41 protein-coding genes are annotated in these 41086 nt (G+C 68.7%); 19 read left to right on the forward strand and 22 right to left on the reverse strand.

Annotated elements, in window-relative coordinates; genetic code table 11:
* Nucleotides 1-64 precede the first annotated feature (64 nt).
* From OEJ37_RS33420 to pdxH, 3 genes are all read right to left on the reverse strand, one after another.
* Nucleotides 65-1363, reverse strand: coding sequence for a DUF72 domain-containing protein (locus OEJ37_RS33420; protein ID WP_263349271.1), 1299 nt, complete (start codon nucleotides 1361-1363; stop codon nucleotides 65-67).
* Nucleotides 1364-1386: 23 nt separating this feature from the next.
* The gene (locus OEJ37_RS33425; protein ID WP_175941130.1) at nucleotides 1387-2607 is read right to left on the reverse strand and encodes an SAM-dependent methyltransferase; all 1221 of its coding nucleotides are present in this window, start codon (nucleotides 2605-2607) and stop codon (nucleotides 1387-1389) included.
* A 120-nt stretch (nucleotides 2608-2727) separates the two neighbouring features.
* Entirely contained in the window at nucleotides 2728-3372 is a 645-nt protein-coding gene (pdxH, locus tag OEJ37_RS33430; RefSeq protein WP_263349272.1) for a pyridoxamine 5'-phosphate oxidase, read from the reverse strand.
* A 128-nt stretch (nucleotides 3373-3500) separates the two neighbouring features.
* Here pdxH and tcdA point away from each other — a divergent pair, with 128 nt between their 5' ends.
* Nucleotides 3501-4358, forward strand: coding sequence for a tRNA cyclic N6-threonylcarbamoyladenosine(37) synthase TcdA (gene tcdA / locus OEJ37_RS33435; protein ID WP_174422353.1), 858 nt, complete (start codon nucleotides 3501-3503; stop codon nucleotides 4356-4358).
* A gap of 97 nt (nucleotides 4359-4455) precedes the next feature.
* On the opposite strand, the gene trxA is transcribed toward tcdA, so the two are convergent.
* Nucleotides 4456-5304 (reverse strand): thioredoxin, encoded by an 849-nt coding sequence (gene trxA / locus OEJ37_RS33440; RefSeq protein ID WP_174422354.1) that lies wholly within the window; start codon nucleotides 5302-5304, stop codon nucleotides 4456-4458.
* Nucleotides 5305-5356: 52 nt separating this feature from the next.
* Nucleotides 5357-6238, reverse strand: coding sequence for a pirin family protein (locus tag OEJ37_RS33445; RefSeq protein ID WP_175919198.1), 882 nt, complete (start codon nucleotides 6236-6238; stop codon nucleotides 5357-5359).
* Nucleotides 6239-6498: 260 nt separating this feature from the next.
* Between OEJ37_RS33445 and OEJ37_RS33450 the strand changes: the two genes are divergently transcribed.
* Nucleotides 6499-7377, forward strand: a complete 879-nt coding sequence (locus OEJ37_RS33450; protein WP_174422356.1) for an EamA family transporter — start codon at nucleotides 6499-6501, stop codon at nucleotides 7375-7377.
* Between the two features lie 59 nt (nucleotides 7378-7436).
* Here the strand turns inward: OEJ37_RS33450 and OEJ37_RS33455 are convergent, their stop codons facing one another.
* Nucleotides 7437-8963 (reverse strand): N-acetylmuramoyl-L-alanine amidase, encoded by a 1527-nt coding sequence (locus OEJ37_RS33455; protein WP_175919199.1) that lies wholly within the window; start codon nucleotides 8961-8963, stop codon nucleotides 7437-7439.
* The gene (gene tsaE, locus OEJ37_RS33460) at nucleotides 8945-9496 is read right to left on the reverse strand and encodes a tRNA (adenosine(37)-N6)-threonylcarbamoyltransferase complex ATPase subunit type 1 TsaE (protein WP_096471608.1); all 552 of its coding nucleotides are present in this window, start codon (nucleotides 9494-9496) and stop codon (nucleotides 8945-8947) included. Before tsaE ends, OEJ37_RS33455 begins: the two co-directional genes overlap by 19 nt.
* Before the next feature lie 17 nt (nucleotides 9497-9513).
* On the opposite strand from tsaE, the gene queG reads away from it, so the two are divergent.
* From queG to xerD, 3 genes are all read left to right on the forward strand, one after another.
* On the forward strand, nucleotides 9514-10749 hold the full coding sequence (gene queG, locus OEJ37_RS33465; protein WP_174421801.1) for a tRNA epoxyqueuosine(34) reductase QueG: 1236 nt from the start codon (nucleotides 9514-9516) through the stop codon (nucleotides 10747-10749).
* 64 nt (nucleotides 10750-10813) lie between these two features.
* A complete protein-coding gene (locus tag OEJ37_RS33470; RefSeq protein ID WP_174421802.1) occupies nucleotides 10814-11281 on the forward strand; it encodes a methylated-DNA--[protein]-cysteine S-methyltransferase in 468 nt (155 codons plus the stop codon).
* Complete coding sequence (gene xerD / locus OEJ37_RS33475) at nucleotides 11281-12231, forward strand: site-specific tyrosine recombinase XerD (protein WP_263349278.1); 951 nt, start codon at nucleotides 11281-11283, stop codon at nucleotides 12229-12231. Before OEJ37_RS33470 ends, xerD begins: the two co-directional genes overlap by 1 nt.
* Nucleotides 12232-12288: 57 nt before the next feature.
* Here the strand turns inward: xerD and OEJ37_RS33480 are convergent, their stop codons facing one another.
* Nucleotides 12289-13851 carry a class I adenylate-forming enzyme family protein gene (locus OEJ37_RS33480; protein ID WP_263349280.1) on the reverse strand — a complete coding sequence of 521 codons (1563 nt, stop codon included), beginning with the start codon at nucleotides 13849-13851 and terminating at the stop codon, nucleotides 12289-12291.
* Nucleotides 13852-14089: 238 nt separating this feature from the next.
* Between OEJ37_RS33480 and ybaK the strand changes: the two genes are divergently transcribed.
* Nucleotides 14090-14581: a Cys-tRNA(Pro) deacylase gene (ybaK, locus tag OEJ37_RS33485; RefSeq protein ID WP_263349282.1), complete on the forward strand. Its 492-nt coding sequence runs from the start codon at nucleotides 14090-14092 to the stop codon at nucleotides 14579-14581.
* A 108-nt stretch (nucleotides 14582-14689) separates the two neighbouring features.
* Nucleotides 14690-15328, forward strand: coding sequence for a glycerol-3-phosphate 1-O-acyltransferase PlsY (plsY, locus tag OEJ37_RS33490; RefSeq protein WP_174421805.1), 639 nt, complete (start codon nucleotides 14690-14692; stop codon nucleotides 15326-15328).
* A 77-nt stretch (nucleotides 15329-15405) separates the two neighbouring features.
* Here plsY and OEJ37_RS33495 read toward each other — a convergent pair whose 3' ends face one another.
* Entirely contained in the window at nucleotides 15406-15891 is a 486-nt protein-coding gene (locus OEJ37_RS33495; protein ID WP_011885818.1) for a YajQ family cyclic di-GMP-binding protein, read from the reverse strand.
* A 136-nt stretch (nucleotides 15892-16027) separates the two neighbouring features.
* On the opposite strand from OEJ37_RS33495, the gene murB reads away from it, so the two are divergent.
* Nucleotides 16028-17077, forward strand: a complete 1050-nt coding sequence (gene murB / locus OEJ37_RS33500) for a UDP-N-acetylmuramate dehydrogenase (RefSeq protein ID WP_174421806.1) — start codon at nucleotides 16028-16030, stop codon at nucleotides 17075-17077.
* A gap of 95 nt (nucleotides 17078-17172) precedes the next feature.
* On the opposite strand, the gene argF is transcribed toward murB, so the two are convergent.
* Complete coding sequence (gene argF, locus OEJ37_RS33505) at nucleotides 17173-18102, reverse strand: ornithine carbamoyltransferase (protein ID WP_034178853.1); 930 nt, start codon at nucleotides 18100-18102, stop codon at nucleotides 17173-17175.
* Between the two features lie 412 nt (nucleotides 18103-18514).
* Between argF and OEJ37_RS33510 the strand changes: the two genes are divergently transcribed.
* On the forward strand, nucleotides 18515-18835 hold the full coding sequence (locus OEJ37_RS33510; protein ID WP_034178852.1) for a DUF3579 domain-containing protein: 321 nt from the start codon (nucleotides 18515-18517) through the stop codon (nucleotides 18833-18835).
* Nucleotides 18836-18984: 149 nt separating this feature from the next.
* Here OEJ37_RS33510 and rpsT read toward each other — a convergent pair whose 3' ends face one another.
* The gene (gene rpsT / locus OEJ37_RS33515) at nucleotides 18985-19257 is read right to left on the reverse strand and encodes a 30S ribosomal protein S20 (protein ID WP_006482211.1); all 273 of its coding nucleotides are present in this window, start codon (nucleotides 19255-19257) and stop codon (nucleotides 18985-18987) included.
* A gap of 304 nt (nucleotides 19258-19561) precedes the next feature.
* On the opposite strand from rpsT, the gene murJ reads away from it, so the two are divergent.
* Together murJ and OEJ37_RS33525 are read left to right on the forward strand one after the other, a co-directional pair.
* Nucleotides 19562-21112 (forward strand): murein biosynthesis integral membrane protein MurJ, encoded by a 1551-nt coding sequence (gene murJ / locus OEJ37_RS33520; RefSeq protein WP_152862810.1) that lies wholly within the window; start codon nucleotides 19562-19564, stop codon nucleotides 21110-21112.
* Nucleotides 21113-21120: 8 nt separating this feature from the next.
* Complete coding sequence (locus OEJ37_RS33525; protein WP_152862808.1) at nucleotides 21121-21963, forward strand: SirB1 family protein; 843 nt, start codon at nucleotides 21121-21123, stop codon at nucleotides 21961-21963.
* Between the two features lie 66 nt (nucleotides 21964-22029).
* Here the strand turns inward: OEJ37_RS33525 and OEJ37_RS33530 are convergent, their stop codons facing one another.
* From OEJ37_RS33530 to lpxK, 5 genes are all read right to left on the reverse strand, one after another.
* On the reverse strand, nucleotides 22030-22788 hold the full coding sequence (locus OEJ37_RS33530; protein WP_263349286.1) for a 3-hydroxyacyl-CoA dehydrogenase: 759 nt from the start codon (nucleotides 22786-22788) through the stop codon (nucleotides 22030-22032).
* Between the two features lie 245 nt (nucleotides 22789-23033).
* Nucleotides 23034-23696, reverse strand: a complete 663-nt coding sequence (gene adk / locus OEJ37_RS33535; protein ID WP_175748896.1) for an adenylate kinase — start codon at nucleotides 23694-23696, stop codon at nucleotides 23034-23036.
* 207 nt (nucleotides 23697-23903) lie between these two features.
* Complete coding sequence (gene kdsB, locus OEJ37_RS33540) at nucleotides 23904-24695, reverse strand: 3-deoxy-manno-octulosonate cytidylyltransferase (RefSeq protein WP_263349287.1); 792 nt, start codon at nucleotides 24693-24695, stop codon at nucleotides 23904-23906.
* A gap of 125 nt (nucleotides 24696-24820) precedes the next feature.
* A complete protein-coding gene (locus OEJ37_RS33545) occupies nucleotides 24821-25015 on the reverse strand; it encodes a Trm112 family protein (protein ID WP_010090898.1) in 195 nt (64 codons plus the stop codon).
* On the reverse strand, nucleotides 24996-26024 hold the full coding sequence (gene lpxK, locus OEJ37_RS33550; RefSeq protein WP_174421812.1) for a tetraacyldisaccharide 4'-kinase: 1029 nt from the start codon (nucleotides 26022-26024) through the stop codon (nucleotides 24996-24998). Before lpxK ends, OEJ37_RS33545 begins: the two co-directional genes overlap by 20 nt.
* Before the next feature lie 450 nt (nucleotides 26025-26474).
* Here lpxK and xseA point away from each other — a divergent pair, with 450 nt between their 5' ends.
* Nucleotides 26475-27857 (forward strand): exodeoxyribonuclease VII large subunit, encoded by a 1383-nt coding sequence (gene xseA, locus OEJ37_RS33555; RefSeq protein ID WP_263349288.1) that lies wholly within the window; start codon nucleotides 26475-26477, stop codon nucleotides 27855-27857.
* A gap of 226 nt (nucleotides 27858-28083) precedes the next feature.
* Entirely contained in the window at nucleotides 28084-28662 is a 579-nt protein-coding gene (sodB, locus tag OEJ37_RS33560; RefSeq protein WP_011352986.1) for a superoxide dismutase [Fe], read from the forward strand.
* A gap of 105 nt (nucleotides 28663-28767) precedes the next feature.
* Here the strand turns inward: sodB and chrA are convergent, their stop codons facing one another.
* Together chrA and OEJ37_RS33570 are read right to left on the reverse strand one after the other, a co-directional pair.
* A complete protein-coding gene (gene chrA / locus OEJ37_RS33565) occupies nucleotides 28768-29979 on the reverse strand; it encodes a chromate efflux transporter (protein ID WP_263349289.1) in 1212 nt (403 codons plus the stop codon).
* An 87-nt stretch (nucleotides 29980-30066) separates the two neighbouring features.
* Nucleotides 30067-30774, reverse strand: coding sequence for a Crp/Fnr family transcriptional regulator (locus tag OEJ37_RS33570; protein WP_263349290.1), 708 nt, complete (start codon nucleotides 30772-30774; stop codon nucleotides 30067-30069).
* An 81-nt stretch (nucleotides 30775-30855) separates the two neighbouring features.
* Here OEJ37_RS33570 and OEJ37_RS33575 point away from each other — a divergent pair, with 81 nt between their 5' ends.
* Together OEJ37_RS33575 and OEJ37_RS33580 are read left to right on the forward strand one after the other, a co-directional pair.
* Nucleotides 30856-31380 (forward strand): DUF962 domain-containing protein, encoded by a 525-nt coding sequence (locus OEJ37_RS33575; RefSeq protein ID WP_263349291.1) that lies wholly within the window; start codon nucleotides 30856-30858, stop codon nucleotides 31378-31380.
* 141 nt (nucleotides 31381-31521) lie between these two features.
* Nucleotides 31522-32124: a class I SAM-dependent methyltransferase gene (locus OEJ37_RS33580; RefSeq protein ID WP_174421817.1), complete on the forward strand. Its 603-nt coding sequence runs from the start codon at nucleotides 31522-31524 to the stop codon at nucleotides 32122-32124.
* A 19-nt stretch (nucleotides 32125-32143) separates the two neighbouring features.
* On the opposite strand, the gene OEJ37_RS33585 is transcribed toward OEJ37_RS33580, so the two are convergent.
* Nucleotides 32144-33418 (reverse strand): EAL domain-containing protein, encoded by a 1275-nt coding sequence (locus OEJ37_RS33585; RefSeq protein WP_174421818.1) that lies wholly within the window; start codon nucleotides 33416-33418, stop codon nucleotides 32144-32146.
* Between the two features lie 184 nt (nucleotides 33419-33602).
* Nucleotides 33603-35039: a multidrug transporter subunit MdtD gene (gene mdtD, locus OEJ37_RS33590; RefSeq protein ID WP_174421819.1), complete on the reverse strand. Its 1437-nt coding sequence runs from the start codon at nucleotides 35037-35039 to the stop codon at nucleotides 33603-33605.
* A 218-nt stretch (nucleotides 35040-35257) separates the two neighbouring features.
* Between mdtD and OEJ37_RS33595 the strand changes: the two genes are divergently transcribed.
* Nucleotides 35258-35581, forward strand: coding sequence for a DUF2917 domain-containing protein (locus OEJ37_RS33595; RefSeq protein ID WP_174421820.1), 324 nt, complete (start codon nucleotides 35258-35260; stop codon nucleotides 35579-35581).
* Here the strand turns inward: OEJ37_RS33595 and OEJ37_RS33600 are convergent.
* Entirely contained in the window at nucleotides 35554-36786 is a 1233-nt protein-coding gene (locus tag OEJ37_RS33600) for a citrate/2-methylcitrate synthase (RefSeq protein WP_263349294.1), read from the reverse strand. The genes OEJ37_RS33595 and OEJ37_RS33600 overlap by 28 nt on opposite strands.
* A 148-nt stretch (nucleotides 36787-36934) precedes the next feature.
* Here OEJ37_RS33600 and OEJ37_RS33605 point away from each other — a divergent pair, with 148 nt between their 5' ends.
* A complete protein-coding gene (locus tag OEJ37_RS33605; protein ID WP_263349295.1) occupies nucleotides 36935-38326 on the forward strand; it encodes a CoA transferase in 1392 nt (463 codons plus the stop codon).
* Nucleotides 38327-38347: 21 nt separating this feature from the next.
* Here OEJ37_RS33605 and OEJ37_RS33610 read toward each other — a convergent pair whose 3' ends face one another.
* A complete protein-coding gene (locus OEJ37_RS33610) occupies nucleotides 38348-39094 on the reverse strand; it encodes a GntR family transcriptional regulator (RefSeq protein WP_047898842.1) in 747 nt (248 codons plus the stop codon).
* 166 nt (nucleotides 39095-39260) lie between these two features.
* On the opposite strand from OEJ37_RS33610, the gene OEJ37_RS33615 reads away from it, so the two are divergent.
* Both OEJ37_RS33615 and OEJ37_RS33620 read left to right on the forward strand, forming a co-directional pair.
* Nucleotides 39261-40106, forward strand: coding sequence for an aldo/keto reductase (locus tag OEJ37_RS33615; RefSeq protein ID WP_263349297.1), 846 nt, complete (start codon nucleotides 39261-39263; stop codon nucleotides 40104-40106).
* A 54-nt stretch (nucleotides 40107-40160) separates the two neighbouring features.
* A complete protein-coding gene (locus OEJ37_RS33620; protein ID WP_263349300.1) occupies nucleotides 40161-41018 on the forward strand; it encodes a hypothetical protein in 858 nt (285 codons plus the stop codon).
* Nucleotides 41019-41086 lie beyond the last annotated feature (68 nt).

The following is a 41086-nucleotide window of genomic DNA, read 5'->3' on the forward strand; positions in this document are numbered from 1 at the left end:
GAGACCGACGAGACCGACGAGACCGACGAGACCGACGAGACCGACGAGACCGACGAGACCGACGTCAAGCCGCCTCGTTGCGCCACTGCGCGCACGCGGCGGCGATCTCGCGCGCGAGCGCGATGCACGACAGCGGCGCGGAGCCTTCCGCCTTGTTGTTGATCGTGATGATCACGGGCTGACCAGCCAGCGCGTAGCGCGCGGCCAGTTCGGCGAGCGCCGAGCGCGTGGCCGGATCCTCGTCGACGAGCTTGTCGAACGGTTCGTACTTCGCTTTCGCCTGTTCGTACTTGAAGCCGCCGTGCAGGCTCCAGCGCACGATCAGCGGGCCCGGCGCATCGCCGTCGAGCAGTGCGAGCGCGGCAGCCTGGCGCAGCGGGTCGGGCATCCGCGCGTGCAGGCCGACGCAGTAGCGCACGCCGAGCGCGGCGAGCGCGCGGATGAAGCGCGGCGTGAGCAGGCTCGCGTCGCGGATCTCGATCGCGTAGCGCGGGCCGTCGGCTTCCGGCGGCAGCGGCGGCAGTGCCGCGAAGAACGCGGCGAGCCGGTCGATCAGCGCGGCCGGTTCGGCGAGCAGATGATCGGGCAGCGGCGAGAACTGGAACACGAGCACGCCGGCCTTCCGGCCGAGCCCTTCGAGGCAAGGCTGCACGAATTCGCGGGTGGCGAGCTGTGCATCGAGGAAGGTCGGGTTCGGCCCCGAAGGCTCGCCGCGCCGGCCGCGCACGACCGCGTCGGTCACGGAGGCCGGCGCCTTCACGACGAAGCGGAAATCGTCGGGTACCTGCTGCGCGTAGCGCAGGTAGTCGGCCACCGACAGCGGGCCGTAGAACGACCGGTCGAGGCTCACGCTCTTCAATAGCGGATGCGCGCCGTACGCTTCGAGCCCTTCGCGCGACAGCTTCGTCTGCGCGAAATCGCCGTCGTAGACGATGCCGTTCCAGCCCGGGAAGTACCACGACGACGTGCCGAGCCGGACGTTAGGCGGCAGGCCGGCCGCTGCGTCGGCGACGTCCGCCGCGATTGGTGCGGGCGGCACGCCGCGCCGGCGCCGGCCTTTTTTCGTCGACGCGGCCGGCGGCGACGGTTCGTCCCACAGCAGGCCGGAGGCGGGCGGCGGTTCTTCGTCGGAAGGGCGGGAGGCTGCGCGGGCGGGCGGCGCCTGCCGCGCATCGTCGTGCGGATTCGACGTCACGCGTTCATCGGCGTTTTCAGGGCGCGTGTCGCCTGCGGGCGGCGACGCGCGCGCAGCGTCCGGCGGCACGCCGAACAGGTCGAATTGCCCGTCGGCGTGCGACTCGTCCGTGTCGTCGCGCTGCTGTCGTTCCGGCGGCACCTTGCGCCGCGTCCTGCCGTCACCCATGCATGCCCAGCGTGAAGCGCCGCCTAGCGCGGCAGCGCGTGTTCGTACATATAGCGCCGCGACCACGGCAGCGTTTTCGCGCTGCGTCCGGCCTTGCGGCACACGATCTGGAAGATCGACACGTCGTCGTGCTCGAACGCATACGCGCAGCCGGCGAGATACACGCGCCAGATGCGGAATTTTTCATCGTCGACGAGTTTTCGCGCTTCCTCGGCCTTCGCCTCGAAGTTTTCCGTCCAGATATCGAGCGTGCGCGCATAGTGCCGCCGCAGGCTTTCGACGTCAACCGCTTCCAGCCCGCCGCGCTGCGCCGCTTCGAGTGCGAGGCTGATGTGCGGCAGCTCGCCGTCCGGGAACACGTAGCGGTCGATGAACTCGCCGCCGCCGAGCGCCGTCTCGCCGCTTTCCGCGTCGGTCGACGTGATGCCGTGGTTCATCGCGATGCCGTCGTCGGCGAGCAGTTCGCGCACCCGCGAGAAGTACAGCGGCAGGTTCTTGCGGCCGACGTGCTCGAACATCCCGACGCTCGTGATGCGGTCGAACTGGCCGTCGATCTCGCGGTAATCCTGCAGGCGGATCTCGATCTTGTTTTCCAATCCCGCGGCCTTCACGCGCGCGGTCGCGAGGTCGAACTGGTTCTGCGATAGCGTCACGCCGAGACACGTCGCGCCGAACTTCTGCGCGGCGCGCAGCACGAGCGCGCCCCAGCCGCAGCCGATGTCGAGCAGGCGCTGGCCCGGCTGCAACTGGATCTTCGTCAGGATGTGGTCGATCTTCTTGATCTGCGCGGTGGCAAGATCCTCGTCACCGTTCTCGAAGTACGCGCACGAGTACACCATGTTCTCGTCGAGCCACAGCCTGTAGAACTCGTTCGAGACGTCGTAGTGATACTGGATCGCCTTCCTGTCGGTGTTCTTCGTGTGGCTGAAGTAGCGCCTCACGCGCGCGAGCTTGCTCGCGCTCGTCACCGTGCTGCGCGCGAGCGAGTAGCCGATGTTGATGATGTCCGACAGCTTGCCCTCGATGTCGATCTTGCCCTTCACGTACGCCTCGCCGAGGTTGTCGAGGCTCGGTTCGAGCAACAGCGGCAACGCCGACGCGCTGTTGACCTTCAGCGTGACCTGCGGCGCGCTGAAGGTGCCGAAATCGAGTTGGTCGCCGTTCCACAGCACGAGGCGCGCCGGTATGTTCGCTTTCGCCCGTACTTCGTCCGCCCACTGTGCCAGCTTCTTTTCCCAGAACATTTGGAATCTCCGTTTGTTCGTTGAATCGAATACAGCCAAGTATCTTGACGGCGCCCGCCGCTTGCGACGCGGGCGCCCGGATGCAACACGAGACACGACCGGCGTGCGCCGGCGCCGCGCTTACGGCGACAGGCGCGAAATCGTCCAGCTCGGCGACGCGGTCGCGTCGCGCGTATAGAGCAGACGGTCGTGCAGCCGCGACGGGCGGCCCTGCCAGAACTCGATCGCGTCGGGCACGAGGCGGTAGCCGCCCCAGTGCGGCGGGCGCGGCGGGGCGTCGCCGTAGCGTTCGCTGACGGCCTTTTCGCGCGCTTCGAGCGTTGCGCGGCTGTCGATCACCGCACTCTGGTCGGACGCCCATGCGCCGATGCGCGAGCCGAGCGGGCGCGATGCGAAATAGCGGTCGCTATCTTCCGCGCTGGTTTTCTCGATCCGGCCTTCGATGCGCACCTGGCGCTCGAGTTCGATCCAGTAGAACAGCAGCGCCGCTTGCGGATGCTCGGCGAGATCGCGCCCCTTGCGGCTTTCGTAATTGGTGAAAAAGACGAACCCGCGTTCGTCGACGCCCTTGATGAGCACGATCCGGGCCGACGGCCGGCCGTCGGCGCCGACGGTCGCGAGCGTCATCGTGTTCGGCTCGGGCAGCCGGGCGGCGAGCGCCTCCTTGAACCAGCGGTCGAACTGGACGAAGGGGTCGGGGGCGGCATCGGCTTCGTCGAGCGAAGCACGCGAATAGTTGATGCGGAGATCGGCGAGAGTCGTCATGTTATGCAAACGCTTCAATCTGGGGTCAGTATAGCGAACGCGCAAGAATCGTGCGTGCACAGTGGCGTGTGCGAGCGGGGAGTTCAGGCAAAATAGAGGGCTGCTCGACTTACGTTTTCCTTGCTGCCATGCCCGCTGCCGACACTGCCCCGCCCAGTTCTTCTGATCTTACCCCGACCCCGACAATCCAGCTTGACGTGGATCGAGAGCGGCGTTTCGGCGGCGTCGCGCGGCTGTATGGCGCGCCGGCGGCCGCCGCTTTCGAGCGTGCGCATGTCGCGGTGATCGGGATCGGCGGCGTCGGGTCGTGGACGGCCGAGGCGCTCGCGCGCAGCGCGATCGGCACGCTGACGCTGATCGATCTCGACAACGTCGCGGAAAGCAATACGAACCGGCAGATCCATGCGCTCGATGGCAATTACGGCAAGCCGAAGGTCGACGCGATGGCCGAGCGGATCGCGCTGATCGATCCCGCGTGCCGCGTGAACCGGATCGAGGATTTCGCGGAACCCGACAACTTCGACGCGCTGCTCGGCGGCGGCTTCGACTACGTGATCGATGCGATCGACAGCGTACGCACGAAGGTCGCGCTGATCGCGTGGTGCGTCGCGACGCGGCAGCCGCTCGTCACGGTTGGCGGCGCGGGCGGGCAGCTCGACCCGACGCGCATCCGGATCGACGATCTCGCGCTGACGATCCAGGATCCATTGTTGTCGAAGGTGCGCGCGCAGTTGCGCAAGCAGCACGGCTTTCCGCGCGGGCCGAAGGCGCGTTTCAAGGTCAGCGCCGTGTATTCGGACGAGCCGCTGATCTACCCGGAAGCGGCCGCATGCGACATCGAGGACGGCGCGGAGCCGTCCACGGCCGCGCACGTCGCGGGGCTCAACTGTGCGGGATTCGGTTCGAGCGTTTGCGTGACCGCGAGCTTCGGCTTCGCGGCCGCCGCGCATGCGCTGCGCGCGATCGCGGCGCAGGCCGCCGGCTGAACGGCGAAGCGCGCGTTGCTTCATGCTGCGGCGCGGGATACGCGCTGCCGGCGATACGGCGTCCCAGCCGGGCCGTTGCGGCCCGGCCGGTCGTTCGTCAGTTGAGCGCCATGCTCAGCTTGCGCCGCCATCCAGCGACGATATCGGGGCGGTCGCCGGCAAGTTCGAACACCGAGATCATCGTCTTGCGGCCGAGGTCGTCGCCGTACGCACGGTCGCGCAGCACGATTTCCAGCAACTGCTCCAGCGCACCTTCATACGCACGCCGCGCGATCAGGCTCTGCGCGAGGTCGAAGCGCGCGTCGAGATCGCCCGGGTTCGCGGCGATGCGCGCTTCGAGCGCGTCCGTCGGCGGCAGGTCGGCCGTTGCGTCGAGCGCGTCGAAACGGGTCTTGATCGCCTGGTAGCGTGGATCGCCTCCTTCCACGATCTGCGGCGACAGCCGCTCGGTCTCGGCGCGCGCGACTTCGACCTGATTGTTCGCGAGCAGCAGTTCGATCAGGTCGAGCCGCGCGTCGTCGAAACCGGGGTTCAGCGCGAGCGCCGCTTCGAGGTGCGTGAGCGCGTCGTCGTAGCGCGATTCGGCCATCGCGTACTGCGCGGCGCGGCGTTCGGCTTCCTCGGGCGCCGGCAGCAGCCGGTCGAGGAACGCGCGCAACTGGCCTTCGGGCAGCACGCCGACGAACTGGTCGACCGGGCGCCCGTCCGCGAACGCGATCACGTGCGGGATGCTGCGCGTCTGGAAATGCGCGGCGAGTTCCTGGTTCTCGTCGACGTTGACCTTCACGAGCTTCCAGCGACCGTCGTAATCGGCTTCGAGTTTTTCGAGCAGCGGGCCGAGCGTCTTGCAGGGGCCGCACCACGGCGCCCAGAAGTCGACCAGCACGGGCGTGTCCAGCGACGCCTCGATGACGTCTTTCTCGAATGTGGCAAGCGTGGTGTCCATGTCGTTCTCTTCCGTTCGAATATCGTCAGGATGGGGGCGGCGCGCGTGTTTTTCAACGCGGCTTCGATTCGGGCAGCGGAATCCACTCGGTCTCGCCCGGCACCTTGCCCATTTCCTGGCGCGTCCAGGCTTCCTTCGCGCGCGCGATCGCGTCGCGGCTGCTTGCGACGAAATTCCATTCGATGAAGCGCTCGCCGTCGATCCTGTCGCCGCCGAGCAGCATCGCGCGCGCGCCGCCGGCGCTCGTCAGCGTGACCGTCGCGCCCGATGCGAGCACGGCCATCTGCTCGGCCGGAACCGGCGTGCCGTCGATCGCGAGATCGCCGTCGACCACGTAGACCGCGCGCTCCTCGTGCGACGCGTCGAGTTCGACGCGGCCGCCGGCCGCGAATTCGGCCGCGACGTACAGCGTGCGCGAGAACGTCGTGACCGGCGAGCGCAGCCCGAACGCATCGCCGGCGATCACCGTCAGCGACACGCCGTCTTCGTCGCGCTTCGGCAGCGTGTCGGCCGCATGGTGCTCGAACGACGGCTCGGTGGTTTCGTGCGCGCGCGGCAGCGCGACCCAGGTCTGGATCCCGTGCACGGTATGGCCGTTTGCGCGCAGCGCGTCGGGTGTGCGTTCGGAGTGGACGATCCCGCGGCCGGCCGTCATCCAGTTCACGTCACCCGGCACGATTTCCTGCCGCGAGCCGAGGCTGTCGCGGTGCAGGATCGCGCCGTCGAACAGGTAGGTGACGGTGGCGAGCCCGATATGCGGATGCGGCCGCACGTCGAGCCCCGTGCCGGCAGGCAGCGTGGCGGGCCCCATGTGATCGAAGAAGATGAACGGGCCGACGAGGCGCGCGGCAAGCGCGGGCAGCGTGCGGCGCACCTGCAGGTTGCCGATGTCGCGCACGTGCGGCTTCAGCAGGGCTTTGATCGAGTCGTTCATGGCGGGTCCGGTGGTGCGATGGGGATGAAGGTCATTGTAATAGCCGCCCGCCGACGATTCCATGCGCGCCGCGCGGGTATCGGGCCGCGCGGCGAAACCCGGTAGACTGACGCGCTTCTCAAGAAAACGCCGGGCCGCCCCAAGTCTTCCGCCCCGAAGGAAGTCCCCCGTGGGGGATGCCCTCCTCGGGGGGCATGGCGCGAAGCGACCGGGTTGGGGGTACTTTGCACAACGATTCGACAATCGAGGAGACGCGGATGATGGCCCCGAAGGACTTGCTGCTCGCGCTGGTCGTGATCCTGGCGTGGGGCGTGAACTTCGTCGTGATCAAGGTCGGCCTGCACGGGATGCCGCCGATGCTGCTCGGCGCGCTGCGCTTCACGCTCGCGGCCGTGCCCGCGGTGTTCTTCGTGCGCCGGCCGCAGATTCCGTGGCGCCTGCTGGTGCTGTACGGCGCGACGATCCAGCTCGGCCAGTTCGTGTTCCTGTTCACCGGCATGTACGTCGGCATGCCGGCCGGCCTCGCGTCGCTCGTGCTGCAGTCGCAGGCGTTCTTCACGCTGGTGTTCGCGATGCTGTTCCTCGGCGAGCAGCTGCGCGTGCAGAACCTGGTCGGGCTTGCGATCGCCGCGGGCGGGCTCGTCGTGATCGCGGCGCAGGGCGGCCGCGCGATGACGCTCGCGGGTTTCCTGCTGACGATCTGCTCGGCCGCGATGTGGGCGTTCGGCAACATCGTCACGAAGAAGGTCGGGAAAGCGAACCTCGTGTCGCTCGTCGTGTGGGCGAGCCTCGTGCCGCCCGTGCCGTTCTTCCTGCTGTCGCTGTGGTTCGAAGGGCCGCAGCGGATCGCGACCGCGCTCGCCGGGCTGAACGGCGCGTCGATCTTCGCGGTCGTCTATCTCGCGTTCGTCGCGACGCTGCTCGGCTACGGGCTGTGGAGCCGCCTGCTGTCGCGCTACCCGGCCGCGCAGGTCGCGCAGTTCTCGCTGCTGGTGCCGATCGTCGGGCTCGCGTCGTCCGCGCTGCTGCTCGACGAGCACCTGACGCGCGCCCAGCTGCTCGGCGCGGCGCTCGTGATGGGCGGGCTCGCGGTGAACGTGTTCGGCGGGAAACTGATGCGCCGCTTCGCGGCGTCGTGACGCGCCGGCACGCGCTGCGTGCCGGCGGTGGGGCGGGGGGGGGGGGCCGGGTACGGCCGTCAGGCCATCCGGTTCTTCGCGAGCGGCGGATTCGCGGCGAAATAACGCTTGATGCCGCGGAAGATCGCGTCGGCCATCTCGTCGCGATAGCTGTCGTCGTTGAGCCTGCGCTCTTCGTCCGGGTTGCTGATGAACGCGGTCTCGACGAGGATCGACGGAATGTCGGGCGCCTTCAGCACCGCGAACCCGGCCTGTTCGACCGAGCCCTTGTGCAGCTTGTTGATGCCGCCGACTTCCTTCAGCACGTAGTTGCCGTAGCGCATCGAATCGCGGATCTGCGCGGTCGTCGACATGTCGAACAGCGCGCGGCTCACGGCCGCGTCCTGCGTCTTGATGTTGATGCCGCCGATCAGGTCCGACGAGTTTTCCTTGTTCGCGAGCCAGCGCGCCGCGGCGCTCGACGCGCCGTGATCGGACAGCGCGAACACCGACGAGCCGCGCGCGGACGGCGTCGTGAACGCGTCCGCGTGGATCGACACGAAGAGATCGGCGCCCACGCGGCGCGCCTTCTGCACGCGCACGTTCAGCGGCACGAAGAAATCGGCGTCGCGCGTCATCATCGCGCGCATGTTCGGCGCGCCGTCGATCTTCGCGCGCAGCTTCTTCGCGATGTCGAGCGCGATGTGCTTCTCGTACGTGCCGCCGCCGCCGATCGCACCCGGATCCTCGCCGCCGTGGCCCGGATCGATCGCGACCGTCAGCAGGCGCACGGTGCCGCCCTTGCCGGATTTCGGCGCGGTGAACTTGTAGGTGTCGCCGTCGTCGTCGCTGTCGTCGCGGCGCGCGATGACGGGCGGCGGCTTGATGGCCGGCTTTGCGGGCGTCGCAGGCGTGCCGGCAGCCGGCGGCGTGTGCGGCGTGGCCGGCGTGTTCTGCGCGAAGCGCTGGAAGAACGCGTCGCTGTTGTCGTTGCCCGCGACGGGCGGCGTCGCCGGCCCGTTCAGCGCGCTCGGCGGCTGCATCTGCTGCGCGCGCGCCGTGTCGTTGAGCGCTTGTTCCTTGCGTTCCGTCTGCGCGATCAGGTCGGTCAGCGGATCGGGCGCGACGGCCGGATACAGGTCGAACACGAGCCGGTACTTGTAGGTGCCGACCGGCGGCAGCGTGAACACCTGCGGCTTCACCGAGCCTTTCAGGTCGAACACCATCCGCACGACGTGCGGCTGATACTGACCGACGCGTACCGACTGGATCTGCGGATCGTTCGGCGCGATCTTCGACACGAGGTCGCGCAGCGCCTGGTCGAGATCGAGGCCGTTCAGGTCGACGACGAGACGGTCGGGACCCTGCAGCAGTTGTTGGCTATTCTGCAGCGGCTGGTCGGATTCGATCGTGACGCGCGTGTAATCGCGCGCGGGCCATACGCGCACGCCGAGCACCGACGACGCGTGCGCGAGCCGCGGCGCGACGAGACCGAGCACCAGCGTCGATGCACCCGCGCGCAGGATCTGGCGGCGCCGCCAGTTGTGCGTCGCGGTGGCCGCCGATTCGATCGAGCGGAACGGTTTGATCAACATCTTTCGAGACATGCCTTTCCTGAAGCGCTGTACGCCCGGACGGTGAGGGCGCGGCCGTCGCCGTCCACGTCGAGCGAGAAAACCAGATCGGGCACGCCGAGCAGCGCGCCCGCCTGTTGCGGCCATTCGACGAGGCAGATCGCGCTGGAATTGAAATATTCGCGAAAGCCCGCGTCGGACCATTCGGCCGGATCGTTGAATCGATACAGATCGAAGTGATAGACCTCAAGTTCCCCATCGCTGCGTTCGAGCGCGTACGGCTCGACGAGCGTATAGGTCGGGCTGCGCACGCGTCCCTGGTGACCGAGGCCACGCAGGATCGCGCGCACGAGGCTCGTCTTGCCCGCGCCGAGATCGCCGACCAGCTGGATCTGCAGCCCGTCGAACGCGTGCGCGCGGGCGAGATCGAGGCGCGCCGCGTCGAGCGCGTGCGCGAAGCGGGTGCCGAAGGCCTCGGTCGCCGCTTCGTCGGCGAGCGCGATCACGCGCTCCGCGAACGGGGCAGGCAGCGTGGCGGCATGAGGCGTATGGGACGTGGCTGGCATTCTCGTAAAATAGTGCGATGAACCGATTACCGGAACTCGCCGCATCCGACAGGCCTTCGACTCAAGCCGAAGGCGCGGAGCCGTGCGCGCTCGACGATGCGGCCTTGACTGCGCTCGCCGCTCGCATCAGGGCGTGGGGGCGCGAATTGGGTTTCGGGGCGATCGGCATCAGCGATACCGATCTCTCGGATGCCGAAGCAGGCCTCGCCGCCTGGCTGGAAGCCGGATACCACGGCGAAATGGATTATATGGCGAAACATGGGACGAAACGCGCGCGGCCGGCCGAACTTGTGGCCGGTACGCGACGCGTGATTTCCGTGCGGCTCGCCTACCTGCCGGCCGAAACGCTCGCCGCCGGCGCGCCCGGCGATGTGCCCGGCGCGCTCGCGCCGCACGACTGGCGCGCACGCGAACGGGCGCGGCTCGACGATCCGCAGGCGGCCGTCGTGTCGATCTATGCGCGCGGCCGCGACTATCACAAGGTGCTGCGCAACCGGCTGCAGACGCTCGCGGAGCGCATCGAGCGCGAAATCGGCGCGTTCGGCTACCGCGTGTTCACCGATTCGGCGCCCGTGCTCGAGGTCGAGCTCGCGCAGAAGGCCGGCGTCGGCTGGCGCGGCAAGCACACGCTGCTGTTGCAGCGCGATGCGGGCTCGCTGTTCTTCCTCGGCGAGATCTACGTCGACCTTCCGCTGCCGACCGACGCGCACACGTCGCCCGATACCGCGCCCGAGACGCCGGGCGCGCATTGCGGCAGTTGCACGCGCTGTATCGACGCGTGTCCGACCGGCGCGATCGTCGAGCCGTACCGCGTCGATGCGCGCCGCTGCATCTCGTACCTGACGATCGAACTGAAAGGCAGCATCCCCGAGCCGCTGCGGCCGATGATCGGCAATCGCGTGTACGGCTGCGACGACTGCCAGCTCGTGTGCCCGTGGAACAAGTTCGCGCAGGCCGCGCCCGTGGCCGATTTCGACGTGCGGCACGGCCTCGACCGCGCGACGCTCGTCGAGCTGTTCGGGTGGGACGCGGAAACGTTCGATACGCGGATGCAGGGCAGCGCGATCCGGCGCATCGGCTACGAAAGCTGGCTGCGCAATCTCGCGGTCGGGCTCGGCAATGCGCTGCGCGCGAGCGCGGACCGGCTTGCGCCGCAGGCGCGCGACGCGATCGTCGCCGCGTTGCGCGCGCGGGCCGACGATCCGTCGCCGGTCGTGCGCGAGCATGTCGAATGGGCGCTGCGCGCCGCGTGAAGGCGGCGTAAAGTGTCGTCGGCGCGCGGCGGTGCCGCGCGCATCCATCGCTCAGGAGAGGGCAATGTTCAATGCAGTCATCGACGCGCCGTTCGGCAAGGTCGGCATCCGCACGGACGCCGCGGTGGTGCGCGAGATCGTCTATCTGCCCGAATCGGTGAAGTCGGTCGATCCGGATTCGCCGCTCGCGAAGCGCGCGGTCCAGCAGATCGAACGTTATTTCGAGCGTGCGTCGGCGCGCTTCGACCTGCCGCTCGCCGAAGTCGGCAGCGCGTTCCAGCATCGCGTGTGGGACGTGATCAGCGATATCCCGCCCGGCACGGTGCTGACCTACGGCCAGGTCGCGAAGCGGATCGGCAGCGCGCCGCGCGCGGTCGGCCAGGCGTGCGGCGCGAACTATTTCCCGCTCGTGATCCCGTGCCATCGCGTCGTCGCGGCGGGCGGCCTCGGTGGCTTTGCGAACCACGACGACAACGGTTATTACCAGAAGGTGAAGCGCTGGCTGCTGGCGCACGAGGGCGTGCCGTACTGATGAGCGAACCATTGATTTCCACCGAAGCGGACGGCGATGCCGCCGCGGCATCGCCCGCGCTGCTCGCGAGCCGCGCGTCGATCGATGTGTTCTGCGATGCGCTGTGGCTTGAGCACGGGCTCGCGCGCAACACGCTCGATGCATACCGGCGCGATCTGGTGCTGTTTTCCCAATGGCTGGCCGCGACGCACGACGCGCCGCTCGATTCGGCCGACGAGGCGATGGTGACGGGCTACATTGCCGCACGCAGCGACGGCAAGGCGACGTCGTCGAACCGACGGTTGTCCGTGTTCCGTCGCTATTACGGCTGGGCCGTGCGTGAGCATCGTGCGAGCGCGGACCCGACGCTGCGGATCACGTCCGCGAAACAGGCGGCCCGGTTCCCGTCAACACTGTCCGAGGCGCAGGTCGAGGCGCTGCTCGGTGCGCCCGACATCGGCACGTCGCTCGGCCTGCGCGATCGCACGATGCTCGAGCTGATGTATGCAAGCGGGCTGCGCGTGAGCGAGCTCGTGACGCTGAAGACCGTCGAGGTCGGCCTCAACGAGGGCGTCGTGCGCGTGATGGGCAAGGGTTCGAAGGAGCGGCTCGTGCCGTTCGGCGAAGTCGCGCACGGCTGGATCGAGCGCTACCTGCGCAATGCGCGGCCTGCGCTGCTCGGCGCGCGCGCGGCCGACGCGCTGTTCGTGACCGCGCGCGGCGACGGGATGACGCGCCAGCAGTTCTGGAACATCATCAAGCGCCACGCGCAGCAGGCCGACGTGCGCGCGCACCTGTCGCCGCACACGCTGCGGCATGCGTTCGCGACGCACCTGCTGAACCACGGCGCCGACCTGCGCGTCGTGCAACTGCTGCTCGGCCACAGCGACATCTCGACCACGCAGATCTACACGCACGTCGCGCGCGAGCGGCTGAAGACGCTGCACGCGCAGCACCATCCGCGCGGCTAGCGTTCGGGGCGCGCGAATCCAGCACGGCGCGTTCTTCGCTGCGCGCGCCGGCCGGCGTCAGGCCAGCTCGCGCAGCTTGTGCTTCAGCACCTTGCCGGTCGATGCGGCCGGCAATGCGTCGAGCACGCGGATGTGGGCAGGGCGTTTGTAAGGCGCCAACCGCTCCGCGCACCACGCGTGCAACGCCGCTTCGTCCGCCGCCGCACCCGGCACCAGTTCGACGAACGCGAGCACTTCCTCGTTGCCTTCGACCGCGCGGCCGATGACGGCTGCCTGCACGACGTCCGGATGCGCATTCAGCACCTGTTCGACTTCGACCGGATACACGTTGAAGCCGGACCGGATGATCAGTTCCTTGCTGCGGCCGGCGATCGTCACCGCGCCGTCGGCTTCCTGCCGCGCGAGATCGCCGGTGCTCAGCCAGCCGTCCGGCGACACGGCCGCGCGCGTGGCGTCCGCGTTACGGTAGTAGCCGAGCATCACGTTCGGCCCGCGCACGCGAATCTCGCCGACCTCGCCTTGCGGCACGTCGGTGCCGTCCGGCGCGACGATCCGCATGTCGACACCCGGAATCGGCACGCCGACCGAGCTGTCGGCACGCGGCGCGTCGAGCGGCGTCTGCGTGATCGTCGGGCTGCTTTCGGTCATCCCGTAGCCGTTGTGCAGCGGCACGCCGTACACGCGCTCGACGCGCGCCTTCAGGTTCGCATCGAGCGGCGAGCCGCCCGAATACGCGAAGCGCAGGCGCGGCGCGTGCCACGCGTGGCCGTGCGTGTGCAGGTGTTCGAGCAGCTTCGCGTGCATTGCGGGCACGCCCTGGAAGATCGTGACGCCTTCGTCGGCGAGCGCGATGCGCACGGCCTCCGGCGTAAAGCGCGGTGCGAGCCGTAGCGTCGCGCCCGCATACAGGCTGCCGAGGCAGACCGACGCGAGCCCGTACACGTGCGACACGGGCAGCACCGTGTAGACGACGTCGTCCGGCGACACGCGGCGCAGCGTGCTCGACGTCGCCGCGATGAACAGCAGGTTGCGGTGCGACAGCATCACGCCTTTCGGTGCGCCGGTCGTGCCGGTCGTGTAGATCAGCGCCGCGCATTGCGCGGCACCGTCGGCGGCCACCGGTTCGGCTGGTGCGCTCGCGTCGATGCGATACGACCATGCGCCGATGTCGACCGGTAGCGCGTCGGCGGGTGTCGCACCGAGCCGGGCCGCGTGGGCGCGCGCATCGGGCGACGCGTCCGTCGCGAACGCGATCAGCTTCGGACGCGCGTGTGCGGCGATCGCATCGAGTTCGCCGGCCGACAGCCGCGCGTTCGACACGAGCGCCCACGCGTCGACGCGGGCGACCGCGAACAGCAGCACGATCTGCGCGACGCAGTTTTCCGCGACGATCATCACGCGGTCGCCGCCTTGCACGCCGAGGCTCGCGAGCCGCTCAGCCGCCGCATCGACGGCCTGCGACAAGTCGCCGTACGACAGGCGGCGCGCGTCCTCGATCAGCGCCGGATGCGCGGGCGCCCGCGCGGCCCAGCGCGCGGGCACGTCGGCGATGCGGTCAGGCAGCGCGGCGAGCAGCGCATCGACGTCGAGCGACTCGGAAGAGCGGATGGGCGAGGGCATGGCGTCTCCAGAAAAGGGGCGGGCGGCGGCGTGACGATGTTCGCGAACGATCGTGCCATGACGGCGCACGCGCCACAATCGGCCAATCGGGCAATAGCGCTTCGCGATGTTCGCAATGATGATGGGCGGAATCGTCACGGCGATGCGGCTCGCCGCCCTGCGGAAAACGGGCCGCGAGTATACCGCCGGCGCGGGCACGCCATCGCGCGCGCCGGTCGTTCGCCATTAGAATGCCGCCATGAGCAAATCCAGACACGTGTCCGAAACCCCGGCGACCCAGCTATTGCGCCGCCACGGCGTCGCGTTCGGCGAGCATCCGTACGAATACGTCGAGCACGGCGGGACCGGCGAATCGGCGCGCCAGCTCGGCGTCGACGAGCACAGCGTCGTGAAGACGCTCGTGATGGAGGACGAACACGCGAAGCCGCTGATCGTGCTGATGCACGGCGACCGCACCGTGTCGACGAAGAACCTCGCGCGGCAGATCGGCGCGAAGCGCGTCGAGCCGTGCAAGCCCGAGGTCGCGAACCGCCACTCGGGTTATCTCGTCGGCGGCACGTCGCCGTTCGGCACGCGCAAGACGATGCCCGTCTACATCGAGGCGACGATCCTCGAATTGCCGACGATCTACCTGAACGGCGGCCGTCGCGGCTACCTCGTCAGCCTCGCGCCGGCGGTGCTCACGTCGCTGCTCGGCGCACAGCCCGTGCAGTGCGCGAGCGTCGACTGAGGGTTTCACCTTCGTGGCAGGCCGCGCTCGTTCGGTAGAATGGGCGCCGTTTCGGCTCGTCGCGCACGGCCGTCCCTTTACCGATACGTTGAAAGAAGAGTCCTCCGCATGCAGATCCTGCTCGCCGCCCTCGTTGCCTACCTGATCGGTTCGGTGTCGTTCGCCGTCGTCGTCAGCACCGCGATGGGCCTGGCCGACCCGCGTTCGTACGGGTCGAAGAATCCCGGCGCGACCAACGTGCTGCGCAGCGGCAACAAGAAAGCCGCGATCCTGACGCTCGTCGGCGACGCATTCAAGGGCTGGATTGCCGTGTGGCTCGCACGGCGCTTCGGCCTGCCCGACGTCGCGGTCGCATGGGTCGCGATCGCCGTGTTCCTCGGCCACCTGTATCCGGTGTTCTTCCGCTTCCAGGGCGGCAAGGGCGTCGCGACCGCGGCCGGCGTGCTGCTCGCCGTGCACCCGGTGCTCGGGCTCGCGACCGCGCTGACCTGGTTGATCGTCGCGTTCTTCTTCCGCTACTCGTCGCTCGCGGCGCTGGTGGCGGCGGTGTTCGCGCCGGTGTTCGACGTATTCCTGTTCGGCACGAGCCACAACCCGGTCGCATGGGCCGTGCTCGCGATGAGCGTGCTGCTCGTGTGGCGTCACCGCGGCAACATTTCGAAGCTGCTCGCAGGGCAGGAGAGCCGGATCGGCGACAAGAAGAAGGCGGCCGCGGACGGCGGCGCTCAGGACGGCGGAAAAGCCTGAGGAAGCGGCGCTTGCCGCGCGCCGGGCGCGCCGCGTGTGCGGGGCCCGGCGGAATGACGGGACGGATCGGCCGGCGATCAGTCGCGGAAGTTGTTGAAGTCGAGCGGCGTATCGGTCACGTCCTTGCGCAGCATCGCGATCACGCTCTGCAGGTCGTCGCGCTTCGTGCCCGCCACGCGCACCGCGTCGCCCTGGATGCTCGCCTGCACCTTGATCTTGCTGTCCTTCACGAGCCGCACGATCTTCTTCGCGAGATCGCCCGTCACGCCTTTCTTCACGGTGACGATCTGCTTGACCTTGTCGCCGCCGATCTTCTCGACCTTGCCGTAGTCGAGGAAGCGCACGTCGACGTTGCGCTTGGCCAGCTTGCCGATCAGCACGTCCTTGACCTGGCCGAGCTTGAAATCGTCGTCGGCGAACAGCGTCAGCTCGCGTTCCTTCTGCTCGACGCGCGCGTCGGAGCCCTTGAAGTCGAAGCGCGTCGAAATTTCCTTGTTCGACTGCTCGATGGCGTTCTTCACTTCGATCATGTTCGCTTCGGAAACGACGTCGAACGATGGCATGGCATTCTCCCTTGAGATGCGGGCACCCGGCTCGCGCGCGGGCACTCGCTATAATTGCGGACTGTTTGCCATTTTACCGATGCCCCTCCGTTTGCCCAAGGCCGGCCATGCGCCGCCCGGGTGGACGTGACCGCGAATGCCGATGCCTCCTGACGATTCCGCCCTGTCGCTGCTTCCCGACCATCCGCTCGCCGTGCACAACACGTTCGGCATCGACGCGAGCGCGCGCTTCGCCGCGCGCATCACGCATGCGTCGCAGTTCGAGGCGCTGCATCGCGACCCGCGCGTCGCGAACCTGCCGCAGCTCGTGCTCGGCGGCGGCAGCAATGTCGTGTTCACGCGCGATTTCGACGGCGTCGTGCTGCTCGACGAGATCGCGGGCCGCCGCGTCGTGCGCGAGGACGACGACGCGTGGTACGTCGAGGCCGGCGGCGGCGAGAACTGGCACGCGTTCGTCGCGTGGACGCTCGAGCACGGGATGCCTGGCCTCGAGAACCTCGCGCTGATCCCGGGCACCGTCGGCGCTGCGCCGATCCAGAACATCGGCGCGTACGGCCTCGAGATGAAGGTGTATTTCGATTCGCTGGTCGCCGTCGAGCTATCTACGGGGCGCAGCGAGCGCTTCGACGCCGCGCGCTGCGCGTTCGGCTATCGCGACAGCTTCTTCAAGCGGGAAGGGCGCGGCCGGTTCGCGATCGTGTCGGTGACGTTCCGGCTGCCCAGGCAATGGACGCCGCGGCTCGGCTACGCGGACGTCACGCGCGAGCTCGACGCGCGCGGCATCGCGCCCGATGCGGCGACGCCGCGCGACGTGTTCGACGCGGTCGTCGCGATCCGCCGCGCGAAGCTGCCCGATCCGCTCGTTCTCGGCAACGCGGGCAGTTTCTTCAAGAATCCGGTGATCGACGCCGCGCAGTTCGATGCGCTGCGCGCCCGCGCGCCCGATGTCGTGTCGTATCCGCAGCCGGACGGGCAGGTCAAGCTCGCGGCCGGCTGGCTGATCGACCGCTGCGGCTGGAAGGGGCGCGCGCTGGGCGCGGCGGCCGTGCACGACCGCCAGGCGCTCGTGCTCGTCAATCGCGGCGGCGCGACGGGCGCCGACGTGCTCGCGCTGGCACGGGCGATCCAGGCCGACGTGCGCGAGCAATTCGGCGTCGAGCTCGAGGCCGAACCGGTCTGCCTGTAGCGCGGGTCCGCGCCGGTTTTCACGTACCCAAACAAAAAGCGCCGATCGTCGATCGGCGCTTTTTTTTGTCTGCTGTGCTGGATTCCGGCGGCGCGTCAGTGCTTGAGGCGGCCGAGCAGCAGGAACTCCATCAGCGCTTTCTGCACGTGCAGGCGGTTTTCCGCCTCGTCCCAGACGACGCTCTGCGGGCCGTCGATCACGCCGGCCGTGACTTCCTCGCCGCGGTGCGCGGGCAGGCAGTGCATGAACAGCGCGTCCGGGTTCGCGTGCCCCATCATTTCCTCGTCGACGCACCAGTCGGCGAACGCCTTCATCCGCGCTTCGTTCTCGGCTTCGAAACCCATGCTCGTCCATACGTCGGTCGTCACGAGATCGGCGCCCTTGCACGCTTCGTTCGGATCGTCGAACACCTCGTAGAACGGCGCGCTGTCGGGCGACACGAGCTTCATGTCGAGCGCATAACCCGGCGGCGTCGACAGGCGCAGCTTGAAGCCGAGGATCTGCGCGGCTTCGATCCACGTGTAGAGCATGTTGTTCGCATCGCCGACCCACGCGACGGTCTTGCCGGCGATCGGGCCGCGGTGCTCGTAGTACGTGAAGATGTCGGCGAGCACCTGGCAAGGGTGATATTCGTTCGTCAGGCCGTTGATCACCGGCACGCGGGAGTTTTCCGCGAAGCGCTGGATGACCTCCTGCTCGAACGTGCGGATCATGATGATGTCGACCATCCGCGAGATGACCTGCGCGGAATCCTCGACGGGCTCGCCGCGGCCGAGCTGCGTGTCGCGCGTGCTCATGAAGACGGCGTGGCCGCCGAGCTGGAAGATCCCGGCCTCGAACGACAGGCGCGTGCGCGTCGAGCTCTTCTCGAAGATCATCGCGAGCGTGCGGTCGTGCAGCGGGTGATAGGTCTCGTAGTTCTTGAACTTGCGCTTCAGGATACCCGTGCGTTCGAGCACGTACTCGTAGTCTTCCAGCGAGAAATCCTTGAACTGCAGGTAGTGACGAATGGTTTTGGCGGTCATGAAGCGAAATACGGCGGGTTTCACCCGGCAGCGAGGCCGGACGGCGCCGCCGTCGGGTGTGGATAACTCAAAGCAGCATAAAGGATTTTCTGTGCTTTGACGAGCCGCGAAGAGAAGCGGGGCACGATCGCGGCGCGCGGCCGGCGGTACGGGAAGGGGGCGTCGGGACGACGCGCGATGGCGCGCTGCGGTATAATCGAAAAGTTTTCTCCAGCCCGGCAGGCAAGCCTCCTCGCGCTCTGCCGGACACAAGCTGTGCGCTGCACAAATCCGGTGCGGCACACCGGCAGCGCGCATCGACGTCCAGTTTTCGGGATATCGGAATGCTTGTGCCGCCGTCCATTCCAGCTTTGTGTTCGCGTATCCAGGCGCCGTCGCCTGGGCATCGCCGGGCCGTCACTTGGGTAACCACATGGCTGAAACCCCTCCGACCGAATTCTTCATCCAGGGCATTACGAAAGACGGGAAAAAATTTCGCCCGAGCGACTGGTCGGAACGTCTGGCCGGCGTGATGGCCTGCTTCGGGCCGGGGGCGAGCGGGCCGAATGCGCGTCTCAAGTATTCGCTGTACGTGCGCCCGACGATGCTCGGCGACCTGAAATGCGTGATCCTCGATTCGCGGCTGCGCGACATCGAACCGATGGCTTTCGATTTCGTGCTGAATTTCGCGAAGGACAATAACCTCGTCGTCACCGAGGCGTGCGAGCTGCCGGACTACGGCGCGAAGAAATGATGTTGACGGGCGAGGGCGCCTGGTGCGCCCGCCCTGACTGTCGTCGGTCGACGCGATCGCCGGACGACAGGCAACAAAAAAGCCCGCCTAAGCGGGCTTTTTTGCGATCGCAGGAAACAGGAACGCCCGCGTGAGCGGGCGCACCGGATTTACGCTGCTGCCTGCAGGCCCTTGACGGCTGCGGCGAGGCGGCTCTTGCTGCGAGCGGCCTTGTTCTTGTGAACGATCTTCTTGTCGGCGATCGTGTCGATCGTCTTCACGGCAGCCTTGAACAGCTCGGCAGCCTTTGCCTGGTCGCCGGCTTCAACAGCCTTGCGAACCGACTTGATCGCGGTACGGAATTTCGAGCGCAGCGCCGAGTTGTGCGAGTTTGCCTTCGCGGCCTGGCGGGCGCGCTTGCGTGCTTGTGCGGAGTTAGCCATGACGGTTCCTTATCCTGTCCTGTTTCCAGAGCTTGGAGCCTGACGGCCAAGCGCTGCTTTTCGATCCGTCCCCTGAGAACGATTGCCCAGGGGCGCATAAAAAAACGGTGATTTTAACCGAGGCCGGGACATGAAAACGGCAGTTGCCGTGCATGTACGAGCCCAGAAACGGGCGATTATAGCAACAAAATCAAGCGAGTGACAAGTTCGACGTGACGCGCGCCGGGTGGGGCGCCGGCGGCGTGCGTGCTTTTCGGCATCGGGCGGTGGCCCGGCCACGCAACGTCCGTATAATAAGCGCCCCATGAATCTATTCCGAGCCCTGCTGACGGTCAGCGGCTTCACGCTGCTGTCGCGCGTGACCGGACTGGCCCGCGAGACGCTGATCGCCCGTGCGTTCGGCGCCAGTCAATACACCGACGCGTTCTACGTCGCCTTCCGTATCCCGAACCTGTTGCGCCGCCTTTCCGCGGAAGGGGCGTTCTCGCAGGCGTTCGTGCCGATCCTCGCCGAGTTCAAGAACCAGCAGGGGCACGACGCGACGAAGGCGCTCGTCGATGCGATGTCGACCGTGCTTGCATGGGCGCTTGCCGCGCTGTCGGTCCTCGGGATCGCCGGCGCGTCGTGGGTCGTGTTCGCGGTCGCGTCCGGCCTGCACACCGACGGCCAGGCGTTCCCGCTCGCGGTCACGATGACGCAGATCATGTTCCCGTACATCGTGTTCATCTCGCTGACGACGCTCGCGTCCGGCGTGCTGAATACGTACAAGAGCTTCTCGCTGCCCGCGTTCGCGCCGGTGCTGCTCAACGTCGCGTTCATCGCCGCGGCCGTGTTTGTCGCGCCGCACCTGAAGGTGCCGGTGTTCGCGCTCGCGTGGGCCGTCATCGTGGGCGGCGTGCTGCAGTTCCTCGTGCAGCTGCCGGGCCTGAAGAAGATCGACATGGTGCCGCTGATCGGCCTCAATCCGCTGCGCGCGCTGCGGCACCCCGGCGTGAAGCGCGTGCTCGCGAAGATGGTGCCCGCGACGTTCGCGGTGTCGGTCGCGCAGCTGTCGCTGATCATCAACACCAACATCGCGTCGCGGCTCGGGCAGGGCGCCGTGTCGTGGATCAACTATGCCGATCGTCTGATGGAATTCCCGACGGCGCTGCTCGGCGTCGCGCTCGGCACGATCCTGCTGCCGAGCCTGTCGAAGGCGCACGTCGACGCCGATTCGACCGAATATTCGGCGCTGCTCGACTGGGGGCTGCGCGTCACGTTCCTGCTCGCGGCGCCGAGCGCGCTCGCGCTGTTCTTCTTCGCGACGCCGCTCACCGCGACGCTCTTCAACTACGGCAAGTTCGACGCGCATACCGTCACGATGGTCGCGCGTGCGCTCGCGACCTACGGGATCGGCCTCGTCGGCATCATCCTGATCAAGATCCTCGCACCGGGCTTCTATGCGAAGCAGGACATCAAGACGCCCGTGAAGATCGCGATCGGCGTGCTGATCGTCACGCAGATCTCGAACTACGTGTTCGTGCCGCTGATCGGCCATGCGGGCCTCACGCTGAGCATCGGCGTCGGCGCGTGCCTGAACTCGCTGCTGCTGTTCCTCGGGCTGCGCAAGCGCGGCATCTACCAGCCGTCGTCGGGCTGGCCGCGCTTCTTCATGCAGCTCGTCGGCGCGACGCTCGTGCTCGCGGGCGTGATGCACTGGTTCTCGATCAGCTTCGACTGGACCGGGATGCGCACGCAGCCGCTCGATCGCATTGCGCTGATGGCCGCGTGCCTCGTGCTGTTCGCTGCACTATATTTCGGTATGTTGTGGGTGATGGGCTTCAAATACGCTTACTTCAGAAGGCGCGCCAAGTGACGACCGCAATGACCCGCGTCCTCGACTACTTCAGCACACTCGTGGCGGACGACGACAGCCTGCCCGTCACGGAGACCGCGCTGTCGCTGGCGCAGGACGCGTATCCCGACCTCGACCTGCAGGGCACGCTGGCCGAACTCGACATGCTGGCGGCGCGGCTGAGCCGGCGGCTCGCCGACGATGCTGACCTGAAAGGCCGCGTCGCCGCGCTGAACGACTTCTTTTTCCGTGAGCTCGGCTTCGCGTGCAATCAAAACGATTACTACGACCCCGATAACAGCCACCTGAACGCCGTACTGAAACGGCGGCGCGGGATCCCGATCTCGCTGTCGGTGCTGTACCTGGAGCTCGCCGAGCAGGTCGGCGTGCCGGCGCGCGGCGTATCGTTCCCCGGCCATTTCCTGCTGCGCGTCACGCTGCCGGACGGCGACCTGATCATCGATCCGACCAACGGCCATTCGCTGTCCGAAGCCGAGATGGTCGAGATGCTCGAGCCGTACGTCGCGCGCGCGGCCGGCGCGGTCGACAGCGCATTGCGCGCGCTGCTGCAGCCCGCGACGAGCCGCGAGATCATCGCGCGGATGCTGCGCAACCTGAAGACGATCTATCTGCAGACGGAACGCTGGCAGCGGCTGCTTGCGGTGCAGCAGCGGCTCGTGATCCTGTTGCCCGAGCAGCTCGACGAGGTGCGCGACCGCGGTTTCGCGTATGCGCGGCTCGACTACCTGCGTCCCGCGCTCGAGGATCTCGAGCAATATCTCGGCGAACGGCCGGAGGCGGACGATGCGACCGTCGTCGAGTCGCAGGTGACCGAATTGCGGCAGCGGATGCAGCGCGACGGCGAGGACTGAGCCACCGCGCGACTGCCGGAACCCGGAATGAAGAACGCCCGCATCGCGGGCGTTTTGCATGCGCGCCTACTTCGGCTGCATCCGGATCGCGCCGTCGAGGCGGATCACTTCGCCGTTGAGCATCGGATTCTCGACGATCTGGCGCACCAGCATCGCGTATTCGTCCGGTTTGCCGAGCCGCGGCGGGAACGGCACCATCGCGCCGAGCGCGTCCTGCACGTCCTGCGGCATGCCGAGCAGCATCGGCGTCTCGAACAGGCCGGGCGCGATCGTCATCACGCGGATGCCGTGGCGCGCCAGGTCGCGCGCGATCGGCAGCGTCATGCCCGCGACGCCGGCTTTCGAGGCCGCATACGCGGCCTGGCCGATCTGTCCGTCGAATGCGGCGACCGACGCGGTGCTGACGATCACGCCGCGCTCGCCTTCCGCGGTCGGTGCGGTTGCGGCCATCGCGGCCGCCGCGAGCCGGATCATGTTGAACGTGCCGACGAGGTTCACGTTGATCGTCTTCGCAAATACGTCGAGCGGATGCGCGCCGTCCTTGCCGACGGTCTTCGCGGCGGGCGCGATGCCCGCGCAGTTCACGAGGCCGCGCAGCGTGCCTGCGCGCGTCGCCGCGTCGACGGCCGCCTGCGCGTCGGTTTCGCTCGACACGTCGCATCGTACGAATACGCCGCCCAGCTCGGTCGCGAGCGCGACGCCCGCCGCCTCGTTCAGGTCGGCGAGCACGACCTTGCCGCCTGCCTGCGCGAGCATCCGCGCCGTTCCGGCGCCGAGGCCCGATGCGCCGCCCGTGATCAGAAAGACGTTGCCGCGAATCTCCATGACTGTCTCCTTTGTCGACCGCCCTTGGCGCTTTAGTGCTTGGGGAAGTCCCATGCAAAGTGGTGGCGCTGTCCGATGCCAAGCGATCGGTTGAGAAGCCGGTGTGCCGGTTGGCGGCACGCATGCATCCAACCGATTGTACGGGGCGCGGTCGTGTGGCGGCGAGACAAGCACGATCGTGCTTGTCTCGGCCAGGCGAAAAAAAACCGCCCGGAAAGGGCGGCTTGCGGTGCGCGACGTGCTGCTTACTTCAGAGCGTCGAACGCGCGCTCGCGGATTTCCTCGACGCTGCCGAGGCCAGAGATCTTGCGATACTGCGGCGCCTTCAGGCCGTTTTCCTCGCCGCGCTGTGCCCAGTCGCCGTAATACTTGATCAGCGGCTTGGTCTGCGCTTCGTACACTTCGAGACGTTTCTTGACAGTTTCTTCCTTGTCGTCGTCGCGCTGGATCAGCGGTTCGCCCGTCACGTCGTCGTGGCCCTCGACCTTCGGCGGGTTGAACTTGACGTGGTACGTGCGACCCGATGCCGGGTGCGTGCGGCGGCCGCTCATGCGCTCGATGATTTCCGAGAACGGCACGTCGATTTCGAGTACGTAGTCGATCGCGACACCGGCGTCCTTCATCGCGTCGGCCTGCGCGATCGTGCGCGGGAAGCCGTCGAACAGATAGCCGTTCGCGCAATCGGATTCCTTCAGGCGCTCCTTGACGAGGCCGATGATCAGGTCGTCCGTCACAAGCTTGCCTTCATCCATGAAGCGCTTCGCCTCGACGCCGAGTGGCGTGCCGGCCTTCACGGCCGCGCGCAGCATGTCGCCCGTCGAGATTTGCGGGATGCCGAACTTTTCCTTGATGAAGTTTGCCTGGGTGCCCTTTCCCGCGCCGGGCGCGCCCAACAGGATCAAACGCATGGTGATATCTCCAGTATGTAGATTCGTGTGGCGAGACGCAAAGGCGCCGGCGACTGCGTGCGCGGGGCTTGCCTGGCGCGTGGCGGACCGGTCTGATGCGGCGCGTCGGCTTCGGCGACGCGCGGCTGCCGGCAAGGCCGCGGGCGGGGTCAAGCGAGGACGCGCTGGTCGCGGACGGCTCGCACAATCGCCTGATTATGCCACGGGTTATTTTGAACCCGGCTGAAAAAGGGCCTGCACGCGCGCGAGATCGGCCGGCGTGTCGATTCCGGTTTCGGGCGCGGACTCGGTGATCAGCACTGCGATGCGCTCGCCGTGCCACAGCGCGCGCAGCTGTTCGAGCTGCTCGGCCTGTTCGATCGGCGCCTGCGCGAGCGTCGGATACGTGCGCAGGAAACGCGCACGATATGCATAGAGGCCGATGTGCCGGTAGACCGGAAATGCAGGGGCCGGCATTGCCCCGACGTCGGGCCAGTGCGGCTGGTATGCGTCGCGGCTCCACGGAATCGGCGCGCGCGAGAAGTACAGCGCGACGCTCTGCACGTCGAGCGCGACCTTCACGACGTTCGGGTTGAACACGTCGGCCGCGTCGTGGATCGGGTGGGCCGCGGTCGCGATCGCGCAGGCCGGATGCGCGGCCAGGTGCGACGCTACGTCGCGCACGAGCACCGGGTCGATCAGCGGCTCGTCGCCCTGCACGTTGACGACGACGGTGTCGTCGCTCCACCCGAACGTCGCCGCGACTTCCGCGAGCCGGTCGGTGCCGGACGGATGGTCGGCACGCGTCAGCACCGCCTCGAAGCCGTGATCGCGCGCCGCATCGAGCACGCTCTGCGCGTCGGATGCGACGAGCACCTGCTGCGCGCCCGCTTCGCGCGCGCGCTCGGCGACGCGCACGACCATCGGCTTGCCGCCGAGGTCGGCGAGCGGCTTGTTCGGGAGGCGCGTCGACGCGAGCCGGGCGGGAATGACGGCGATGAAGGGTTGCGGGTGAGTCATCGGGGGGAACGGTGAGAAGGACGGGGCGGGTGGCGCGTCCGGAGCCGGTCGCCCGGCGGGGTTCGGCGCCCCGGCCGGGGCCGGGGCGCCTTCAAGCGATTGCGCCGGTCGAGCGGCCTGACGGTTTATCGGCCGGCCGGGTCGACTGGCGTGCCTTCGACGGTCTGGCGCGCTTCGTCGACGAGCATCACGGGGATGCCGTCGCGGATCGGGTAGGCGAGCTTGTCCGCGTTGCAGATCAGCTCCTGCGCGGCGCGGTCATAGTGGAGCGGGCCTTTGCAGATAGGGCACACAAGGATTTCAAGCAGGCGAGCGTCCACGGAGTTTCTCCACAACGAGGGCAATGAGGCGAGGGTCGAGCGCGGCTTCGACAGGGACGACCCAGAGTCGAGCGTCGCGCCAGGAAGCGCCCAATTTTACTGCATCCTTCTCGGTGATCAGGATCGCGTCAACGGCGTCGTCGACGAACGGATTGTCGGCGAACGCGTAGTGGTCGGGCAGCGCGCGCGTCGCCGGCGCGAGACCGGCCGCGCGCAGCGTCGCGAAGAAGCGTTCCGGCGCGCCGATGCCGGCCGCGGCGAGCACGCGCTCGTGCGCGAACTGCGACAGCGGGCGGCGCAATGCGGGCTGGTCGAGGTGCCATGCGGCGCCCGGCGTGAGCGCGAGCGCGTAGGTGTCGGGCCACGGCGGCAGCGTGCCGCTGTACGGGTCGTTGACGAGCGTGGCGTCGCGGTGCCGCGACAGCGGCTCGCGCAGCGGGCCGGCCGGCAGCAGGAAGCCGTTGCCGCCGAGCCGGTGGTCGAACACGACGAGCTCGACCGTGCGCGCGAGGCGGTAGTGCTGCAGGCCGTCGTCGCTGACGATCACGTCGACGTCCGGATGCGCGGCGCGCAGCGCCTGCGCGGCCGCGACGCGGTCGGGGCACACCCAGACGGGCGCGCCGGTGCGGCGCGCGATCAGCAGCGGCTCGTCGCCGGCCGCGCTCGCGTGCGACGCGGGCGTGACGGCGGTCGGCGCTTTCACGTTCGCGCCGTAGCCGCGCGACACGACGCCGGGCGTGAAGCCGGCCGCGCGCAACGCATCGACGAGCGCGATCACGGTCGGCGTCTTGCCGGTGCCGCCGACGGTCACGTTGCCGACCACGACGACGGGCACGCCGACGTCGACCGGTTTCTTCCAGCCCTGCGCATAAGCGGTGCGCCGCAGCGCCGCGCACAGGCCGAACACGCAGGCGAACGGCGTGAGCGCCCACGCGAGCGCGCCGCGCCGCTGCCATTCGCGTGTCAGGCGTGCTTCGAGCCGGGCGAGCGGGCCGCCGGGCGCGCTCATCGGGCCGGGCGCGGCGCGTCGTGCGCCGCGGCGTGGGACGGATTCGTCAAGGCGGATTCTCCGTTGGGCGGCGCGTGCCGCGGGGTCTGCGGAAGGCGGCACTCTAGCGCGCCGCATGCGGACGCGGCAAGCGCGACCGGCCGACGCGGCCCGCGGGGCCGGATCGCGCCCGGCTGTGGATAACTCTGTGAAGAACTCCCCGGTCGATGGCCTCAAACGCCCGCCGGGTGGGCGTCGAATCGGATGGGAATCATTTCGAAAGGTTTAAAAATATATAAAAATCAATGTGTTATATCGAATTGTCTGGGTTTTCCCGCGGTTTTTTAGCGTTTTACGCGGACGATTGCCAAAGTGTGGACACCTTCCGCGTGTCGCGCCGCATGCGGCTGGTGCTGGACGCCGTGCGCGTGTCGGACTATCGTGTCGCGGCCAGCATTCATCCGACCATCCATGCCTTCCGACTCCCCTTTTGCCGCACCCGGCGCGACCCGCGGCGGCGACGAAGTGATTCCCGTTTCGGCGCTCAATCGCGCGATTTCGACGATGCTCGAGCGCTCGTTTCCGCTGCTGTGGATTTCGGGCGAAGTATCGAATTTCACGCGCGCCGCGAGCGGCCACTGGTATTTCTCGATCAAGGACCAGCAGGCGCAGATGCGTTGCGTGATGTTCCGCGGCCGCGCCCAATACGCGGAATTCACGCCGCGCGAAGGCGACCGGATCGAGGTGCGCGCGGTCGTCACGATGTACGAGCCGCGCGGCGAAGTGCAGCTCAACGTCGAGGCCGTGCGGCGCACCGGGCAGGGGCGCCTGTACGAGGCGTTCCTGCGGCTGAAGGCGCAGCTCGAAGGCGAAGGGCTTTTCGCGCCCGAGCGCAAGCGGTCCTTGCCGGCCCACCCGCGCGCGATCGGCATCGTCACGTCGCTGCAGGCCGCCGCGCTGCGCGACGTGCTGACCACGCTTGCGCGCCGTGCGCCGCACATTCCGGTGATCGTCTATCCGGCGCCCGTGCAGGGTGCCGGTTCCGCCGAAAAGCTCGTCGCGGCCGTCGAGGCCGCGAATGCGCGCCGCGAGGTCGACGTGCTGCTGGTCTGCCGCGGCGGCGGCTCGATCGAGGATCTATGGTCGTTCAACGACGAAGCGCTGGCGCGCGCGATCGCGGCGAGCGAGCTGCCGGTCGTCAGTGGCGTCGGGCACGAAACCGATTTCACGATCGCGGACTTCGCCGCCGACGTGCGCGCACCGACGCCGACCGGCGCGGCCGAACTCGCGAGCCCGCAGCGCGCGCTGCTGCTGCGCGAGGTCGGCGAGCGCCAGCGTGCGCTCGCGCGCGGCATGGAACGCCGGCTCGAACAGCGCGCGCAGCAGCTCGACTGGCTCGCGCGCCGGCTCGTGAGCCCCGCCGAGCGGCTGCAGCGGCAGCGCACGCACGTCGAGCAGCTCGCGGTGCGGCTCGCGTCGGCGGCGTCGCGGCCGGTGCGCGACGCACGCGCGCGCTTCGCGCTCGCGCAATTGCGCTGGCAGCGCGCGCGGCCCGATCCGTCACAGGCGCGCCAGGCACTCGCGGGGCTGTCGCAACGTCTCGTGCTCGCATTGCAGCGCCGTCACGAGCGCGACACGGCGCGCGTGTCAGCCTGTGCGGCGCGGCTCGAGGTGCTGAGCCCGAAGCGTACGCTCGAGCGCGGCTATGCGGCGCTCATCGATGCGCAAACGGGTCGCGCGGTGCGCGCGCCGAGCGCGCTGAAGCCGCAGCGGCGCCTGACCGTGCATCTCGCCGAAGGCTCGGCCGACGTGTCGCTCGCCGACGTGCAGCCGCGGTTGACCGATACGATCTGACGTAACCGGCGCAAGCGAAACAAGGGTCCCGTAACGGACGCGTCCTACACGGGAACGGATACTGCGCACCGCCGGTTCGTCCTGCCGGACGTTGCGCAAACAGCGCTTTTCCGCATACCGCGGATAAATGGCCCGTGAGTTTGCGGGGTTATTCGTCCTCGCCTACAATCGGACGCTCGGCAGCATTCAACACAAGCCCCCCTACATACTCAACGAAGGAATCGCCATGGCTCATACGCTCCCGCCGCTCCCGTACGCTGAAGACGCACTCGCGCCGACCATCTCGCTCGAGACGATCCAGTACCACTACGGCAAGCATCATCAGGCTTATGTGACGAACCTGAACAATCTGATCCCGGGCACGGAATTCGAAAACCTGTCGCTGGAAGAGATCGTGAAGAAGTCGTCGGGCGGCATCTTCAACAACGCCGCGCAAATCTGGAACCACACGTTCTTCTGGAACAGCCTGTCGCCGAACGGCGGCGGCGCACCGACGGGCGCGCTGGGCGACGCGATCAACGCGAAGTGGGGTTCGTACGACGCATTCAAGGAAGCGTTCACGAAGGCTGCAGTCGGCACGTTCGGTTCGGGCTGGGCATGGCTCGTGAAGAAGGCTGACGGTTCGCTCGACATCGTGTCGACGAGCAACGCAGCCACGCCGCTGACGACCGCCGACAAGGCACTGCTGACGATCGACGTGTGGGAACACGCGTACTACATCGACTACCGCAACGCACGTCCGAAGTTCGTCGAAGCGTTCTGGAACATCGTGAACTGGGACTTCGCAGCGAAGAACTTCGCGTAAGGTCCGGCGCCTGCGCGCCGCTGCGGCGCGCGGCACCCACGAAAAAGCCCTCGTAACGAGGGCTTTTTTTGTTGTGGGCCGGCAGGGTCGTGCCGCGTTTTCGGATCAGCCGACCATGCCGAGCACCCAACCGAGCGCCGCGCTCGCGATCACGACGGCCCATGGCGGCACGCGCCAGAACACCAGCGCGACGAATGCGACGAGCGCGGCGGCCAGGTCGCGCGGCGCCGCGATCGTGTCGGTCCAGACGGGGTGATAGAGTGCGGCGAGCAGCAGCCCGACGACGGCCGCGTTCACGCCCGCGAGCGCGGCCTGCATGCGCGTGCTGCGGCGCAGGCGCTCCCAGAACGGCGCGGTGCCGGCAACGAGCAGGAACGACGGCGCGAAGATCGACACGAGCGCGATCGTGCCGCCGAGCCAGCCGTTCGGCGCGTCGCGCAGCGAAGCGCCGAGGAATGCCGCGAACGTGAACAACGGCCCCGGCACGGCCTGCGCGAGCCCGTAGCCGGCGAGGAACGCCGAATCGCCGACCCAGCCGGGCGCGACCACGGCCGCCTGCAGCAGCGGCAGCACCACGTGCCCGCCGCCGAACACGAGCGCGCCCGTGCGGAAGAACGCATCGACGACGGCCAGCGTATCGGATCGGAGCACGCGGGCCGCGAACGGCAGCGCGACGAGCAGCGTCGCGAACAGCGCGAGCCACAGCACGCCCGCGCGGTGCGATACGTGCAGCGGCAACGGCTCGTGGGCATCGCGCGCCGGCTGCGGCAGCAGGGCGAGGCCGGCGGCACCGGCCGCGACGATCACCGCAATCTGCGTCCATGCGGCCGGCGCGAGCAGCGCGACGCACGCGGCCGCGGCCATCAGCGTGACGCGGCGCGCATCCGGGCACAGCGTGCGCGCCATGCCCCAGACGGCTTGCGCGATCACCGCGACCGACACGATACGAAGCCCGTGCAGCGCACCGGCTTCGATCGGTGCGCCCGTCGCGTGAACGCCGAGCGCGAACAGCATCATCAGCAGCGCGGACGGCACCGTGAAGCCGAGCCAGGCGGCGAACATCCCGGCATAGCCGGCGCGCGCGAGGCCGATCGCCATCCCGACCTGGCTGCTCGCGGGCCCCGGCAGGAACTGGCACAGCCCGACGAGATCCGCATACGTGCGCTCGGTGAGCCAGCCGCGCCGCGTGACGAATTCGGCGCGGAAGTAGCCGAGATGCGCGACCGGGCCGCCGAACGACGTGAGGCCGAGCCGCAGGAACGCGACGAATACGGGCCATGGATGGCGGGAGGGGGCGGAGGCGGTCGATGTGTTCAAGACGGGGCGCGGGATGGGCGGAGCGAGCCGACACGATAGCGCAACGCGGCGACGGCGGGGTGTCGCGTGGCGGTCGTTGCGCGACGTTCAGTGCGTACTGTCGCCCAACCCGCTCGCGCGGCGCAGCGCGTCGATGTCGACGAGCTCGATCTCGCCGACATGCAGCCGCACGACACCGTCGGCCTGCAGCGCCTTCAGCAACTGGTTGGTGGTCTGCCGCGTCAGCGACAGCATCGACGCGAGCGTTTCCTGCGACAGCCGCACGCGCGTGCGCCCGGCGCTGATGCCGCCGTAGCCTTCGGCGATCATCAGCAGGCGCGCGGCGAGCCGTTGCGCGGCAGGCATCACGCTCATCGATTCGACGGTGAGGAAGCTCAGGCGCAGCTTTTGCGCCATCAGCAGCGCGAACTGCCGCCAGTATTGCGGTGTCGCGTCGAGCATCGCGAGCAGCGCGGCCTGCGGCACGTGCAGCAGCAGCGCGTCGTCGAGCGCGATCGCGTCGTGCGTGCGCGGCTGGCCGTCGAACAGCGCGATTTCGCCGAACCACGTGACGGGCTCGGCGACCGTCAGCAGCGCTTCCTTGCCCTGCGGGTCGACCGCACCTATCGTGAGTGAACCGGCCAGTACCGCGTACAGCCCGCACGGCGGGGCGCCGCGCCGGAACAGCGTGTGGCCGGCCGGCAGGCGGCGCAGCGCCGCATGGGCGAGCAGGTCCGCGCGCATCGCGGGCGGCAGCGCGGCGAACCACGGGTTCGCTTCGATCTGCGGCAGGTAGGGGGCGAGCGACGAGGGCATGGGCACGCGATGTCGGGTAGCTGACAGAGGTTCTCGGGCGTGACGCGCATCATAGCGCTCAACGACCGGCCAGGAGACGCGATGAAGACGCTCGAAGACCATCTTTCCCAGTATGCGGCCTACCATCGCGACGCGCGCAACATCGCGACGCATCTGGTCGGCATTCCGATGATCGTGTTCGCGGTCGAGGTGCTGCTGTCGCGGCCGGCGATGGCGATGCTGGCCGGCGTCGCGCTGTCGCCGGCGCTGCTGCTCGCCGTCGCGTTCGCGGTGTTCTACCTGCGTCTGGACCTGCGGTTCGGGATCGTGATGACGGTGTTGTTCGCGCTCGGCCTGTGGGCCGCGCAGGCGCTCGCGCTGCTGCCGACCGCGCAATGGCTCGGCATCGGCATCGGCGCGTTCGTCGTCGGCTGGATCGTGCAGTTCGTCGGGCACTGGTTCGAAGGGCGCAAGCCCGCATTCGTCGACGATCTGGTCGGCCTGATGGTCGGGCCGTTGTTCGTCGTCGCCGAAGTCGCGTTCTTCGCGGGGCTGCGCGGCGACGTACGTCGCGAAGTCGAGCGGCGGGCCGGGCCCACGCACGGCGGCGCGCACTCGCATGTCTGACTCGAGCCGCACGCGGGCGAAGTGCGAGCCGCGCAGGCCGGCTTGGCGCCATCGTTGCGTGGGCCGTGCGCGACGCCACAGGCGGGGCGCAACGGCTAAGATGCGGGATGCGTCATACGACGCCTATGCGGAGCAATCGCCATGGTGGATCGCCCGACTCTCGACGCCTACGACGCCCATGCCGCGCAATATGCGCAGGACTGGCTCGACCAGGCCGCCCCCGACGACATGTACGCGCTGCTCGAACAGCATTTCTCGCCCGGGCCGACCGCCGACGTCGGTTGCGGAGCAGGGCGCGACACGGCCTGGCTCGCTTCGCGCGGCTTCGACGTGCGCGGCTACGACGCGAGCGCCGCGCTGCTCGACGAGGCGCGGCGGCGCCACCCCGACCTGACCTTTGAATTGACCGCACTGCCGGCGCTGGCCGGCGTGCCATCGGGCGCGTTTCGCAACGTGCTGTGCGAGACGGTCGTCATGCACCTCGAACAGGCGGACGCGGCGGCCGCCGCCGCGCGGCTGGCCGATCTCCTGATGCCGGGCGGCACGTTGTACCTGAGCTGGCGGGTGGCCGGAAACGGTGCGCTGCGCGACGAGCGCGGCCGCCTCTATACGCCGCTCGACTCCGCGCGGATGCATGCGGCGCTCGGCGCCGGCATGCACGTGATCGACGAGCACGAGGTCGTCAGCGCGTCGTCCGGCAAGCGCGTGCACCGGCTGATCGTGCGCAAGGCGGCCGCCGCGTGAAGGCGGCACGCCGTCGCGTTCACTCGCGGTTGAGCGCCGCTTCCCAGTTGATGTCGACGCAGAGCACCTGCATGCCGGCCGCAGCGGGCGCGGCGACCGACGCGGTCACGCAAAGGTGCGCCTCGTTGATCGACAGGTAGGGTGGCGTCAGATGCACGCGGCCCGGCGCGCGCATCGCGTCGATGAAGTACGGGCGGCGCTCCCAGCTCGCGCCCTCGGAATGCAGCAGCGGCCGGAAGCGCTTGGCGCGCTGAGACACGCTGCCGCGCGCGAGCACGTTGTCGCCGATCTGGCGCCCCGATGCGTCGAGCAGGAAGCAGCGCGCGGTCTCGGGCAGTCCGAGCACGGCTGCTGCTGCATCGGTGAGCGCTTCGCCCGCGCCGAGCTTCCGGCTCGCTTCCTCGAGCGCGGCGACGTACGGCGCGAGCCGTTGCGCCTGCGTGCGCTCGCGTTGCGCGACGCGCAGCCGCAGCGCGGCCGACAGCGTATCCATGCAGCCCGCGGCGGCCTGCGGCTGCACCGGGTCGACGCTCGGCCCTGCGAAATACTGGCCCTGCACGAAATCGACGTTGCACTCGAGTGCGATCATTGCGTCGCGCTCGGTCGCGAGGCCGCCCATCAGCACGAGCTGGCCGGATTCGTGCAGCAGCGACACGAGCCCCGGCAGCACGCGTTCGAGATGCGAGTGCTCGCTCGCCTGCGCGAGGATGCCGCGGTCGAGCGTGACGATGTCGGGATGCAGGTGCCACACACGGTCGATGTTCGAATGCTTCGCGCCGAACCCGCCGAGCGCGATCAGGAAGCCGGCCTTGCGCAGCCCGTCGACGATCGCCGCGTAGCGCGGCGTCTCGCCGCCCGCCTGCTCGGGCACCTCGAGCACCACGCGGTGCGGCGGCAGCCCGAGCGCCTTCAGGTTCGCGAGCAGTGCGTCGCCGTAGACCGTGTCCATCAGTGCGGCCGGATGCAGGCTCAGGAAGAGCCATTCGTCGTGACTGTCGAACGCATGGAAGTTGCCGAGATGCAGCGATTCGGCGAGCCGGCCGAGTTCGAGCAGGTCGCCGCGCCGTGCCGCCTGCGTGAACACCTCGTGCGACGCCACCTGGCGGCTTTCCTCGTCGTGCGCGCGCAGCGACGCGTGATAGCCGATCGCGCGGCGGTGCGACACCGAGAAAACGGGCTGGAACACGCTGAACACGGTGTAGCCGCCGTACAGCACGGTGCGCCGGTTCCCGTCGTCGCCGGCGACGGGGCGGGGCGGCTGAAAGCCGGGGGGATCGATTTCGATCATGCTCATGATGTCGGCCGAAGGAAGACTGCCAGTTTACCTAGAGAATAGGCGAGCAAGAAGCATGCACGGCATCGCACCACGTGCGGCGGCCCGTCGCGGCAGGTGGACGGGATACCGCAGCGCGCATTGCAGGGGCGGGCCGCACCGCAATGGTGCGCGCAGTGGCGGTGCGGCGCCCGAAACGCGCGCGTTATGCGCGCTCGGATGGGTCCGTCTTGCGCGCGGTGCTGCGAATCTCGGGCGCGAGCTGCGCGAAGATCCACGCGGACGCGGCCGTGATGATCCCGACGCAGATGAACGTCGCATGGAATGCGGGCAGCGTGTTGCTCGGCGTCACGGTGCGCAGCATGCCGGTGAACGTCGCGAGCAACGCGCCGGCGACCGTGACGCCGAGGCTCATCGACAGCATCTGAACGAGCGAGAACAGGCTGTTGCCGCTGCTCGCGCCGCCGGTGCCGAGATCCTTCAGCGTCAGCGTGTTCATCGCGGTGAACTGCATCGAGTTGAAGCCGCCGAACAGCGCGAGGTGCACGACCTTCACCCATACGGGCACCGTGTCGTGCATCAGCGCGAAGCTCGCCATCATCACCCCGACCATGATCGTGTTCACGAGCAGCACCTTGCGGTAGCCGTGCCGCGTGATCAGGCGCGTGATGATCCGCTTCGAGAACATCCCGGCCGCCGCGACCGGCAGCATCATCAGCCCGGCCTCGAACGCCGAGTAGCCGAGGCTCACCTGCAGCAGCAGCGGGATCAGGTACGGCATCGCGCCGCTGCCGATCCGCGCGAACAGGTTGCCGAGCAGCCCGACGCTGAACGTGTGGATCCTGAACAGTTCGAGCGAGAAGATCGGTTGCGGCGCGCGTACTGCGTACAGCCCGTACGCGACGAAGCACGCGAGGCTCAGGATCAGCAGCACGAGCACGGCCGCGTGCTGCATGCCGAGATCGGCGAGCCCGTCGAGCGACAGCGAGATCGCGATCATGCCGATCGTCAGCAGCAGATAACCCTTCAGGTCGAAGCGGCCGACGGCCGGGTTGCGCGAATCGGGCATCGAATAGAAGGTCGCGATGCAGCCCGCGACGCCGACCGGCACGTTGATCAGGAAGATCCAATGCCACGACGCGATCTTCACGAGCCAGCCGCCGAGCGTCGGCCCGATCAGCGGACCGATCAGGCCGGGGACCGCGACGAACGACAGCGCGGACAGGTAGCGTTCGGCCGGAAAGGTGCGCAGCACCGCGAGCCGCCCGACCGGCAGCAGCATCGCGCCGCCGACCCCCTGCACGACGCGGAACGCGACGAGCTGCGTCAGCGTATGTGCGTTCGCGCACAGCAGCGAGCCGAGCGAGAAGACCAGGATCGCGCTGAAGAACACGCGCCGCGTGCCGAACGTATCGGCGAGCCAGCCCGACACGGGGATCATCACCGCCATCGTCAGCGAGTAAGCGATCACGACCGACTGCATCCGCAGCGGCGATTCGCCGAGGCTCGTGGCCATCGACGGCAGCGCCGTGTTGACGATCGTCGCATCGAGCGTCTGCATGAAGAAGCCCGTCGCAACGAGCCAGAGCATCACGGTGAGGTTCTTTTCGCCGGGAGCGGCGGCGGGCGGGCGTTGGAACATGAAGGAGGGGCGGTGGCGCGGGACAGCCGACATTGTAGGGAAAGCCGCCGCGCAGTGCAGGTTCGGTGCAGGTGCAACGCGAAGTCCGGCCGGCGGATGCCCGTCTCCGTCGATTGACCAGTACAGTTCAGCCAAAAGTGTCTGTAGCCGTATCTGTCCGTGTGCTGCCACTGTCCGAAATACTGGTGCCATCGAACCCGTGCGACCAGGAGGCTGCCATGCGCGAACTGCGACTGTATGTGATGGACGGTGACGAGCCGGCAGGACGGTGGCGGATCGTCGATCGCACCCTGCTCGAGGTGGCCGAAGGCGACGTCTGGGTGACCGTCGAGGGCCGGCCTGATGACCACTGGCTCGGCGCCGGCGATTCGCTGACGTTGATGCCCGGCATGCGCGTGTGGGTCAGCGCGGGGCCGCACGGAGCGACCTTCGCGTTCGGCCCGCTCGCGGTGCCGGCCGTGCGCGCCGTGCAGGCGTGGTGGCGGCCGCTCGTCGCGTGGCGCGACGGCCGGCGTCACGCGGCCGCGTCGCTGCCGACGTAGCGCGCCCGGGGCCGGATCAGCTTGCCGTCCGCATATTGTTCGAGCGCATGCGCGATCCAGCCCGCCGTGCGGCCGGCCGCGAACAGCGTGAATGCCGCGCCGTCCGGCAGCGCGAGCGTGCGCTCCAGCACCGCGAGAGAGAAATCGATCGTCGGCCGCAGGCCCGTCGCCGCTTCGACGCGTGCGGCGAGCGCGCGTGCCATGCGCAGCGCCGGGCGGTCGGGCACCGCCGCGTGCAGCGCGCCGAGCAGCGCCAGCGCGCGCGGATCGCCGTCGGGATAGAGCGGGTGCGCGAAACCGGACAGGGCAGTGCGGCCGCCGTCCGCGCGTTCGTCGTGCGCCAGCCGCAGTGCGAGGTAGCGATCGAGGTCGGCGGCGCGGGCCGCTTCGTCGAGCAGTGTGCCCGCGCGGAACGTTTCGCCGCCGTGGCGCGGGCCCGACAGCGCAGCCAGTCCGCCCGTGATCGCGCCGAACAGGTGAGTGCCGGTCGACGCGATGCAGCGCACCGCAAAGGTCGACGGATTCAGTTCGTGATCGGCGCACAGCACAAGCGCGCGGCGCAGCAGGTCGGCTTCGTCGCGCCGTCGCACGCGCCATGCAGCAGCGAGCTGCCGGTGCACGGGCGCGTCGCCCGGCGCGATGCCGGCGAGCGCGGCCGTCGCGACGCGCAGCAGCAGCGCGGCCGAATCGAGCTGCGCGTCGCGCCCCTGCGCCCACAGGCGCGGCAGCGACGCGGCCGCGGCAGGCAGCAGCACCAGCGTGCGTTCGAGCGGCGCGAGATGTGCCCAGCGGCGCGCCCAGTCGTCCCACTGCGCGGCGTCGAAGCCGGTCGACGCGAGCGACGCGGCGGCAAGCCGCGCGGGCGGACAGTCCCAGAGCCTGGCAGCCGTCTGTTCCAGCGTGGCCTCGTCGGCAAGCGCGATCGCGTCGGCGCCGCGGTAGCGCAGGCGGCCGCCGGCGATCTGCGTGATCCGCGATTCGAGCACCGGCACGCCCCAGTCGAGCGACCGCTCGGCGACGCCGCCCGCGCGTTTCGCGTCGGCGCGGCGGCGCGCGAGCAGGCGCACTTCATCCGCGTCGTAGCGGCGGCGCTTGGTCGCGCCGTCGGGCAGCGAGCGCAGCAGGCCGCGGCTTACATACGCATAGAGCGTGCTCACGCTGACACCGAGGGTGCCGGCGGCTTCCTGCGCGCTGAGGGATGTCATGCCGGTCGCTCCTGTCGGGGCGCATGAAGCGCGGCCCCGCTACAACTATTCGGTATGTATTGATTCGTGCAATCAAGATTGATCGCGCCTGTCGCGAATTCTAGACTCGATTCCGTCTCCTCCACGACGCTTAGGCGCTCACTTCACCATGACACCCGAACTCGCATTGACGCATCTGTGGCAACTCGCACTCGGCGACCGCGACGCGCTGGCCCGCGCGACCGTGACGGGGCAGGATCCGACGCTGCCGTCGACGTTCCATGTCGGCACGCTCGCCGCGGCAACGATCGCGGCCGCCGGGCTCGCGGCGGCCGAATGCCACCGGCTTCGCACGGGCGTCGCGCAATCCGTCGACGTGTCGGTGCGCGACGCGCTCGTCGCGTTCCGCAGCGAACGCTACCTGCGCGTGGACGATGGCCCGCCGCCGGAGTTGCGTCATCCGGTGACGGGCTTCTTCGAGACGCGCGATGGGCGCTGGATCCAGTTGCACGCGAACTTCCCGCATCACCTTCACGGGATCCTCGACGTGCTCGGTTGCGGCGCGCAGCCGGCCGACGTCGCCGCGGCGATCCGCACGTGGGACGGTGCGGCACTCGATACCGCGCTGGCCGAGGCCGGCCTGTGCGCGGCATTGATCAGAATACCTGATGAATGGGCGGCGCACGAGCAGGCGCGCGCGATCGCGTCGCTGCCGCTGTTCGAGATCGAGCGGATCGGCGATGCGCCGGTCGAGCCGATCGGCCGCGGCGACGCAGGCCAGCCGCTCGCGGGCGTGCGCGTGCTCGACCTCACGCGCATCATCGCGGGACCGGTCGCGGGCCGCACTCTGGCGTCGCATGGTGCGCAGACGTTGCTCGTCAACGGCCCGCACCTGCCGAACATCGCGCCGCTCGTGATCGACAACGGGCGCGGCAAGCGTTCGACGTGGATCGACCTGCGCGACGCGGCAGGCGTCGATACGCTGCACGCGCTCGCGCGCGACACGGATGTGTTCCTGCAGTCGTACCGGCCCGGCGCGCTCGCGGCGTACGGTTTCGCGCCGCAGGCGCTGGCGGAGCGGCGGCCCGGCATCGTGTGCGTGTCGGTGTCCGCATACGGGCACGCGGGGCCGTGGGCGAAGCGGCGCGGCTTCGACAGCCTCGTGCAGTCGGCAAGCGGGATCGCATGGCAGGAGCAGCAGGCCGCGCACGCGAACCAACCGCGCCATCTGCCGTGCCAGGCGCTCGACCATGCGACGGGTTATCTCGCGGCGTTCGGCGCGATGATTGCGCTCGCGCGCCGGGCACGCGAAGGGGGGAGTTGGCACGTGCGGCTGTCGCTCGCGCAGACGGGACGCTGGCTTCAGTCGTTCGGCGCCGTCCCGGGCGGCCTGCAGGCGCCCGATCTCGCGGCTGCCGACGTGCGCGACCGGATCGACCGCATCGCGTCGCCGTTCGGCATGATCGACGCCGTGCGGCCGGCCGAGCGGTTGTCGGCTACGCCGCCCTCGTTCGCGCGGCCGCCCGTGCCGCTCGGCACCGACGATGCGCGCTGGTTGTGAGCGCCGGCGGCGCGGCTTGCGTTACTTGCGCAGCTCGACGACGAAATCGTAGTAGTCGTTGCGGCAGTAGGTATCGGTCAGCTCGATCGCGCGCTGGTCCGACGTATAGCCGATCCGCGTGATCAGCAGCAGCGCGTCGTGCGGCGCGATGCCCATCTGTTCGGCGATCTCGTCGGTTGCGTTGACCGCGCGGAAATGCTGCAGCGCGCGCACGATCGGCGTGCCGCGCGCTTCGAGATAGCTGTACAGCGAACCGCCGATCGCCTGCGGATCGGGAATCAGCGTCGCGGGGAACGTCGAGTTCTCGACGGCCATCACGATGCCGTCGGCGAGGCGCAGGCGTTTCAGGCGCGTAACCGACGCGGCCGGCGACAGTCCGAGCTGGATCACCTCGTCGCGGTTCGCGGGCTGGATCTCGCGGGCGATCCATTGCGAGCTCGGCTTGAAGCCGCGACGCTCGAGCATTTCGCTGAAGCTCGACAGCCGCGACAGCGGATCCTCATAGCGCGGCTGGATGAAATTGCCCGCGCCCTGCGTGCGGCGGATCAGGCCTTGCTCGACGAGCAGCGCGATCGCCTTGCGCGCGGTGATGCGCGACACGCCGAGTGCGTCGGACAGCACGCGCTCGGACGGCAGCGCCTCGCCGGCCGTCCAGCGATTGTCATGGATTGCGTCGCCGAGCTTGCGGGCGAGCTGCAGGTAGAGCGGCGTGTCGTTGTCGGGGTCGGGGCGCAGGTCCTGCCAGCGGTCGTCCGTGGGTGACTTCATGGAGTGGGTATCGATCAGGTTGCGGCCATTCTAAGTCATCATGCGGCGCCGTTATAGCCGGTTTTTGCCGTGCGATAGGCCGGTGTCGCGCCGATTGACTACACTGATGCGTCGTATTCCATGCTTCGGCCGCGGTGCGCGGCCACGAATCCGCAACGAGGAGCGCATGACAGACACCATCTCCACGGTCGTCCTGCCCGACGGCGAGACGATTCCGAAGCTCGGCCAGGGCACCTGGGAAATGGGCGAGCGGCCGGCCCGCCGCGCGGACGAGATCGCCGCGTTGCGCGAAGGCGTCGAACTCGGGATGACCCTGGTCGACACCGCCGAGATGTATGGCGAAGGCGCGACCGAGGCGCTCGTCGGCGAAGCACTCGCCGACTTGCGCGACGACGTGTTCCTCGTCAGCAAGGTCTATCCGCACCATGCGAGCCGGCGCGGCGTCGTCGCCGCGTGCGATGCGAGCCTCAAGCGCCTGCGTACCGATCGCCTCGACCTGTACCTGCTGCACTGGCGTGGCTCGGTGCCGCTCGAGGAGACGGTCGAGGGCTTCGAGGCGCTGCAACGCGCGGGCAAGATCCGTCACTGGGGCGTGAGCAATTTCGATACGGCGGACATGGCCGAGCTCGTCGACGAGGCGGGCGGCGGCGCGTGCGCGACCAACCAGATCCTCTACAACATCGCGCGGCGCGGCCCGGAGTTCGACCTGCTGCCGTGGCTTGCCGAACACCGGATGCCGGCGATGGCGTACAGCCCGGTCGATCACGGGCGGCTGCCGAAGCGCTCGCCGCTTGACGAGATCGCGCGGCAGCGCGGCGTGTCGGTGATGCGCGTCGCACTGGCATGGGTGCTCGCGCAGTCGGGCGTATTCGCGATCCCGAAGGCGTCGCGGATCGAACATGTGCGCGACAACCGTGCCGCGCTCGATTTCGTGTTGAGCGATGACGAGCGCGCGCAGCTTGACGCGTACTTCCGTGCGCCGCGCAGCAAGCGCGCGCTCGAGATGCTCTGACGGCACCCGGCCGGGCAACGCTTCCGGTCAGTGGTTGCCTCCGGACGATCCGCCGTGACCGCCGCCGTTGCTGCCGCCGTTGCCGACACCGTTGGCGCCGCCATTGCCGGCGCCACCACTGCCGTTGCCGTTGCCATTGCCGCCGCCATTGCCGTGGCCGCCGTTGCCACCGTTGCCGCCGTTGCCACCGCCTGCGCCGCCACTGCCGTTGCCATTGCCGTGGCCACCGTTGCCGCCGCCGGCACCGTTGCCGTTACCGCCGTTGCCACCGCCTGCGCCGCCACTACCGTTGCCATTGCCGCCGCCATTGCCGTGGCCACCGTTGCCGCCGCCGGCACCGCTGCCGTTACCGCCGTTGCCACCGCCGGCGCCGCCACTGCCGTTGCCATTGCCGCCGCCATTGCCGTGGCCACCGTTGCCGCCGCCGGCACCGCTGCCGTTACCACCGCCGGCGCCGCCACTACCGTTGCCATTTCCGCCGCCATTGCCGTGGCCACCGTTGCCGCCGCCGGCACCGCTGCCGTTACCGCCGTTGCCACCGCCGGCGCCGCCACTGCCGTTGCCACCGCCATTGCCACCGTTGCCGCCGCCGGCACCATTGCCGTTACCGCCGTTACCGCCGTTACCGCCGTTGCCACCGTTGCCACCGTTGCCACCGTTGCCACCGTTGCCACCGCCGGCGCCGCCATTGCCGCCGCCGTTGCCACCATTACCGTGACCGCCGTCACCGCCGCCATGTCCGCCATGGCCCCCGCTGCCGGAGGTACCACCACCCGAAGTACCGCCACCCGAAGTACCGCCACCCGAAGTACCGCCGCCCGAAGTACCGCCACCCGAAGCACCGCCACCCGAAGTGCCACCACCCGAAGTGCCGCCACCCGAAGTGCCGCCACCCGAAGCACCGCCACCTGAAGTACCGCCACCTGAAGTACCGCCACCCGAAGCACCGCCACCCGAAGCACCGCCACCCGAAGCACCGC

The organism is Burkholderia sp. BKH01 (assembly GCF_025685725.1).
Taxonomy (GTDB): Bacteria; Pseudomonadota; Gammaproteobacteria; order Burkholderiales; family Burkholderiaceae; genus Burkholderia; species Burkholderia pyrrocinia_C.

Bases quoted from the DNA above. Each gene is read 5' to 3' on its own strand.
- OEJ37_RS33580 (WP_174421817.1), top strand. From the start codon at position 31,522: ATGGTGGATCGCCCGACTCTCGACGCCTACGACGCCCATGCCGCGCAA.
- xseA (WP_263349288.1), top strand. From the start codon at position 26,475: ATGCCTTCCGACTCCCCTTTTGCCGCACCCGGCGCGACCCGCGGCGGC.
- murB (WP_174421806.1), top strand. From the start codon at position 16,028: ATGCCGATGCCTCCTGACGATTCCGCCCTGTCGCTGCTTCCCGACCAT.
- sodB (WP_011352986.1), top strand. From the start codon at position 28,084: ATGGCTCATACGCTCCCGCCGCTCCCGTACGCTGAAGACGCACTCGCG.
- ybaK (WP_263349282.1), top strand. From the start codon at position 14,090: ATGAGCAAATCCAGACACGTGTCCGAAACCCCGGCGACCCAGCTATTG.
- OEJ37_RS33600 (WP_263349294.1), bottom strand. From the start codon at position 36,786: ATGACATCCCTCAGCGCGCAGGAAGCCGCCGGCACCCTCGGTGTCAGC.
- rpsT (WP_006482211.1), bottom strand. From the start codon at position 19,257: ATGGCTAACTCCGCACAAGCACGCAAGCGCGCCCGCCAGGCCGCGAAG.
- OEJ37_RS33420 (WP_263349271.1), bottom strand. From the start codon at position 1,363: ATGGGTGACGGCAGGACGCGGCGCAAGGTGCCGCCGGAACGACAGCAG.
- lpxK (WP_174421812.1), bottom strand. From the start codon at position 26,024: ATGAGCGCGCCCGGCGGCCCGCTCGCCCGGCTCGAAGCACGCCTGACA.
- tcdA (WP_174422353.1), top strand. From the start codon at position 3,501: ATGCCCGCTGCCGACACTGCCCCGCCCAGTTCTTCTGATCTTACCCCG.
- argF (WP_034178853.1), bottom strand. From the start codon at position 18,102: ATGACCGCCAAAACCATTCGTCACTACCTGCAGTTCAAGGATTTCTCG.
- tsaE (WP_096471608.1), bottom strand. From the start codon at position 9,496: ATGCCAGCCACGTCCCATACGCCTCATGCCGCCACGCTGCCTGCCCCG.
- OEJ37_RS33610 (WP_047898842.1), bottom strand. From the start codon at position 39,094: ATGAAGTCACCCACGGACGACCGCTGGCAGGACCTGCGCCCCGACCCC.
- OEJ37_RS33425 (WP_175941130.1), bottom strand. From the start codon at position 2,607: ATGTTCTGGGAAAAGAAGCTGGCACAGTGGGCGGACGAAGTACGGGCG.
- murJ (WP_152862810.1), top strand. From the start codon at position 19,562: ATGAATCTATTCCGAGCCCTGCTGACGGTCAGCGGCTTCACGCTGCTG.
- plsY (WP_174421805.1), top strand. From the start codon at position 14,690: ATGCAGATCCTGCTCGCCGCCCTCGTTGCCTACCTGATCGGTTCGGTG.
- OEJ37_RS33455 (WP_175919199.1), bottom strand. From the start codon at position 8,963: ATGTCTCGAAAGATGTTGATCAAACCGTTCCGCTCGATCGAATCGGCG.
- OEJ37_RS33595 (WP_174421820.1), top strand. From the start codon at position 35,258: ATGCGCGAACTGCGACTGTATGTGATGGACGGTGACGAGCCGGCAGGA.
- xerD (WP_263349278.1), top strand. From the start codon at position 11,281: ATGAGCGAACCATTGATTTCCACCGAAGCGGACGGCGATGCCGCCGCG.
- OEJ37_RS33615 (WP_263349297.1), top strand. From the start codon at position 39,261: ATGACAGACACCATCTCCACGGTCGTCCTGCCCGACGGCGAGACGATT.
- OEJ37_RS33575 (WP_263349291.1), top strand. From the start codon at position 30,856: ATGAAGACGCTCGAAGACCATCTTTCCCAGTATGCGGCCTACCATCGC.
- trxA (WP_174422354.1), bottom strand. From the start codon at position 5,304: ATGGACACCACGCTTGCCACATTCGAGAAAGACGTCATCGAGGCGTCG.
- OEJ37_RS33445 (WP_175919198.1), bottom strand. From the start codon at position 6,238: ATGAACGACTCGATCAAAGCCCTGCTGAAGCCGCACGTGCGCGACATC.
- OEJ37_RS33605 (WP_263349295.1), top strand. From the start codon at position 36,935: ATGACACCCGAACTCGCATTGACGCATCTGTGGCAACTCGCACTCGGC.
- OEJ37_RS33530 (WP_263349286.1), bottom strand. From the start codon at position 22,788: ATGGAGATTCGCGGCAACGTCTTTCTGATCACGGGCGGCGCATCGGGC.
- kdsB (WP_263349287.1), bottom strand. From the start codon at position 24,695: ATGACTCACCCGCAACCCTTCATCGCCGTCATTCCCGCCCGGCTCGCG.
- pdxH (WP_263349272.1), bottom strand. From the start codon at position 3,372: ATGACGACTCTCGCCGATCTCCGCATCAACTATTCGCGTGCTTCGCTC.
- adk (WP_175748896.1), bottom strand. From the start codon at position 23,696: ATGCGTTTGATCCTGTTGGGCGCGCCCGGCGCGGGAAAGGGCACCCAG.
- OEJ37_RS33480 (WP_263349280.1), bottom strand. From the start codon at position 13,851: ATGCCCTCGCCCATCCGCTCTTCCGAGTCGCTCGACGTCGATGCGCTG.
- OEJ37_RS33510 (WP_034178852.1), top strand. From the start codon at position 18,515: ATGGCTGAAACCCCTCCGACCGAATTCTTCATCCAGGGCATTACGAAA.
- OEJ37_RS33450 (WP_174422356.1), top strand. From the start codon at position 6,499: ATGGCCCCGAAGGACTTGCTGCTCGCGCTGGTCGTGATCCTGGCGTGG.
- queG (WP_174421801.1), top strand. From the start codon at position 9,514: ATGAACCGATTACCGGAACTCGCCGCATCCGACAGGCCTTCGACTCAA.
- OEJ37_RS33525 (WP_152862808.1), top strand. From the start codon at position 21,121: ATGACCCGCGTCCTCGACTACTTCAGCACACTCGTGGCGGACGACGAC.
- mdtD (WP_174421819.1), bottom strand. From the start codon at position 35,039: ATGTTCCAACGCCCGCCCGCCGCCGCTCCCGGCGAAAAGAACCTCACC.
- OEJ37_RS33570 (WP_263349290.1), bottom strand. From the start codon at position 30,774: ATGCCCTCGTCGCTCGCCCCCTACCTGCCGCAGATCGAAGCGAACCCG.
- OEJ37_RS33495 (WP_011885818.1), bottom strand. From the start codon at position 15,891: ATGCCATCGTTCGACGTCGTTTCCGAAGCGAACATGATCGAAGTGAAG.
- OEJ37_RS33585 (WP_174421818.1), bottom strand. From the start codon at position 33,418: ATGAGCATGATCGAAATCGATCCCCCCGGCTTTCAGCCGCCCCGCCCC.
- OEJ37_RS33470 (WP_174421802.1), top strand. From the start codon at position 10,814: ATGTTCAATGCAGTCATCGACGCGCCGTTCGGCAAGGTCGGCATCCGC.